Here is a 54,859-nt window from a genome sequence, read left to right on the forward strand (position 1 = left end):
CCATGGAAAGCTTCCGGCGTGGGCGCGACTTTGCAGCCTGGCTGGGCTTGGTGCCCAAACAACTCTCGACGGGTGGCAAAACCAAACTGGGTCGAATCAGTAAGATGGGCCAGTCCGATCTGAGGCGATTACTGATCACAGGAGCCACCGTATGCATCAGATGGGCGCGCTGGAAAGGTGTCAAACCCGACGGCTGGCTAGGGCGCTTACTTGAACGCAAAAAGGGCACGTTGGCTGCCGTCGCTCTGGCTAACAAAATGGCCCGCATTCTTTGGGCCATGGTCACGAAGAAACAGGATTATCGTGGTGGTTTGGTCGAGTATGCCTGACGCCGCGCAGAGGTTCGGAACGGTCGGCTCGCGCTGACAAATTCCGGAAAGTAAGGAGATCAAAGGACAATTATGGGCAAAAGCATCGGCTGATCCGCATCGGGAAAACCATATAGTAATCAAGGACACCAATAGTCCTCAAGATCGATTTGGACCTGAGGCGATCGAACTCCATAACGGCCCGTGGCGATCAGAGCCACATCTGACGAGGCCTGACACACGACCGATACCGATAAACTTGACCCAGAAAATGTCCCGAAATCACCTTGCGAAACCGGGAGCATCCACACACGATTAGAAAGAAGAAGATCGCCATCAAACCATCGTTAATCCACAAGATCAGAGGCTTGGCGATGCCCTCATCGTTAAGTTTGACCGAGAAATAGGAGTTCAACCAGCTCTCATAAAACGGTGCGAGCGCCGAGTTTGCGACGATAAGCGCCGCCACGGCAGAGAGCATAAGCAAGATCCCTCCGGAGGCCTCGGAGGAAAAGAAGCGATCGATAGCGCGTTGTAAGGGCATTTGACTGTCCATTTGGTTATTGTTGTGGGCAACAGCTTTTGCTGTCACATGGTCTTTGAAATGGTGTTTAGCGGGTAATTTTCAAGATATCTGACTTTTGAAATAGTCCGAAATTAACCGTTATTTGACCGTTTCAACAGGCCTGCCTGATTTACATGTGTTGGAACGGCGCTTTGCACTGACAAAGGTCTCAAAAAGGCGTACCTTGGCGGTATGTCGATTTGGTCTCGAATAGCTGATGCATTGTCTGCGCTCACCTTGGGTGAGGGCCTGTCGAGCGTATTTGAAAAGCTGCGCACCCCGCCTGAGCGGACTGTTGGTTTTACCATCGCGGTAATCGCCTTGGGGGCCAAAATGGCAAAGGCTGACGGGCATGTTACCCGTGACGAGGTCACTGCTTTTCGCGAAGTTTTCCATATTCCCGCACAAGAAGAAGATCAGGCAGCACGGGTTTTTAACCTTGCCCGTCAAGACGTTGCGGGCTTTGATATTTACGCCGCGCGGATTGCCAAGATGTTTGAGCGCGACAGTCATGTGATTTACGATCTGATGGAAGGGCTGTTCCATATTGCACTTGCGGACGGTGTATATCATCCCAACGAGGACGATTTTTTGCACGAAGTCTCGAACATTATGGGGCTGTCCGAGGCACAGTTCCGACAGCTTCGCGCGCGATTTGTGGAAGGCGCGCACAAAGACCCCTATGATGTTCTGGGCGTTACACCGAGCACCCCTCTGAGCGAAATCAGAACTGCATGGCGCGCCCTTGTGTGCGATACCCATCCAGACCGTTTGGCCGCGCGCGGCTTGCCGGCAGAGGCTGTGCGGATGGCTGAAAAACGGCTGATAGATGTAAACGCTGCTTGGGACGAAATTGCGGGCCAAAAAGTACACTGAGCCTTTTGGGACTTCAAATTTGGACAATCGATTTTAGGTGAATGGTATGAAAAGTATTCTTTATATTGCTGCGCTGACCTTTTCTTTGACGCTTTCGGCTACGGCGCAGGACGTGGCGCAAGAACAGTCGGAGCAAGATGAACGATCGTTGATGCAGCGCGGTTTTGAGATGTTCTTTGAGGGGCTGTTGAACGAAGTAGAGCCGCTTACGGAAGATTTGAATCAGCTGTCCGACGCTCTTGAGCCATCTTTGCAGGCGCTGATCGAAGAGTTTGGCCCTGCGCTGCGCGATTTGGCAGACAAGATCGACGACGCGACACGGTATGAAGCGCCCGAGGTTTTACCGAACGGCGACATCATTATCCGCCGCAAAGAAGACGCTGCGCCAAACACAGACGCACCCTCAGCAGACGGGCAGATCGAGATTTAGCGGCGGCGCATGTTCACTTGTGGCGTAGCATCTAGGCTGCTGCACAGAGACATAAAGCGGGCTTCGGCGACCTCACCGTAAAGGGGCTGCGCATCCGCCGATAGAACCAGTTCCAAAACCTTTTTCTTGGGATACCACTTCAGCTCGCCCATGGGCGTATCCGCCTGCATCCAAAGCATCGCGCCAAAACGGATGGCTTTGCCCAGAATTTCAGCCTCGCGTTGGGCCTCAACAGGGAGCAGGGAAGACAGCTCCTCAAAGCGCGTGCCTTCGCGGTTGTTGCGGTAGCGGTGGAGCAGGGCAAGGCCAAGGTAGACGCGCTCTGCGTGCTTCAAACCACCAAGGTTTGCGCGCGTTGCAGTATCAAAGCACACCTCGGCGCGGTAGTCAGGATGGGCACGCCAGCTGACGTCATGAAGCAGACAGGCGGCTTTCACCATACGCTTGCGTCCATCGGGTAGGGCACGAAATAGTGGTTTGATAAAGGTATAAAGTGTGCGGCCAAAACCGGGCATGCGGGCGTCTTTATCTTCTGCAAAGCGGCAGGCTTCGATTAAAGGATCACGCTCGCGCAGGCGCTGTGGCATCTGCTCATAGAGCATGCCTTCGCAGATACCATAGCTTGAGATGGCGATGTCTTTGGGCTTGAAACGGCTTGTCAGCACTTTGAGCACCTCAAGCGCGTAGGGCACAAGCGCCATCCGGCTGCCCGAAATGCCGCACAATTGGCGCAACTCCTCAAGGTCGTGGCCAGCTACAAATTCCGCAGTGGCCCGCACGGATTTTGATGTCATCCGGTATTCATGCAGCACGTGCAGCGGATAGCCTAAACGCTCCATATCAATGCGTGCGATGGCCCGCCACGAACCACCTACCAAGAATAGACGGTCATTTTGGTCGCCCATTTTTGCGTGTAGCTCATCCATGACCGCTTCGATGTGGGCCTTGCGCCCTTTCTTGCCGCCCTTGATATCGCGCAGCTTGAGCGGACCCAAAGGCGATGTTTCGCGCCTCCCAACGCGTCCGTCACGCAACTCGGCCAACTCAAGCGAGGCGCCACCGATATCGCACACCAGCCCGTATGATTTGGGCCAGCCAAGCAACACACCTTGTGCGGAAAGGCGCGCCTCTTCTTTGCCGTCGATGATCCAAAGCTTCAGGCCGGTTTGCGCCTCGACCTCGTCTCGAAAGGCCAGCCCGTCAGAGGCTTCACGCACGGCGGCCGTCGCAACAGTTGTCAGCGGTGGGATCCCCAAGCCTTCGGCAAGTTTTACAAAGCGCAAAATAGCGGCCAGCGCACGTGTGCGTCCTTCGGGATTTAGATGGCCCGTTTCGGCAAGTCCCGCCCCCAAGCCGCACATGATTTTTTCGTTGTAAAAATAGGCAGGCGACCGCGCAGCGCCGTCAAAAATGACCAATCGAACCGAGTTTGAGCCGACATCAATCACACCAACCCGTGACAAAGCACGCGCTGACGTTTCTTGGAAAAGGGGTCTGCCGAACGGGCCCCATTCGGAGATGTCATCGCCAGTGCTGTCTTGACGCGGAGCGCTTTTGGGAGTGCTGGTTTTGGTCATTGCGCATCCGTCTTTGGCCACTTGTGCCTCTTGTATGGCCGATTTTGGCCGTGGCGCACAATCCTAGAAACAGCCCCGCGACGTTAGTCCTCGGTGTGGGTCAATTTGGGCACGTCTGCAGCACCTGCGGAGCCTCGTCCCGAAAGCGACGGGTTTTCCATGAAGAAACGGTGACAATTAAACGCAAAGCTGTCTTCGGGAATGTCGGGACGGGTCCAGTTGCCGTTGCCGTCCATCACCCAGCTTTGCGCAACGTCAGCCAAATTAGCCGCCATCACTTGGCTGACAATCTGTGCTTTTACGGTGGGATTTTCGATCTCAACCAACGTCTCAACGCGGCGGTTAAGGTTACGCCCCATCCAATCTGCTGAGCTGATGTAGACCCGCGCTTTTTTGCTGGGCAGGCCTTTGCCGTTGCCGAAACACACAATTCGGCTGTGCTCCAAGAAGCGGCCGACAATTGATTTGACACGGATATTTTCTGACAGCCCTTTGATACCGGGCTTCAGCCCACAAATACCGCGCACCACGAGGCTGATTTGCACACCGGCTTGGCTGGCGGCATAAAGCGCGTCGATTACATCTGCCTCGATTAGGCTGTTCATCTTGGCCCAAATAGCGGCAGGGCGGCCCGCGCGGGCGTGTTTGGCCTCTTCCTCGATCCGCTCAAGCAGCGTTGATTTCAGTGTCATGGGGCTGATCGATAGGTTTTCCAAAACTTCGGGTTCTGCATAGCCCGAGAGGAAATTGAACACTTTGGTGGCATCGCGTCCCAAGGCGGGGTCGCAGGTAAAGAGCGACACATCAGTGTAAATGCGGGCTGTATCAGGGTGATAATTCCCAGTGCCGTAGTGGGTGTATGTGACCAATTGGTCACCTTCACGGCGAACGACGGTGCTGATCTTGGCATGGGTTTTAAGCGTCATGAAGCCGTAAACAACATGAGCGCCTGCGCGCTCAAGACGGCGCGATTGGCGAATGTTGGCAGCCTCATCAAACCGCGCTTTCAGTTCAACCAGTGCGGTGACAGATTTGCCGTCCTCTGCCGCTTCGCAAAGTGCTGATACGATCGGGGAATTCTTGGAGGTCCGATAAAGCGTTTGCTTGATGGCCAACACGTTGGGGTCACGGGCGGCCTGTTGAACAAACCTGACCACCATATCAAAAGTCTCATAGGGGTGATGCAGCAGCATGTCTTTCTGGCGGATGGCCGCAAACATATCAGCGTCGTGATCCATAACCCGTTCAGGCACGCGCGGCTTGAACCCCGGCCACATCAAGTCGCTTCGGTCTTTGATGATCAGCGCTGACAGGTCCGCCACACCAACAACCCCTGATACATCAACGATCTCACTGTCTTCGACATCAAGGTTGTGCATCAGCATCTTGCGCAGTGCCGCGGGTGCGCCGGTAGACAATTCAACTCGAATAACCTCACCACGGCGGCGGCGTTTTAGCGCGGTTTCAAATTCGCGCACAAGGTCTTCTGCTTCTTCTTCAACTTCCAAATCACTGTCGCGCAAAATACGAAACAGACATTGCCCAACAGTTGCATAGCCGGGAAAGATCGTATCAAGGCGCAGCAGCATAAGGTCTTCGACGGGCAAAAAGCGCACGGCATCACCGGGCATGCGGACAAACCGGTCCACCTGCGCGGGGATCGGCAAAAGCGCTTGAAGGGGTTCTTTATCGCGGCGGCGCTCAAGCTGCAGGGCAAGCGACAGACCGGCATTTGGGATAAATGGAAACGGGTGGGCTGGATCAATGGCCAGCGGTGAAAGGACCGGAAAAACCTGACTGAGAAAATGCTCGTTCAAAAATTCCAGATCAGAAGGGGTCAGCTCATCACGCTCAAGAATGGTGATGCCTTCGTGTTCCATCTGATCGCGCAGCACACAGAACACGTCTTGTTGTTTGGCCATCAATGCACCTGCATTGGTGTTGATCATGGCCAGCTGTTGCGCGGGCGTCAGCCCGTCTGCGGCGGGTGTCAGGTTGCCTGCGTCATCAAGCTCGCGCAGTCCCGCCACGCGCACCGTATAGAATTCGTCCAGGTTGGTTGCTGAGATGGACACAAACCTAAGCCGTTCAAGCAGCGGGACTTTAGGGTTTGCCGCTTCCTCAAGTACCCGCCAGTTGAACGCCAACCACGAGACTTCGCGGTTGAAAAAGCGATCTGGGCCGCTTGTGTCTGCGTCGATTTCGATGGGCGCAGGAAAGGGGTGGTCAAGGAAATTTGCGTGAGTCATGGCCTAGTTATACATGGATATTTGTAACACCGAAGTAACGATTGCCACTTTGGTTACGTGCAGCGCGATTTAGCGTGCAAGGTCAGCCAAAACATCCCGCGCCAGATCACGGTTGATCGTGCGGCGCTCAGACAAGGCGCGTTTATCCATGGCGGCGACGATCTGGTGGGCGTGGGCAAAGCTACGCTCGGAATGGCGCAAAAGATAGGTCAACACGGCAGGGGTGGGTTGCAACTGTCGGTCTGCAAAGCCTTTGACCAAGACTGCCATCAGCAACATGTCGTCTGGTTCATCTATTTGTACGAGTGCCGTGCCTTGCAAACGGCTGGCCAAATCCGCAAGTGCGATAGGCCAGTGGTTTGGCGCGCCAATCCCCGTAAGAAGCAGCCGTCCCCCACGGCCCAAAACCGCGTTGTGAATGTGAAACAGCATCTCTTCGGCATCATGTTGGCCCGCAATGGTATGCACGTCTTCAACCACAACTGCATTTTCTTCGGGCATCTCAAGGCTGGCGGCATGTATGATCTTGGCGCCTGATTGGCTGGCCCAGACGTGGGACACATGGGTTTTGCCCGCACCTTTTGGTCCGCTAAGAACAAGCTTGCCGTTTGGCCACAGATCGTCTTGCTCTACTTGGGCAACGGCCAGCGCGTTGGCCTCGCTGATGAAAAAGTCATCACGTCCAAGCGCCGTGCGGGACGGCAGATCAAAGCTTAGCTGTTGTGGCATTGAAAGGGGTTAGTCCTGCTTATCAAGGCCGCGATATAGCCGGCCCTCGGTGTATTGCTCAATGCCAAAGCGTACCAAAACGCCGATCATTGCGGCCAATGGTACCGCGACAAGCATGCCGACAAAGCCGAATATTGACCCAAAAACCGACAGTGCAAAAATAAGCCAGACAGGATGAAGCCCCACGGATTTGCCGACGAGTTTTGGGGTAAGCACGTTGCCTTCAACCACCTGACCTATAACGAAGATCACCCCTACCGCGCCGATGCGGAACCAGTCGGTTGCTACCTCAACGCTTGCCCCGTCGACCATTTGTGTGCCGCCCCAGAATTGGAAAAGGGCCAACCCGATTGCCAGAATGCCGCCCACCAACGCGCCCACATAGGGAATGAACGTCACAAGCCCGGCGATGAACCCGACGATCAGACCAAATTGCAGCCCCACGGTCATAAGGGCCACGGCATAATATGCACCAAGAACCAAACACACCGTGCCCATGCCGCGAATGAAGCTCGCCAAGGTCGCGTCAATATCACCGGCAAGTTTGCGGATCGTAGGCGCGTGGTCGCGGGGCAACAGCTCATCGATGCGGGCGGTCATGTTGTCCCAATCGAGCAGCAGATAGAATGCAACTACAGGCACCAATACGAGCAGGACCAAAATATTGATCAGACCCTTTGCGCTGGTCAAAAGCCCTTCGACCAATGCGCCACCCTTGGCTTGGATTGCTTCGCCAATGCTTGAAAGTTGTTTGCGCATCACGGACTGGTCGTCAATCAACGATGGGAAACGTTCGGTCAATGCAACGCGTAGGCGCTCAAACACATCAGGGGCGGTGTTCACCAACTGCCCTGCTTGTTCAAGCAATGACGGAATAACCAACAAGAAGGAGAGACAGAAGATCAAGATTGCGACGATGGTGATGGTTACAGTCGCCAAAACGCGGCTTGCGCCAAGTTTTTCCAGCCGGTCCGCAAGGGGGTCCAGGCAGTAGGCGATTGCGCCACCAAGCACGAAGGGCAGGATTACGTCGCCCAAAAACCACAGGATCGCAAAGACAACCGCCGTCGCAATTCCCCAGTACTTTGCTTGTTGTTCGATGGGCAGCGCCATTGCCGTCTCCTTTGGTCCTACATCGCGCCTTGCGCGAGCGGTTTCAAGCAATATCGCCCGTTAAGACGGTGCTGGCAATCCGACGGCTGCGCGGCCTTCTGGGGTTTTGATACTGAAGTCTGTGCCTGCGTATTTCGCGCCGTCCGGCCCGCACAAGTATGCGATCGCTTTGCCGACCCACTCAGCAGGGATATGCGCGTCCCATGACATTTGGCTGACTGCGTTGATGCCACTTTTGGCGATGTCGCGCTGCATATCCGTGGCGACTGTTCCTGGGCTAAGACCTACGCAGACAATACCGCGGGATGCGTTTTCCAGATCGGTGCATTTGGTCAGGCTCAGCACTGCGGCTTTGGTGGCGCAGTAGTGTGACCACCCTTCTAGCGCGCCTGTGGCGGCACCTGAGGAAATATTGATGATCGTGCCTTGCTCCATCGCAGGAAGCGCCGCGCGGATACCATAGTAGACGCCCTTAAGGTTCACATCGACGATCTGGCTCCAAGCGGCAGGATCGCTGTCTTCAATGCGCGCAATCGGGTCGATCAGGCCTGCGTTGTTGACCAAAACATCCAAGCCGCCCCATTCAGAAACCACTGTCGCTACGGCTTTTTCCATTGAGGCGAAATCGCTGACGTCTGCGGTAATTGCGATGCCGCCGATGTCTGCGGCAAGGGTTTCAAGGGCAGCGCCGTTCCGCGCCAGTACGGCAACTTTTGCGCCGCGTTCAGCCAAAACCCGTGCGGCCGCCTCGCCAATGCCGCGTGACGCGCCAGTGATCAATATCCGTTTGCCGTTCATAGCTTTGTCCCATCCTCTTTCACGTAGTTTGCGCCATTGTCGAACAACCGAAAGCCGCCCACAACATAAATAAAGCCCCGCCAGTTTGCACCGACGGAGCTTTTTCAGTTTACGGTTGCTTGATTAGTGGCAAGCGGGCCGTGTGCCGGGCAGCAACACTTTGTCGATCACGTGGATCACACCGTTGTCTGCTTTGATGTTGGCGATGATCACATTGGCGCTTTCGCCTGTTCCATCGGCAATGCTGACGCCGCCTGCACCTTTGGTGATGCACATCCGCTCGCTTGCCAAAATCGGCTTGAAGTAGTTTGAACCAGCAGGGATCTGCTCGGCGGTCAGGTTGCGATCATCCACATGGTAGAGCAGCACATTCGTCAAATCACCCTTGTTTTCGGGCAGCAATAGCGTCTCAACTGTGCCTTCGGGCAGGGCTGCAAACGCATCGTTTACAGGCGCAAAAACGGTGAAGGGACCAGGTCCGGACAGTGTGTCGACCAAGCCTGCGGCAGAAACAGCGGCCACAAGGGTTGAGAACCGCTCATCGCCGACGGCGATATCAACGATTGACTGTGCGGAGGCCGCTGTTGCCATTGTTGCGGCAACTGCGCCTGCCGCGGCGGCTTTTAGAAAACGGTTCATACTCTTTAACTCCCATAAAATACATCAAAGGCAACCAAGCTAAGCGGTACCTGTTGTGCTTAGTGTTACGGCGGGCAAGGAGAATGGATCACAATGAGTTGCCAAAGCCATTTGCTGCTGAGCCTCACTGATCACTAACAATCGTCGATTGCCAACGCTGGCCACATTGCCTAGACCTGCTTCAATTCAACACACAAAGGCCCCAAACACATGCGTATGTCCCGCTATTTCCTGCCCGTCCTCAAGGAAAACCCCTCTGAGGCGTCAATCGTGTCGCACCGTTTGATGTTGCGGGCGGGGATGATCAAACAGGCTTCTGCGGGGATTTATTCTTGGTTGCCGATGGGCCTGAAAGTTCTGCGCAATATCGAGACTATCGTCCACGAAGAACAGCAGCGCGCTGGGCATATTCCGGTTTTGATGCCAACGCTGCAATCGGCTGATTTATGGCGCGAGAGCGGACGTTATGATGACTACGGCGAGGAGATGCTGCGCATTTCAGATCGCCACGGTCATGACATGCTGTACGGCCCCACCAACGAAGAACAAATCACCGATATTTTCCGCGCTCACGTGGGCAGCTACAAAGATCTGCCGCTGACCCTTTATCAAATCCAGTGGAAATTCCGTGATGAACGCCGTCCGCGTTTTGGTGTTATGCGGGGCCGTGAATTCTTGATGAAAGATGGCTACACGTTTGATTTGACTAAAGAAGACGCGCTTCACGCCTACAACCGCCACTTGGTGACATATCTGCGCAGCTACGAACGGATGGGGCTACAAGCGATCCCGATGCGTGCGGATGGTGGCCCGATTGGTGGCGATTACACGCATGAATTTTTGGTGCTGGCTGAAACAGGCGAGTCCGAAGTGTTCTACGACAGCGAGATCACGGACCTTACGTTTGGCGACCGCACGATTGATTTTGATGATGTTGGGGCCTGTGCTGGAGTGCTGGATGAGTTCACATCACGTTATGCGCGCACGGATGAAACCCACGATGCGGAGTTGTTTGCCCAAGTCCCAGCTGATCGTCAGCGCACTGCGCGCGGTATTGAAGTGGGTCAGATTTTCTACTTTGGTACCAAATACTCCGAAGCCATGGGCGCGACTGTTGTGAACGATCAACAGCAAAAAGTACCTGTGCACATGGGCAGCCACGGCATTGGCGTTTCGCGTCTGTTGGGCGCAATTATTGAGGCCTCGCATGATGATAACGGCATCATTTGGCCCGAAGGCGTAACGCCGTTCCACTGTGGTATCGTCAACCTCAAGACAGGTGATGCAGAGGCCGACGCAGCCTGTGAAGCGCTTTATGACAGCATGGTCGCATTGGGTCTTGAACCGCTTTATGATGACCGCAACGAACGGGCAGGCGGTAAGTTTGCCACGATGGATCTGATCGGTTTGCCGTGGCGGATTACCGTGGGCCCGCGCGGCTTGAAGAACGGTGTTGTTGAGCTGACATCGCGCCGTACCGGCGAAAGTGAGGAGCTGTCACCCGAGCAGGCGCTTTTGAAGATTGCACAAATCTATGGCAAGGCGGCGTCTTGAATCCCAAGTTGGCGCGCTTTGTGATACTTAGCGCGTCGACACATCTTGAGTAATTAATACAGGGGTCGATCTTCATGCCCAAACCCTTTGCGCCATTTGAATGGATGATAGCTTGGCGTTATTTGCGCGCCAAACGGGCAGAGGGTGGCGTGTCTGTAATGACATGGATTTCGCTGATCGGGATCACCCTAGCCGTCTTTGCGCTTATTGCGACATTGGCAGTGCGCGCAGGTTTTCGGGCAGAGTTTGTCGATACGATCCTTGGTGCGAACGCCCATGTAACTGTCTATCAAACGTCTGAGATCACACCGAACGGTGGTGCCAGCCGTGTGATCGAGGATTATGACGCGGTGGCTGAACGCTTGCGCCAGATCGATGGTGTGACCCGTGCAGCCCCCCTTGTTCGTGGCAATGTCATGGCCAATCAGGCCGATCGCAATACGGGCGTTCAGGTTTACGGCATCAGTCTGCCTGACCTGCTGACCATCCCGCGCATCGCCACGCCCGAGCAGAGCATCGGTGCTATTTCTGATTTTGAAAAAGGTGTGGCCGTTGGCTCAGGTGTTGCGCGTGAATTGGGTCTGGGTGTCGGTGACAGGATCAAGATAATCTCGCCCAATGGCGCACGCACGCCTTTTGGCACGAAGCCACGGGTTGGCGCGTTTGAAGTGGTCTATATCTTTAGCGCCGGTCGCTATGACATTGACCAAACGCGCGTCTATATGCCGTTTGCCCAAGCACAGGAATTTTTCAACCGTGAAGGCGTCGCGGATGAAATTGAAGTAATGGTCGATACGCCCGAACAGATTGAGCGGTTTGCGGGCCCATTGATGACCGCTGGCGGGGATCGCGCGCTGCTGTGGACGTGGAAAGACGCAAGTGGTTCGTTCCTTCAGGCGCTTGATATCGAAGACAACGTGATGTTCATCATCCTGTCGATCCTTGTGTTGATTGCGGCAATGAACATTGTAAGTGGCTTGATTATGTTGGTGAAAAATAAGGGCCGCGATATTGGTATTTTGCGCACGATGGGCCTGACGGAAGGTGCAGTTTTGCGGGTCTTCTTTATATGTGGTGCGTTTACGGGCGTTATCGCTACCGCGCTTGGAGTGATCTTGGGGTGTCTGTTTGCCCTCTATATTGATCCGATTTTTGGGTTTGTGAACACGGTCGCTGGCGGTGGTGTGTGGGATCCATCGATCCGTGGCATTTATCAATTGCCCGCAAAACTACAGCTTGAAGACGTTTTGTCAGCGGTCGGTTTGTCGCTGCTCCTGTCATTTACGGCAACAATTTTTCCTGCGCGCAAAGCGGCGCGCATGAACCCCGTTGAGGCGCTGCGCTATGAGTGATGCTGTGCTGGAACTTAAGGGCGTCACCAAGACCTACAACGCGGGTCAGCCAAACCAGATTGACGTGCTACGAGGTATTGATCTGTCTATTTCGGCCGGCGAAGTGGTGGCCCTTGTGGCACCGTCGGGTGCAGGCAAGTCGACGTTACTGCATATTGCGGGGCTGCTCGATACGCCCACAAGCGGAGATGTTTTGCTGGCGGGGCGCGAGATGACACGGCTCAATGACCGTGCGCGGACATCCGCGCGCCGCGATGATGTGGGGTTCATTTACCAGTTTCATCATTTGTTGCCCGAGTTTTCGGCGACTGAAAACGTGACCTTGCCACAACTTGCAGCCGGCACACCGCGACGGGCGGCTGACGCGCGCAGTCAGGCGCTGCTAGAGCGTGTCGGGGTTGCACACCGCGCAGCTCACCGCCCTGCGGAACTGTCGGGGGGCGAGCAACAGCGCGTTGCGTTCTGCCGTGCGTTGGCCAATCAGCCTAAGTTACTTTTGGCAGATGAACCCACCGGCAATCTTGATCCTGAAACCTCTGAACGGGTATTTTCGACGTTATTGGATCTGGTGCGTGAGACGGGGTTATCTGCCTTGATCGCGACGCATAATCTTGAATTGGCCGCAAAAATGGACCGACAAATTAGGCTGGATGCAGGCGCGCTTCGCAACGCTTGAAACTGACGTTTAAGCGTAGCCACATCAGATGGCATGCGCGGCGGCATTGCCATTTTGGGATTAGGTCGTAAACCTGCGGCGAAAATAACAAAACACTTTCCAACAGCGTGCAAGGATTTCGCCAGATGACCACAACATCCCAGTCGATCAATGACATTTATCAAACGGCGAAAGAAGCACTGGTGGCTTATGGCGCAACGCAAAGCGTGGCCCATCATGTGGCTGATGCGACCGCGTGCTCTGAGAGCTTTGGCAACGTGATCTGTGGTCTGGCGTATTTGGAAAGCTACTGCATTCAATTGGAAAGTGGGCGTGTAAACGGGTCTGTTGAGCCACGTGTTGAGCGTCAAAAACCCAGTGCAATTTACGTCGACGGTGGCTTTGGTTTTGCACAGCCTGCCTTTGCTGCAGGGCTTGAAACGGCTGTCACTGCAGCAAAAGAAAACGGCGTAGCCAGTTTGGCGGTGGGGCATACGCATACTTGCACGTCGCTTGGGTATTTTACGGAACAAGCCGCCGCGAAGGGTGTGATTTGTATCGGGATGACGAATGCTTCGCCTGTTGTGGCGGCTCCGGGTGGCAAAACGCCCGTGATCGGTACGAACCCGATCGCACTTTCAGTGCCGGACGGCGCTGGCGGCATGGCGATGCATTTTGACTTTTCGACCAGCGCAGTGGCATTGGGCAAGATCGCGATGGCTAAAGCCGCAGGTCAGCCGATCCCGCTTGGCTGGGCGGTTGATGCAAAGGGCAATCCAACGACTGATCCGGAGGCCGCATTGGCAGGCTCGCTTGTGTCAGCTGGCGGCTACAAGGGCTGGGGACTTGGTCTGATGGTCGAGATTTTGGCCGCTGGCATGACAGGCTCCGTCAACTCGCTTGATGTAGGCGGGCTTAAAAAAGCTGAAGGCAGCCCACATGATTTAGGGCAGTATTACTTGATGATTGACCCAAGCGGCGCACCTGAATTTGCAGCGCGCATCGCGCGGGTCAGTGACGCAATCGCCGCCGACGAAGGTGCGCGTGTGCCAGGCAAAAAACGCAACGTGATGAGCCACGTCGAGGTCCCTGTAGCCCTGTGGACACGGGTTCAGCAGTTGGCCAAAGGCGCGTAACGACGCCCCTGGTTAGACGTCCAGCTCTTCAACGAACTGGGCGTTCTCCTGGATATATTCAAAGCGTTTTTCAGGTTTTTTACCCATCAAACGCTCGACCAGATCACCGGTTTCACCGGCCACATCCTCGTCAATCGTGACGCGGATCAGCTTGCGGGTCATGGGATTCATCGTGGTGTCTTTAAGGTCTTTGGCGTCCATTTCACCCAAGCCTTTGAAGCGTGACACATCAATTTTACCTTTGCCGCCCAGACCTTTTTCAAGCCATGCGTCGCGCTCAGCTTCATCAAGGCAGTAGATACGCTTAGCCCCTTGGGTAAGTCGGAAAAGCGGCGGGCAGGCCAGATAGAGGTGGCCTGTGTCAATCATCGGGCGCATTTGTGTGAAGAAGAAAGTCATCAGCAACGCAGCAATGTGTGCGCCGTCTACGTCCGCGTCGGTCATGATGATGATCTTGTCGTAGCGCAGATCATCGACATTGAATTTGGTGCCAAGACCGACTCCAAGCGCTTGGGTCAAATCAGAAATTTCGGCGTTACTGCCAAGTTTAGATGACGCCGCGCCAAGCACGTTTAGGATTTTACCACGCAGTGGCAATAGTGCTTGGGTTTTGCGGTCTCGGGCCATTTTGGCTGACCCACCCGCGCTGTCACCCTCAACGATGAACAGTTCGGTGCCTTCGCGGTTGGTCGCAGAGCAATCGACGAGCTTGCCCGGTAGGCGCAACTTTTTGGTGGCTGACTTTCGCGCTGTCTCTTTTTCTTGGCGTCGGCGCAGACGTTCCTCCGCACGCAGGACAAGGAAATCCAAAATTGCGCCCGCTGATTTGGTGTCTGCAGCAAGCCACGTATCAAAGTGATCGCGTATGGCGTTTTCAACCAATCGTTGCGCCTCAACCGTGGCGAGGCGGTCCTTTGTTTGTCCGACGAACTCTGGCTCGCGGATGAAACAAGACACAAGCGCAGAGCCGCCAGTTGTCAGATCATCACGGGTGATGGAGGCGGCTTTTTTGTTGTTGGCCAATTCGCCATAGGCACGAATTCCTTTCAAGATTGCCGCCCAAAAGCCTGCTTCGTGGGTGCCGCCTTCGGGGGTAGGCACGGTATTACAATAGGACTGGATAAAACCATCGCGCGAGGGCGTCCAGTTGATGGCCCACTCAACTTTGCCCGGTGTGTTGAACTTTTCCTGGAAATCAACTGTGCCCGCAAAGGGCCGCTCGGCATAAGTTGACAGCCCCGAGAGGGTCTCGCCCAGATAGTCTGCAAGGCCGCCGGGGAAATGGAAGGTCGCTTCTGTGGGTGTCTCACCGTCATCAATCGCTGATTTCCAACGGATCTCAACGCCAGAGAACAGATATGCTTTAGAGCGGATCGATTTGAACATCCGCGCAGGCTTAAAGCGATGCGAGCCAAAAATTTGCTCGTCCGCGTGGAACGTCACAGTGGTGCCGCGCCGGTTGGGGGCCGCGCCAATTTTCTCGACCCCACCCAACGGTACACCGCGTGAAAAGCTTTGCTCGTAGAGTTCTTTGTTGCGGGCCACTTGCACGACCATGCTGTCAGACAGTGCGTTGACAACGGACGCCCCCACACCGTGCAGACCGCCTGATGTCTGATAGGCTTTGCCAGAAAATTTGCCGCCTGCGTGAAGTGTGCACAAGATCACCTCAAGCGCGGATTTGTCGGGAAACTTTGGGTGCGGATCAATCGGGATGCCGCGACCGTTGTCGCGGATCGTCACGCTGTAATCTGCGTTCAGTTCGGCCTCGATGCGGTTGGCATGGCCTGCAACGGCCTCGTCCATAGAGTTGTCGAGGACTTCGGCGACCATGTGGTGCAAGGCGCGCTCGTCCGTGCCGCCAATATACATACCGGGGCGTTTGCGAACGGGCTCGAGACCCTCGAGCACTTCGATGCTGTCTGCGTTATAGTCATCGGCTTGGGCGCCGGACAGAAGATCATTGGCCATGGTACTGCTTCTTTTATACGTGTTTGGCCGCACTATGACACGCCGTGGGCATCGGGGGAAGTGCGTCTCGTTCATCTGGACAGTTAGATTTTTGTTGCAAGGCCCACTGGGATGGATCAACGGTTTTGCGATGAGCGCATCCGCACATCTTAGCGCCTTGTTGCGCCTCGGCATTCCGTTGATTGGCAGTTTTCTGGCGGGCTTTTTGCTGGGACTAACCGACACGATTATGCTGGGCTGGTATTCGGTTGAGGCACTGGCCGCGGCCACGATCGCGGGTAGCTTTTTCATGACGCTGCAGGTGGTGGGCTCGGGCTTTGCATGGGCGGTCACGTCACTGGTGGCAGAAGCGGACGCGAGATCAGATACGGTTCAGGTCCGCCGCGCCACGCGCATGGGGATGTGGTTGTCCGTTGCATTTGCGGCTGCCGTGATGCCGGCGCTTTGGTTTTCGGAAGGTTGGTTGATTGGGCTGGGTCAAACACCTGAGGTCGCATCGGGCGCGCAAACGTATTTACGTATCGCGGGGTGGGGACTTTTTCCTGCACTGCTGGTGCGGGTTTTGGCAAGCTATCTAAGTGCCGTTGACCGCGCAGGGCCAGTGCTGTGGGTCACGCTTTTCGGGGCGGCTATCAATGTTGTGTTCAATTACGCCCTGATCTTTGGGAACTTGGGCTTACCGGAACTTGGCATTCAAGGGGCAGCGATTGCCTCAGTTTTGGTCCAAGTTGCGATGCTTGTCGTCTTTATGGGCTATGCCCAACGGGTTCTGCCGCAATACGATCTGTTCCGCAGCCTGTGGAAAATTGATGCGTCTGCGTTGCGGCAGGTTTTTGCATTAGGCTGGCCGATTGCGCTGACGTCCTTGGCTGAGACGAGCTTGTTTACGGCGGCGTCCACAATGATGGGTTGGCTTGGTACTGATGCTTTGGCCGCACATGGCATCGCACTGCAGGTGGCCACGGGCACGTTCATGGTGCATCTGGGGCTTTCCCAAGCCAAGACCGTGCGCGCCGGAAACGCCGTTGGCCGCAGGGATGCGGCGGGTTTGATTTTGGGCGGTAAAGTTGCCGTTGGCGCGTCTTTTGCGTTTTCCGCGGCGACGATGGTTGTGTTTTTTGGCGTGCCAGATTTGTTCGTCACAGCGTTTTTGGACCCCGATGATCCGGCCCGCGATGTGATTATCCCGATTGGGGTATCGTTGATTTATATGGCAGCGCTGTTTCAGTTTGCAGACGGGCTGCAGGTGATCTGCTTGGGCCTTTTGCGCGGTGTGCAAGATACCCGTGTGCCCATGTGGTTGGCGGCGCTAAGCTATTGGGGGCTTGGATTGCCCGCAGCATATGTTCTTGGATTTGTCTTGGATTTTGGCGGTGTTGGGGTATGGGCCGGATTGATCGTTGGCTTGCTTGGGGCGGCAGTTTTGTTGGTCTGGCGATTTACAGCGCGGCGCGGCGTCTACATCACGGCGTGACGGCGCCCTGAACTGGGGCTAGGCTGCGCGCACTTATTTGAGGAGCGTTTTCGATGAATCTTGAATTCCACCATATCAATTTTGTGTCCCGCGACGTTGACCGCATGCATGATTTTTACACTGGTCTGCTCGGGCTTGATGACATTCCTCAAGATAATTTTCCACGCACGGATGAGACCGAAGAGGCGGGCTACAGTGGTTCAATCCGCTTTGCCACAGATGGTGGGATGCAGATGCATCTGGCCGAGCGGAACTTGGATGTAGCGTTTAAGAATGGCCAAACCATCAACCCCGTGGACCGGGGGCACATCGCATTTCGGACCGATGATATCGCGGCGTTTTTGAAGCTTTTGGATGAGAATAATGTGCCGTACTCAGATTACGGAACGGCCTTTGCTAAGGAATGGCATCAGGTATTTTTTCACGATCCCGAAGGCAATGTGATCGAGGTACACCAACAGGTGGGCTAGTCTTTGCCCACGATGCGATCTGCTTTTTTGCGCACCAATACGCTACGCAGGTCGTGCATGGCGAGTAGCAGTGCGTCGGTTACTTCCTCAAGCTGATCGTCACTGGCTTTGGATTGCGCCCATTGAGCAGTCAGGTTCAGACTGTCAATCGCACGATGGATGTCATCCATATCACGGGCTGCGAGCAACTCTTGACGCTCTTCCATCCATTCACGGATCATCGCAAGATCAGCCTCGCTTAGCTCACGGTCGCCTTGCGGTTTTATCTCGCTGTTGCGAATGTTGAGAGCCGCCAGCGGCTCCATGTCTATGCGCCGTTGACGGTTTTCTGCGTCCACCCGAAATACCTGCGCGCCGTTTTCACGGATGCGGAAATAGTACTCGGGTAGATCGCTACTCATAAGGTCTCTCGCTTAGCTTAGGGCTGCGCAGAAAGTTTGGATACGCGTGCAGGCTTCTTTCAGGTTGTCGTCTGATGTAGCGTAGCTGACGCGGAAGTTTGGCGAAAGTCCGAATGCTGCACCGAACACCACGGCCACACCTGTGTCTTCCAAAAGCGCGGTCGAGAAAGCCTCGTCGTTTTCAATGACGGTGCCCTTGGGTGTCGTTTTTCCAATCAGACCGGCGATGTTGGGGTATACATAGAACGCACCTTCAGGCGTGGGGCAGGTGACGCCGTCAATTGCGTTCAGCATGTCCACAACCATGTCGCGGCGGCGTTTGAAGACCACGTTATGCTCGGGCAAAAAGTGTTGCGTGCCGTTCAGTGCCTCAACGGCGGCCCACTGGCTGATAGAGCAGGGGTTCGATGTTGATTGCGACTGCACTTTACGCATCGCTTTGATCACGTTCTCTGGACCCGCCGCATATCCGATGCGCCATCCGGTCATCGCATAGGCTTTGGAAACGCCGTTGCATGTCAGAGTGCGATCATAAAGCTTAGGCTCTACTTCCGCAGGGGTCGCAAATTTGAAATCATCATATGCCAGATGCTCGTACATATCGTCTGTCATGATCCAAACATGCGGATGCTTTAGCAGCACGTCTGTGAGTTTTTTCAGCTCATCTGCTGAATAGCCCGCACCCGTTGGGTTTGAGGGCGAGTTGAAGATAAACCATTTTGTTTTAGGCGTGATCGCTGCTTCAAGCTGTTCCGCAGTGATTTTGAAGTTGTTCTCAAGGGTCGCTTCAACGGCTACGGGCGTGCCGCCACCCAGCAAAACCATATCCGGATAACTGACCCAATATGGGGCGGGGATAATGACCTCGTCGCCTTCGTTTAGCGTTGCCATGAAGGCGTTATAAAGCGTCTGCTTGCCGCCAGTGCCCACGCTGATCTGTGCGGGGGTGTACTCAAGTCCGTTGTCGCGTTTTAGCTTGTCACAGATTGCTTGCTTCAACTCAGGAATGCCGTCGGGGGCGGTGTATTTGGTTTTCCCTGCAGCGATTGCTGCAACGGCTGCGTCTTTGATGTTTTGCGGAGTGTCAAAGTCCGGCTCACCTGCACCAAGGCCGATCACATCCATGCCTTTTGCCTTCAACTCACCAGCAAGGGTCGTCACGGCAATCGTCGGTGACGGTTTGACGCGATCGAGTGTTTTGGACAGAAAAGACATTGTAGGCTCCGTTTTGCTCGGTGATAAGAATGTGTTAGAACGATTAAAATATCCCTTAGACGGAAGAGGCATGTAATGGAAGATGTGACACAGCAAAACGAAGATTGGTTTAGCGAGGACACCTCTACTTTCGGGGATCGTCTTGCCGGCGCGCGTGAGGCGGCTGGCATGACCCAAGCACAACTTGCCAAGCGGCTTGGTGTGAAACTGTCCACAATGCAATCGTGGGAGGAGGATCTGTCCGAGCCGCGCGCCAACCGGTTGACTATGATGGCGGGCATTATCGGCGTGTCTTTCAGCTGGTTGTTGAACGGCGAAGGCGAGGGTGTAGAGGCCCCAGATATGGGTCAGGATTTGCCTGACGGTGTTGATGAATTGTTGTTGGAACTTCGCGCCATCAAAGCACGAATTTACCGCGAAACCGAGCGTATGGGCATTGTTGAAAAGCGCCTGCGCGCTGCAATTAAGGCAGGCACATGAGCGAACTTCCCCAAATTCCACAGCCAATCCCGCCTGCCGACGAGCCGCGCGAGACGCAAATCAAGCGTCTTTACATGCGCTCAATCCGGCGGGGCATCAAAGAGATGGATGTCATTTTGATGGACTATGCGGATAGTAAACTGCGTGAAATGACCGACGGTGAGTTGGTCACATATGACGCGCTATTGGCTGAAAATGACCACGATCTGTATCAGTGGATCACGGGTCAGGTCGAAACACCGCCTACATTTTTGGATATGATTTCAGAGATTTCCGCGCACATGCTGAAAGATGGCGGCGTTTTAACCGGTAATTAGCGATTGGTCTCTAAGCCTTGCGCAACATTTAGTTGACGGAGGCACGGCCATGAGCATGCAAGGAAATCTTCCCGGATCGGGCATTACCCAGCAAAAAGACCCATTTGCCTCAAGTTACCTTGATGCGCTGTCACTGGTGGAGCGGCTGCATAGGCTGCTCCTCGATGTTTTGAAAGATGAGTTTGAGCGGGTTGGCTTGCTCGACATCAATGCCGTTCAGGCGCTGCTGTTATTCAACATCGGTCATAATGAAGTCACCGCCGGAGAGCTTAAATCACGCGGGTACTACCAAGGCAGTAACGTAAGCTATAACCTCAAAAAACTCGTTGAGATGGGATATATGCACCACCAGCGGTGCGAAATTGACCGTCGCTCTGTTCGGGTAAAGCTAACTGAGAACGGCCGGCATGTCTGTAAAGTGGTAGATGAGTTATTTGCACGCCACGCAGATGGTCTACAGGCGCATCAGGTGCTTGATCTGGAAAGCCTGGATGACATTACGCATGGGCTGAAACGCGTGGAACGTTACTGGACTGATCAAATCCGATACATCTATTAAGTGTTGGCTACGTCCACTTAGGCAAAAGGAGCGCGGGATGTCCGCACTCCTTTGATTTTACATTAACGAATGTTCAGCAGAACCAACCTGACGTTAGTCGCAGTAGGGATGGTTAGAACGTGGTGTCTTTACCAGTGACCAGTGTTTTTCATGCTGGCCCAAGGTTCTGCAGGCGCCAATGCCTCGCCTGCTTGTAGCAATTCAATACTGATATTGTCTGGTGAGCGAACAAAAGCCATGCGCCCATCATGGGGCGGGCGGTTTATCGTTACGCCGTTATCCATAAAATGCTGACAGGCTTCGTAGATGTTGTCTACGCGGTATGCCAGATGTCCAAAATGGCGGCTATCTGAAGGCAATTCATCATCGCCGTCCCAGTTGTAGGTCAACTCAACTGGCGTCTCTTCCTGACCGGGGGCGGCCATGAAAACCAGAGTAAAGCGCCCTCCTTCGTGGTCAGTGCGGTGCGTTTCTTTCAGGCCTAACAGCTCGAAAAAAGCCATTGATGCCTCCAGGTTTTTCACGCGAACCATCGTGTGCAGGTAAGTTAAGGCCATGTTTTTGGCTCCTTCGCTTTGAGAATTCGATTGCCGATCAGAAGACCGACGCTATCCCCAATGATACACCTGTTTGCCGGATATCATAGCGGTTGATGTTTGATTCTGTGCTTGAGGCGGACAGGGTTACCAGCGGTGCAAATCCGTAGAGATTGATCTTTTCCAGTAAAAACTGCGCGCGGATCCCTGCTTGCGTATCTTTGCGGCTATCTGGACCAAAAATGCTGACAACTTGTGCATAATCACGCTGACCAAATGAAACGCCAAATTCCGCTGTGGCTCCAAATATCGGTTTCGCTGGCGCGTAGGTGATATTTGCGAACAGGCTTGCGTGCTCAATGAGGGCTGAACGTGACGCTGTGTTTGAAATGCTTGCTGACCAGCTCAGGCGTGACCCACCCGCAAAGGTCTGTGTTCTTTTGAGCGTTGCCGAGGCCACAGTCGAGGATCGCTCATCGGCGTCTAGCCTTTCATTGCGCGTAATTCCAAACCCAATTGCGCCAGTCGCCGCGCTCCCCCAACGAAAGCGCTGCTCTGCTTCTACTTTTGCAAAATTGGTCAGCCTTTCGCCGCCGTACCAGTTTGCGCCAATTTCAAAGCGGAGGGCGTTGACTGCATTCGCTGTGAGCTTTGCGTCGTAGTGCGCGTCAATTCCAAGCTCATAAAATGCAAAGTCGCTTGGGCGCACGTCGGGGGCTTGGGTCTTTGCGGAGTTTGACAGCCAGTAATTGATGGCGTTCAGCCGCGCCCCAAAAGACAACGCGGTGCCGTCATTTGATGGGCGTTTGTGACGAAGCTTTAGCCCGTAAGAAATTTCGGTTCCGGAAAGCGCAAGGCTGGCACCGCTCGCAGCAATTTCGATCCCGTTGAAAATTAGGCTGTCTGCCTTGGGGGCGTTGTTGATGTTACTGTTCGGTCCTGCGCGAAATTCCAACTCAAAAGTAAGCGGGTTCGCTCGCGCAACTTGCGCATAGTTTCTGGCAAGTGCCGTTTGTTGCGCTGCACCACGCGCAAAAGGTTCGGCACGTCTTAGCCAAATTTGGGCGCGGGTATGTTGCCCATCACGAAGATGACTTTCAGCAACAAGGATCGCCGCTGCAAATTTTTCTGACCCGATTGTGGCTTTGCTAAACGCTCTTTTGGCAGCAAACCGTGCGGTAGTGGACCTACCCATTAAACGCTCAGCTGCCGCCAGTGAAAAAAGTGCTGAAACATCGTCAGGGTCGGCACGCAAAAGTCCAAGTGCCACCTCACGAGCGGCGCGCGGCTCGGATTGATTAACCAAGGTTTGCGCAAATACTCGTGCTTCTTCTTTGCTCAGACGTAACTGATCTGAGCTTTGGGCCATCACTGTTTGGGGCGCGCCTATGGCGAATGCCAATAGGCAAATGCACAGTGGGACAGGGCGCCTCACCACGTCACGGATCGCGGTTGACGCTATCTGTGCTGAAAACACCAACTTCACGGGCGTTGAACTCTGAACTGAGCACAATCGTATCGGTTTCACGTTCAACCAGAGTAGCACCCGCAGGCAGCTGGAATGCGAAGTCTGCAATGACTTGGCCACGCCCAATACGTTCACGGACATCGCGCAAATCATTCGGCAGACTTGTTTGAGTAAAGAGCTGTGCTTGTCCATCAATGACCTGCGAATATGTGACCGTATCGAACCCCACACGCTGAATACCTGCGACACCTTCAATCTTTATGAACCCTGCAACGGCTGCGGCATCTTCGCCGTTGAAGCCGCCGTCATAAATACCGCTGTCGCGCGGGTCGCCCTCAAAGGCAGTTCCGGCCTCGGCTTCGTTGATTTCTCCGTCACGATTAAATTCAGTGTCCACAAGCAATACATTAGGGAGCGCACTTGGGATCGCAGCGCCGCCACCGGGGGCAGCACGTTGCCTATTTGTAATTGCGCCGCGCAGGGTGCCGCCGATGTTTTCGACCACATCAATATCTGCAAAATCGACATCAATGCGGATGTCACCGGTCACCAGTTCAATCCCGCCGCGTCCCTGATCAAACGTGCGGTACCCCGCATAATCGCCGGCGTAGGTGTAGGTGGCAACGCCCGGTAGGGTGATCGTGTTGCCGATGCGCCGAAGGTTTGCGCCGCCATAGCCAAAGCCAAGGTAATCGCCTGAAGCAACCGCAGTTGCTTCGTATTCGGGAGAGCGGATGAAGACGGCGTAGTAGGTGTCAAAAGGTTGATCGCCTGCGCGCTCGTTTCGGTATTCGATGGTGCGCGCGTTAATCTGTTGAACCTGCTCGTAAATACCACCGGTTATGTCAGAGTTGTCGAACGGAAGGTTATTCAGGACCAACTGATTGGTTGTTTCATCAAAATCAACTGAGTTTAGAATGAGGTTCTCGGATGGGCTGAACAAAAAGCGGTTGTCTGGCGTGGCTTCTGCACCGGTGTTTGGGTCGCTTGTGGTGTCTTGTGCTGGAATGCTATCGATGATGAACGGGTTCGTCCCGTCACCGCCACATCCCAAAAGTGGCGCAAAGCCAAGGGTTGCAATCATCAATCGCGGAAAAAGACCCAACATTTCAACCCTTACACTGGCAATCACTACACAGCCCGATAGTCTAATTTCTGGTGATTTAAGTCAACAAGCCAGCGGCGAAAAACCCCAGCATATGGGCGTTTATTGATGGGCAGTTCCCAGATATAGTGCAAAGGCGAATCTGGACAGAAAGACAACACCATGCCTGTAACGCCCGAGCAACAAGCCGAAATCGATGCACAACGCGCTATGCGTCACCAAACAGCGCGCGCCACAGTGCCTGGTATGGAAGCACATTTGTATGAGGCGAAACCTGTTCTGGATCACGGCTTTATCCGCGTCATTGATTACATGGGCGATGACAACGCAATTACACAAGCGGCACGGGTAAGTTACGGTAAGGGTACCAAGTCAGTGCAAAATGACGAAGGCCTGATCCGGTATCTGATGCGCCACTGGCACTCCACACCGTTTGAAATGTGTGAGATCAAGCTGCACGTGAAGTTGCCGGTTTTTGTAGCTCGTCAATGGATACGTCACCGCACAGCAAACGTGAACGAGTATTCCGCGCGCTACTCAATTCTTGACCGTGAGTTCTATATCCCCGCACCCGAGCATCTTGCAGCGCAGTCTGTGATTAACAACCAAGGTCGCGGCGAAGCACTTCAGGGGGATGAGGCAGCACGGGTGCTTGAATTCCTGAAGGCCGATAGCAACCGCGCTTATGATCACTACGAAGAGATGATCAGTGAAGATGGCCAGCAAGGGTTGGCACGAGAACTTGCGCGGATGAACCTGCCTGCCAACATTTATACCCAGTGGTATTGGAAAGTGGACTTGCACAACCTTTTCCATTTCCTGCGCCTGCGCGCGGACAGCCATGCACAATATGAAATACGTGTTTACGCTGATGCGATCTGTGATGTGGTCAAAGATTGGGTGCCCTTTGCGTATGGCGCGTTTGAAGATTACCGCATGGGCGGCGCACAGTTGTCTGGTCGTGGCGTTGAGTGTTTGCGTCGTATGTTGTCAGGTGAAGAAGTGACCCAAGAAACATCCGGCATGTCCAAAGGTGAGTGGCGCGAATTTATGGCGATTGCCAAGCCCAACTAATCAGAGCGTCATGGTTTTGGAAACAGACCGTTTCCGTCGTAGAGTTTGACCTATGCGGTGCAACGCGGCACCGTAGGAATGTTAACGAGTAATGCGCGTCAGTGCAGGGAGTTACTATGATCAAAACAGTTGTACTGTGTGCCGGACTGGTTTGTACAATGACCATTGCGGCATCAGCTGGGGACCGTGTTTACCGCTATGACAGCGCTGCCAACTATTGCCCTGCGGGTTTGCAGCCAGTCACGATTAGTGGTGTTATTTGCTGTGGCAAGCCAAATGCTGGAAGCTATCAGCAGGCGATGATGCCCCCTGTTTCGCACGCTCGAAAGCGCCACAAACACGTGATCACGCACAGCCATGTAAAGCGCCACAGCCATGTCACATATCATTCGCATGGTGGGACTTCGCACAGTCACTAGGTGCACTTACCCTGTTGCAAACAAAAAAGCCCGCCACGATCAATCGTTGCGGGCCTTCGGATTTGGTAACGCTTGGTTGTCAGTTAAAGCAGAACCAACTCACCAGCACTTTCACGGCCATCGCGACCTGAAATCATTTCGTACTGAATTTTTTGGTCGTCGTTCAAGCCGCGCAAGCCAGCGGCTTCAACAGCCGAAATATGTACAAAAATGTCTTTGCCGCCATCATCCGGTGCGATGAAGCCGTAACCTTTTGTTTGGTTGAACCATTTTACGGTGCCAGTAGCCATCCGCTATCTCCTTAGTGTCGAACCGCGCTTGGCGGCAATCGTGATTTTATTCAAGCGGTGCGCCGCTGGAACGAACTGTGTAATGAATTAGCTAGCACCGTAGTTTGAAAATCAAGTAACAAGAATGCAGGAGCTTCGAAATAAATGACCATCACTATTTACGGGATTAAGGCGTGCGATACGTGCCGCAAAGCGCTCAAAGAGATTGAGGGTTCTGTATTGCACGATGTACGTGATGCTCCGCTAAGCGAGGCACAGCTTAAGGTTTTCTACGATCTGTTTGGCGAAAAGCTGTTGAATACGCGCTCAACCACCTGGCGTGGCTTGTCGGAAGAGGAGCGTCAGATCGCACCGATCGAACTGTTGCTGGCGCATCCCACATTGATGAAGCGACCGATTATTGCGTCCCAAGATCATACAACAATTGGTTGGGATGCGGCTGCGAAGGCAATTTGGCTTTAGACGACGGTGCGCTTTAATAACCGGTCTACTGAAAACGGACCGGCACCGCGTACAACCAAAACGAGCAACACAAAGACCCAAAGTGTGCGCTGATCCATGATCAACGCGCCTGAAGCTTTATCAAACCATGCACCCAAATCTGCCCCGCCCACACCATGTCCGGTAATGTCGACGATGGACTGTAAAGACACAAAGCCGACCATACCAATTGCTGCGAGGCGTGTCAGAAGGCCAATGATAATCAGAAGCGGCAGGATGTATTCCGCGTATGTCCCCGCCATCACAACCACCCAGTGAAAAACCCCGAGTTGTGACGTATCATAGCCAGCAGCTTCAACAGCTTTGGGAAATATTTGGATGTAGCCGCCATCAGATGGGCTGAGAAAGCCGTCAAGTTTTGTGCCCGCTGATGCCCAATAATATTGCATTAGAACCGCGCCAAACACGAACCGCGCCAACGTGGGTGTGATGATGTCACCAGCGGCAGAGAGACGCGCAAAGATCGCGTTATGCAAAGAGATAAGCGTATTCATGTCAGGGGGCTTTCTGTGATGGAAGTGATCGCATTGCCCGCCAGCAGCGCACCAAGGGCTGCGGTTAGGTCAAAGTTGGGTGCTGCGGTAAGGGCCGTGTCGTGGGCGGTGCCGAAGTTATGTTCTGCGAGGGCGCCAATAAAGGTTGCCGCACCAACACCAAGTAGATGTGGCACCGGGTCAAATTCGGCTCGGGTTATCAAGACAGCTTGGCCTCCCGCACCGTTGGGCGGTTCCGCATCCAACATATTTGCCGCCCAGATACTGTAAATGGGCCACCTAGAGCGTAAGATCTGTACCGCTGGCGCCAGCGTTAAATACATACTCATCAACGCGTCTGGCTCAATTGAGCTGAGCAAGTCAGCAGCAACTGGACGTGCATCTGCCGCGTGGTAACTTTTGCGCATGGCTAACTCGAGACGTGCCACATCGGGAAGGTAACCAAGCTTCGCTGCGGGGGCAAAGTTGGTCAAAAAGTTGGGAAGCTCCGCACCATAATGCATCATCAATGGGTTTTGAGGGGGATGTTTGCGAATGAAAATGCTGGCCATAGCCGTGAAAAAATCGTCGCCAACCAGTTTGTGTACCACTGGAAACCCTTCTTTCAGGGCATTGGTCAGGCTAACTGCAACGTTGTTGCGATAGACAGCAAAGCGTTTGGGGGCCGTTTCGCCTTTCGGATCAATCAATCCCGCAGGTGTTGCTGCGTTTGGATCAAGCAACGCCTGCGTGAATGCATCTTGGGAAATCACGCGGGGACCGCCGTTTGCAAAGCGGTTTTGGCGCGTGCGGCCTCGGTTGCTAGCACGGGCCATTCGGGCACATCCGTATCCCATTCTATCAACACGGGGCGTGATCCAGCCGTGCGCAACACATGATCTAGGAGCACCCAAACGGGTTCAGCCACCTCACGCCCGTGGCTATCAATAAGCAACGGCGCGCCGTGGTCATCAAGATCGTGGTCATGGCCACCCATGTGTATTTCGCCCACATGAGCCAGCGGAAATGCGTTTAGATACGAGAGAGGGTCTGTTTGCTGGTTGGTGGCTGAGATGAATACATTGTTTACATCCAGCAGTAGTCCGCAGCCGGTACGTTCGACCAATTGTGCAAAGAATTCCACCTCGGGCATTTGGGTTTCTTTGAACGCGAGATAGTTGGACGGATTTTCCAACAGCATCTGACGGCCGAGGGTATTTTGCACCTGATCAATATGGGCGGCGACTGTGGTCAGCGTTTGGTCTGTGTAGGGTAGGGGCAATAGATCGTTTAGAAAGCCCATGTCATGGGTCGACCACGCAAGATGTTCTGAAAAACTTGCAGGGTTCACGCGGTCACAAAGTTTCTGGAGCCGTTTCAAATGCGCAGGATCAAGTGGCCCTTCCGAGCCAATAGACAGCCCAACACCGTGAATGGAGAGAGGGTATTTCGCGCCAAGCGCTTCAAGCTGTGCAAGGGGGCGCCCGCCGTCACCCATGTAGTTTTCGGCGTGTACTTCAAGCCAATCAACCGCGCCGTCGGATGCCATAATCTCGGAAAAATGCTGCGGTTTATACCCCACGCCAACGCCGTGCGGCAGCTTGGCAAAATCGGGGGTGTTGGAGTGGTCAAACATGAATAAACTTTCGGCGATCTTTAGAATGTACACGCGCAAGGTCGTCCCCCGCGCGTGTACCAGTGTATCAGATTATGCCGGCAGGTCACGCTCAAGCGGCTCAAGTGATCCCATGCGGTCGCCGTCAACTTCAAGGGTGTCACATGTGCCAGCCGCAACAAGTGTCCATGCGTTGCCTTGGTAATCAACTGTTGAGGTGCCTGCGCACGTTGTACCCGGGCCTGCGGCGCAATCGTTTTTGCCTGCAAGCGATACGCCGTAGCATTTCTCTTTTGCGCCTGCAGCTTCAGAAACGGTTGCGTGAGAGGTCAGCGCTGCTGCGATAGAAGCGGCTACTGCGAGTGATTTAACTGTTGTCGACATGTGAACGTCCTTTCAAGAGTGTGTGTCAAGGTCCCTAAAACATCAGGAATGACTTCAGATTGCGCTTGAAGGCGATAAGTTGCCACTCACGGGCGCGTGATGCACGGGGCCGTGATCTGTCGTTATGGTTTGGGCCGCGCTTTTGCGCCAATCGGGGCTGTTTGTGTCAGTACAAACAGCAAAAAGCCGCCCCGTGCATGCACATGAGGCGGCCTTTGTAACATTTACAGTCGTCAAATTGAGCACATCTCTGTGCAATGACTGGAGATGTTTCAGCTCCGTAAATCGGGCGGTGTCGCGTCTTCTGCAAGCTGTGGAAGGGTCTCTGCGAAACTTTGCACGGACGTCTGTTTTTCGCCGAGACGGCGGATTGAGACGGTTCCTTCTTCAACTTCGCGGGCGCCGACCGCCAAGATCACTGGCACTTTACCCAAGCTGTGTTCGCGCACTTTGTAGTTGATTTTCTCGTTGCGAATGTCTGCTTCAGCGCGGATGCCGGCTGCGCGCAGTTCTTCAACTTTTTGCAACACATAGTCATTGGCGTCCGAGATAATTGCAGCCACGACAACCTGACGCGGGGCCAACCAGAACGGAAGTTTGCCAGCGTGCTCTTCGATCAAAATGCCGATGAAGCGTTCAAAACTGCCCAAAACAGCGCGGTGCAGCATAACGGGGCGGTGGCGTTCGTTGTCAGAACCTACAAAAGTTGCATCAAGTCGCTCTGGCAAGTTGGGGTCAACCTGCAGCGTGCCGCATTGCCAGTTGCGGCCGATGGCGTCGGTCAATGTGAACTCAAGTTTCGGGCCATAAAATGCGCCTTCACCCTCCAGAAGTTCATAAGCGTAGCCTGCGTTCTGACATGCATCACCCAATGCGGCCTCAACGCGGTCCCAGCTTTCATCCGATCCGATCCGCTTTTCTGGGCGGGTAGAGAGCTTGATTGTCCAATCTGTAAACCCAAGGTCGGCGTAGATTTCAGCAAGAAAGTCGATGAACTTCTTGGTCTCTGCTGTGATGTCGTCCTCGGAACAGAAGATGTGCCCGTCATCTTGTGTGAAACCGCGCACGCGCATGATGCCGTGCAGCGCGCCCGAAGGCTCGTAGCGGTTACAGCTGCCAAACTCTGCCATCCGGAGTGGCAGGTCGCGGTATGATTTCAGGCCTTGGTTGAAGATCTGCACGTGACACGGGCAGTTCATCGGCTTCAGTGCGTTCACCGCTTTTTCACGGGCGTGCTCTTCGTCGACTTCAACGATGAACATGTTCTCTTGGTATTTGTCCCAGTGGCCTGAAGCTTCCCATAGTTTGCGGTCAACCACTTGCGGTGTGTTCACTTCAACGTAGCCGCCACCACGCTGTTTACGGCGCATATAGTCCTGCAGCAATGTGTACACCGTCCAGCCGTTAGGGTGCCAGAAAACCTGACCTGGCGCTTCCTCTTGCATGTGGAACAGGTCCATCTCGCGGCCCAGTTTACGGTGATCGCGCTTTGCGGCTTCCTCAAGCATGTTGAGGTATTTGCGCAGGTCCTCTTTGTTCTGGAATGCCACGCCGTAGATACGTTGTAGCATTGCGCGGTCGCTGTCGCCGCGCCAGTAGGCACCCGCCACAGACATCAATTTGAACGCATCCGCGGGCACTTGACCTGTGTGTTGCAAGTGCGGGCCGCGGCACAGGTCTTGCCAATCGCCGTGCCAATACATCCGAAGCGGCTCATCGCCCGGGATCGCTTCGATCAATTCAACTTTGTAAGGCTCACCGCGATCTTCGTAATATTTGATCGCAACGTCGCGCTCCCAGACTTCGGTGCGCACTGCGTCCCGCAAGTTGATGATCTCTTTCATCTTCTTTTCGATGGCACCCAGATCTTCGGGTGTGAAAGGTTCTTTGCGGTCAAAATCGTAATACCAACCATTGTCGATAACAGGCCCGATTGTGACTTTGACGTCTGGCCAAATCTCTTGAACTGCGCGCGCCATGATGTGCGCCAGATCGTGACGGATCAACTTAAGCGCAGGCTCGGCGTCTTTCATGGTGTTGATGGCAATCGCCGCGTCGGTATTTATGGGCCATTGTAGGTCCCAATGTTGGTCGTCCACAGTTGCGGAAATAGCCTTTTTGCCAAGGCTTGTGGCGATGGATGTCGCTACTTCGGCGGGTGTGACGCCTGCGTCGAAGCTGCGCTGTGATCCATCGGGGAGGGTGAGGGTAATTTGGGCGCTCATTGGCGTGCCCTTTCGTCAGTTTCGCGCCTACAAAAGCGCGCGGTTGCGGGTGGGGTTCGGCGCCGTTGTGCCGTTTGTTGCCAAAATCGTCAAGCGCGGGTTTCGGTTATGCCGTTAGGCTGTGCGCGGCGCTGCGCCAAGACTACAGCTGGCGCAGCGCTGAAACGTATTGGCGGCTAGTCTTGCGCCAACTTGTCTTGGGTTTTCGTGTCAAAGTCTGAGGCGTCGTGGCGCTCATGCAATTGGTTTTCTGGCTCACCCCACGCACGGTTTACCTTGTTGCCGCGCACATAGGCAGGGCGCGCCATGATGTTTTCTGCCCAGCGGGTCACATTGGTATAGCTTGCCGCATCCAGAAACTCCTGTGCGCCGGGGTAAACCAAGTCTTTGACCACTGCGCCGTACCACGGAACCGTTGCAATATCCGCAATCGTGTACTCATCGCCTGCCAAATATTCACGGTCTTCAAGGTTGCGTTCAAGCACGTCGAGTTGGCGCTTAGCCTCCATCGTGAAGCGGTTGATGGCGTATTCGAATTTTTCAGGTGCGTAGGCGAAAAAGTGGCCAAAACCGCCGCCCAAATAGGGGGCGGAACCCTGCAGCCAAAAGAGCCAGTTCAGCGTCTCGGTCCGTGCCTCGACATCTTTTGGGAGGAACGCATCAAATTTCTCTGCCAGATACAAAAGGATTGCACCGGACTCGAACACCCGCACGCCGGTGTCTTTGTCAAAAAGCGCAGGAATTTTTGAGTTGGGATTTACGTCGACAAAGCCGGTTGAGAATTGGTGGCCTTCTTGGATGTTAATCAACCATGCGTCGTACTCAGCGCCAGAGTAGCCTGCGGCCAACAGCTCTTCGAGCATTACTGTGACTTTGACGCCGTTCGGTGTTGCAAGTGAGTGAAGTTGCAGCGGGTGTACGCCACTTGGCAAATCTGCGTCATGGGTGGGGCCCGCGACGGGGCGGTTGATTGAGGCAAACTTGCCTCCTGATGCGCTGTCCCATGTCCAGACTTTTGGGGGCGTGTAGCTCATATGCGACCTCTTGGAATTGTGACCAGCCGGTTGGCCGGTGATGATCTTTGTCCAAGACCTAACCCGTTGTGAGCGGACTGCAATGGGGCAGGCGCAGCGTTTGGATAAACTTAGGCTTGCCTACGTCACGTCGCGAATTGTGATGTGCCGTGGGTCAGAAAGGCATTCAAGTTGGTGATATACCGTGCCCATGCTTCGGGCATCGCAGTGTCTGACGTGCCCAACTTATCGTGCGCGATCGTAAGCCGTGTGTGACCTCCGGCGTCCTGAAGCGTAAATGCCACCAGTGATGTGTGCGTTTCGCCGCCCCAAAGCGGGCGAAAAGACTGCTCAAGCCGGCGCTCAGGATCAACGTTTAGGTCAATCGTTTCAAGCAAGGTCGCCCCGTCACTTGCGTGGTGGGTCAGTCGTGCGCGGTCGCGCAGAACTTGACCTGTGATGAAGTGATAATGCGGAATTTCATCCGGATTTGTCAGCGCTTGCCAGACCCGCTTTGGCGCCGCCTTAAGTGTGCAAGACATCTCAAAATCCGGCGTGTAATCGGGCAGGGCGGCTTCGGCCAGATGTGGTTTAAGGGTCATAACATCACGAACGGATGGATGAATACGCATCGGGTCAAGCCACGTATCAAGCGCATCAAGAAGCGCCAATGGGGTAAGGGTGTGATACTTGAACCGCCCTTTCTTTTGGGTCTGGATGAGGCCTGCAGCAGTCAAGACTTTAAGGTGTTTCATCACGCCGAAACGGGTCATATCAAGGCGTTCTTCAAGGGCAGTAAGCGTTTGACCGTCTTGATCAAGAAGTGCGTGCAGCAGTGCACGACGTGAGGGGTCAGCGATGGCTTTGAATATATTGTCCATTTGTAGTGGATACGCTTAGGGCATACAGGTGACAATATAGTCACAAGATAATCCAAGCACGCTTTTGGTTTAGTCGCATTACGCGCCTGCTTGCTGTTGAACTTACGTGGGAAAGTCTTAGCCTAGGGCATAGGAAAATGAGTTGGGGCGCTGTGCGATGAATAAGATTTTAGGCCATAATATGTTGAAGGGTGCAGTCGCATTCGGTCTGTGCCTTGGCCTGACAGCTTGTGGCGAAACCTCGGGCAGTGTCGCGGAGACATCCCCGAGCACACCGGCGAGTATCTCTAAAAAGGCCGTACGTGCGCTTCCCGAAGGTGTCGGTGCGTCGTCGCTCTATAAGTCGCCTAACGGGTGCTATTCGGTCAGCCGCCGCGGAAGTGACGGGGCCTATCTTGAGCCGTTGATTGACCCGCTATCCGGAGTTTTGGTCTGTGACTAAGCCGTCTATTTGGCAGGCCCCCACGGGCCGCAAAATTGCCTACCACCTGACCGAAGGCAAAGGGCCTTTGGTCGTGTTTTTGGGCGGCTTTATGTCTGATATGTCCGGCAGCAAAGCAGTTTATTTGCAAGAATGGGCCGCACGCTCAGGCCGCGCGTTCTTACGCTTTGATTATTCAGGACACGGTGTATCTGAAGGCGCGTTCGTTGATGGGGCAATCGGTGATTGGTACGCTGACGCCGAGGGTTTGATTGCCCATGTCAGTTCGGGCCCTGTTGTCCTTGTTGGTTCATCAATGGGCGGCTGGATTTCATTTCTAATCGCGCGCGCAGGTTTGGTGGATGTCGCGGGCATGGTCACCATCGCGGCGGCCCCCGATTTTACCGAGGACGGATTTTTCGCAAGCTTTGATGCACCGACCCGTGAGATCCTTGAGCGCGAAGGTGTCGTGCATGTCCCGTCGGATTATGGCGTGCCATACCCGATTACCAAACGCCTGATCGAAGATGGCCGCAACAATCTGGTGATGCGTCAGCCTCTGGAATTACCATTCGCTGTTCGCATGGTTCAGGGCACCGAAGATGCATCAGTCACGCGGGAAACTGCACTTGGTTTGTTGGACCATGTCAGCGGTGAAAATGTTCGGCTAATGCTGGTCCGCGGCAAAAATCATTCGTTTAGCGATGATGACTGTCTCAAGATTATTGAGCAACAAATCGAAGACGTATTGGGCCTTGCCCGTTTGTGATTCTGTGACTTCGAGACCGCATTGATTGAATGAGCGCTTCACGTGCCCTGTAAATCCTTAGCTACACACCACTTTGCATACCTTTGCAAAAATTGCTTGAGCCACAGACGGAACGCTCTATTGTCACGCGAAAGGTGACATGACGCCAACCAAATTGGGGGACCTAAAATGGCTGAATATCTTAAGCGCGGCAAATCAGCAGAAGACGTAGCGGCTGATGATAAACAGACCCGTGACATCGTTGAGGGCATCTTGTCTGATGTCGAAGCACGCGGTGATGCGGCGGTGCGCGATTTGTCTGTCAAGTTTGACAACTATTCACCAGAGCGTTTTGCCCTGAGCCAATCTGAAATCGAAGCAGCCATGTCAAAACTGACCAGCCGCGAGATTGACGATATCAAGTTCGCCCAAGCGCAAATTCGTAACTTTGCCGAAATTCAACGCGCCTCAATGACGGATGTTGAGGTCGAGACGATGCCGGGTGTTGTGCTGGGTCACAAAAACATTCCGGTGCAATCCGCAGGTTGCTATGTGCCCGGCGGCAAGTTCCCGATGATCGCGTCTGCGCATATGTCCGTTCTGACTGCTAAAGTGGCGGGCGTACCGCGCGTGGTGGCTTCAAGCCCGCCCGTGAATGGTGAGCCGCATCCAGCTGTTGTGACTGCGATGCATTTGGCCGGAGCTGACGAGATCATGATTTTGGGTGGTATTCAGGCCGTCGCCGCTATGGCCATCGGTACCGAAAGCGTGAAGCCTTGCGACATGATTGTAGGCCCGGGTAACAAATTTGTGGCGGAAGCCAAGCGTCAGGTGTTTGGTAAAGTGGGAATTGATTTGTTTGCCGGCCCAACTGAAACCTGCGTGATTGCCGATGATACTGTGGACGCGGAAATTGTGGCCACGGATATTTTGGGTCAGGCCGAACATGGCTACAACAGCCCCGCAGTTTTGATCACAAACAGCCGTAAACTTGCTGAAGAAACACTGGTCGAGATTGAACGTTTGCTTGAGATTTTGCCAACACGCGACACGGCACGCGTGAGTTGGGAAGAGTACGGTGAGGTCATTTTGTGCGACAGCTACGATGAGATGTTGAAAGTCTCTGAAGAGATTTGTTCCGAGCACATCCAAGTCATGACAGACCGTGATGAATGGTTCCTTGAAAACATGACCAGCTATGGCGCGCTGTTCCTTGGACCTCGCACAAACGTTGCAAATGGTGATAAAGTTATCGGTACCAACCACACGCTGCCAACCAAGAAGGCGGGTCGCTATACTGGTGGTCTTTGGGTCGGTAAGTTCCTGAAAACACACAGCTACCAGCGCGTGCTGACGGATGAAGCTGCGACCCTTGTGGGCGAATACGGCAGCCGCCTGTGCATGATGGAAGGCTTTGTTGGTCACGCCGAACAGTGCAACGTACGCGTGCGCCGCTACGGTGGTGTCAACGTCCCCTATGGTGGCGCAGCCCCTTACCGCGACGCGGCTGAGTAAGTTGAGGTCGCTCAAGAAAATCTAAAAAAAGGGGCGTGCCGTTTGGGTGCGCCCTTTTTGTATCGGGCCAATTTTACGGAGCAACGACCATTCGTCGCGCACCAGTTTAGTCGTTGTCAGTCAAGCCCGCGCCTGCACCCGCCAGTCGTGACGCATCACTTGCGGGGACATATGTTTTTGCAGCCAGCGTATTGAGGTGCGCGTTGAGACCGTCAGACATCATAATACGCCCGATCGTAGGACGTGCTGTTGCTGTCTGAAAATAGCTGAGCGCCAGTCCCGTAAAGACGCCACATCCATCCGATGTGGGGTCAAGTAGGTCATCGATCACGGCTGGCAGTGTTGTGATTGGGCCAACGGGATCCTTCAATGCGTCGATCAAGTCGACTTCGCTTCGTGACGCGTAAAGATGGAGAGACGCTGCTGTGCCAAAGTCACGGGCTTGAGCGACACCAAACCCTGCACCGCGGGCAGCTTTTTGAAGCAACATGTTTGCTTCATTTGCTGATTTTGAGGAACTGCTCATGATCCAAATGTTGGCAGCCACCAATCATCAGCAGCACTAAGTTCATTTGCAAGAGGCGCGCCTTGGCAGAGTGTCACGCGGGTCCAGCGGTCAGACTTTGGATCAAATTTGGAGGCTCCAAAAAATGATAATTTACACCGCAGCATATCAATTGGCAGGCATGTGTCGCCGATCAGGTTATCGCGGATTTCAGAGTAGGGATGCTTGTCTAGACATTGCACCCGTTCGGCAGCAAAGCGGTGTTCTGGGTGTGTGGCCAAAAACGCAGTCAGTGAGCCGGACGCAGGGAGGTCTTTGGCCAAAGCCGCAACGCGGCGCGCAATATCAAGGGGGCTTTCAAGGTCAGCGCCATCTTCTTCGTGACGGTTGCCAAGGCGGGGTTCTAATTTCTCTTCTGAGATGTACCAAAATTGTGCGCATTCGTCCCGTGCGTTGTAGTCGCGGGCAGTTGCCCAAGCCCAGTCTCGATTGATCAGCGCATGTAGCTCTGAGGTGTCGCATGGGGCTAGGCGGGGCGGGCCGAAGGGGTCGGCCATGCACTCTTCCAGCCCGTCGACCAAGTCACCAAACGGTTCGATGATCATGGCGCAGAGCAACTCTTGTGCGTCCTCTGATAGGCCTTCGGCTTGCTGTAAAAGCGCCTCTATCGGGAAGGGGTTTTGGGCCGCTTCATGCCATGCTTCGCTATTAAGGTAGCCAACAATCTCTGCCCATTCTGCTTGCAGGGTCGATATCCGCGCTGCGGCGACGGCATCGGGGACAATCCATTCCGAAAGATGTTTTGCGGCGCGCTTGGCAAGGTTTTGCAACGTTACGGCAGCACCGCGAGGCAAATCCTCTAATGCCCTGATACGGGCCAATGCTGTCTCGCGGACCATGATCCAATTGTTCAGCAAAACAGGATGCGTGACCAAAAACGGGGCCATACCAAGCCCTGTGGAATTGCCAATCCCAAGGTGACGCTTAAGATGCGCATCAAGGGGCGCTTGGCCCACATGTTCGACCAACAGATGCGTGAAATGCCGGATCAGCCAAACAGTGAGCATTTCTGCTTGGAACGGGCCCGAAAGCCCATCGCGTTCTGTTATGTCAGCGCGATCCGCGATCCCAAATTTACCGTTTCCGTATACGGCCGTTGTGCGCATCAAGTAGCCAGTCTCGCGAACCATTTGCTCATCTGGCTGCAAACCTGCCTGAAGGCGTTCAACCACGTGCGACCAAAGCCGCACAGATTTATTTGCACGGCTTAAGACCAAATCAGAAGCGGTGAAGCGCGAGGCTTCCTGATGGGGTGCTGTGGCTACGATGCGGTCGATTTCGGGTTGGGATGGGATGCCGTCATAAAGGACAAATGCTGTGTCCCACGCCGTTGCAATCACGCGGTCGGTGCGTGCATCCGGATCAAGTTCAGTGCTGACAGCAACAAGGGAGTATACGTGCCCGCCAAGCGGCACGCTAATGACTGCGTGGCCGTATCCATCCGTGCTCATCTCCCAGACGGGGCATGTGACCGTTGCATTTTCGATCGAGAGCCTGCGCAACAGCGTGCGCAAAAAAGATAACCTTGTGGGGAATGATGCACCCAAACGACGCAGGCTCATCACGTCCGATGCGGGGCGCAGCTTAGCCTGTGGTGGGGGTGCGAAATCCTTCATGCAGGCCCAAACGCGTCAGCATAAAAACGATGCCAATTCGCGCCCATAATGCCGTTCACTTCGCCGGTTGTCATGCCCGTCGCGAGCAATCCTTGACGAATGTTGTCGAAGTCTCTGTTGTCTTTGAACCATGTGGGCATTGGGGGAAAACCTGCATCGGTGGCACTCCCCTCGCCATAGTCAATGACCTTAGACCATCGTCCCACACGCATCCATTCGACCACGCTGTCAGGTTGATCTTGGCAAAGGTCCGTTCCGATTCCCAAATGTTCGGCACCATATTTCGAGGCAGCTTCTGCAATCATTTGGCAGAAACTTTGCAGCGTGCATGCAGGGCCACCGCTTAGGTGGTGCGGATAAATCGAAAAGCCCAACATGCCGCCAGCAGAGGTGAGCGCACTAAGAACCTCGTGGGATTTGTTGCGTTTTGCCGCATGCCACCAAGCGGGGTTTGCGTGGGTAATCGCAATGGGGCGGGTCGAGTGATCAATCGCCTCAAGAGTTGAGCGATCAGCGCTGTGCGACATGTCGACAACCAAACCAACGCGGTTCATTTCGGCAATGGCCTGTTTGCCAAAGCGGGTAAGGCCCGTGTCCTCGTCTTCATAGCAGCCGGTCGCAAGCAGGGACTGATTGTTATAGGTCAGCTGCATGAACCGCACACCAAGTTGGTGGCAAATCTCAATCAGGCCAATGTCATCTTCGATGGGCGACGGGTTTTGAAACCCAAAGAAAATCGCTGTGCGGCCTGTCTCCATTGCGCGTGTCACATCTTGGGCGGTGGTGCCGCGCATGATAAGATCGCCACATGTCTCAAACCAACGGTTCCATGCTTCAAGTTGCAGAACCATTTCACGAAACGACTCGTGATAAACAATAGTGACATGAACAGCATCAACGCCACCTTCACGCATTTGTTCAAAGATGCTGCGGGACCAGTTGCAATATTGCAGGTTATCAATCAGGGGCGTTTTCATAACTGCCACAAAAACGTGCAACTTGCGTTCTGTCCAGTCTATTTACGACAGTTCGTGAGTTTGAATTACCGTCATCCTGTTTGATCGATTTTGGGCCCACAAGCCTCTTGCCATTTGTGCCGCCAAGTCATTTGATGCTCGGGTAACTTTGGGAGACGATTACATGAAAACGACTACCGCTCTTTTTGCTGCCACTCTTTTGGCGTCTACCTCGCTGGCCTCAGCCGAAAGCCTGCGTTGGGCGCGTGCTGGTGACAGCTTGACGCTTGACCCCCATGCGCAAAACGAAGGTCCAACACACACGTTGGCACACCAAATCTATGAACCACTGATCATTCGTGACACAGCTGGCGCGTTCCAAGCTGCCCTCGCAACCGAATGGGCGCCCAAAGAAGGCGACGCAAATGTTTGGGTCTTCAAGCTGCGTGAAGGCGTGACTTTCTCTGACGGTTCTGCCTTCACATCAGAAGATGTTGTGTTCAGCTTCGAGCGTGCAAAATCCGAAAAGTCAGCCATGAAAGAGCTGCTGACGTCCATCGTGGAAGTGCGCGCCGTAGACGACATGACCGTTGAATTCGTAACCGATGGTCCAAATCCGATCCTGCCCAACAACTTCACCAACCTGTTCATCATGGACAAAGGCTGGACCGAAGCGAACGGTGTTGTGAACGTGCAAGACATCGCCAACGGCGAGACAACATTTGCGGCAACAAACGCAATGGGCACAGGTCCATACACTCTTGAAAGCCGCGAGCCTGACGTCAAAACAGTCCTGAAAAAGCGCGATGGCTATTGGGGCGCAGATGAGTTCCCACTGGAAGTGACAGAGATCGTTTACACACCAATCCAAAACGCCGCGACACGTGTTGCAGCACTTCTGTCAGGTGAGGTCGACTTTATCCAAGACGTGCCGGTACAGGATTTGGGCCGCGTTGATTCATCAGATGGCCTGAGCGTGAAAACAGCACCGCAAAACCGCGTGATTTTCTTTGGTATGGATCAAGGCAAAGCGGATCTTGAAAACGACAACGTAGAGGGCGCAAACCCACTGGCTGATGTCCGCGTCCGCCGTGCGATGTCTATGGCGATCAACCGCGATGCGATCAAACAGGTCGTTATGCGTGGCCAGTCACAGCCAGCAGGCATGATTGCACCGCCATTTGTTAACGGTTGGACTGCTGAAATGGACGGCGCATCTGCGACGGACGTTGAAGGTGCAAAAGCGTTGATGGCAGAAGCTGGTTATGCAGATGGTTTCTCCATTCAACTTGATTGCCCGAATGACCGCTATGTGAACGACGAAGGCATCTGTCAGGCGTCCGTTGGTATGCTGGCGCAAATCGGCATTACAGTTAACCTTGATGCGAAACCCAAAGCACAGCACTTCCCGCTGATCCAAAACGGCGAGACAGAGTTCTACATGTTGGGTTGGGGCGTGCCGACATACGATTCCGAATATGTGTTCAACTTCCTGACACACTCACGTTCCGGCGATCGTGGTTCTTGGAACAACACAGGGTTCTCTGATGCGGCGATTGATGCAAAAATTGTATCCCTTGCCTCTGAAACTGACCTTGCCAAGCGCAACCAAACCATTGCTGATATTTGGGCCGTTGTTCAGGAAAACCAGCAGTACATCCCGATCCACCACCAAGTGTTGAACTGGGGTATGAGCGATGCAGTCGGCACAGAAGTGTCTCCCGAGGATGATCCCAAGTTCAAGTTCTTCACAATGAACTAAAAGCGGACGCGGCTGAAACACCATCAGCCGCGTTTGTTTCTGGCATCAGAAATGACAAACGGCGGCCTTCATAGGGCCGCCGTTTTTTCGTGTCCAATGTCGCTGAAGTCAGCGGCGCGTTTACATGGTGTCTTTTTCAGTAACCTGCTGCACTGCACCGGCAAAAAGCAGATATAGCGTCGTCAGGATCAAGCCCCAGTAAACGACGGGCTGCAAATCAAACTGTACCCAAGCGGCCCATCCTGCAAAGAACGTCCACGCCAATGCGGTAGGCAGCGTGAGTGTCCGCCAACGCTTTGTGCGTACAGGGTGGACGAATTTTACAGGGGCAAACATGGCGATTGCCAGCACAATGACTGCGGCCAAGATGATCCAGTGCCCCGGTTGCAGCGCGAAGAAAACCAGCACTGCCATGTTCCAGCACCCTGGAAACCCCGAGAATGAATTGTCTTTTGTTTTCATGCGCGTATCGCAGAAATAAAGCGCCGATGTGAAGGTAATTACGATGATTGTGGCCCAGCCGGTCCACCCTTCGAGCAAACCTGATGTGAACAGCGCAAATGCCGGAATGAACACATACGTCAGGTAATCAATGATCAAATCCAGCAGCACCCCGTCAAACAAGGGAGCGTTTGTTTTGACGTCATATTTACGGGCAAGCGGACCGTCGATGCCATCTACAAAAAAGGCGACAACCAGCCATAAGAACATCATGGGCCAATCGCCCTTAACGGCCTCGAGCATAGCGAGCATTGCGAAAACAGCGCCAGTGGCGGTGAACAGGTGAACAGCGAGAGCTTTATTTTTAATAGACATTTGGTGGTGCTAATCGTTTTTTGCTAAATTGCAAAGCTTTCTTAACGCCTTCTCACCTTCGCGGGTGCGCGCGCTCGTAAACGTCCATCAAATGCGCAGTGTCGACTGCGGTGTAGGCTTGGGTTGTTGAAAGGGATGCGTGCCCAAGCAGTTCTTGAATGGCGCGCAAATCTCCTCCAGCCCCGAGCAAGTGGGTCGCAAACGAATGCCGCATGGCATGCGGGGTTGCGGTGGCAGGAAGGCCAAGTTGAAGCCTTGAGCGCTCCATCACTTTTTGAATGAGCCGTGGATTAAGCGCACCTCCACGCGCGCCTCGAAACAGCGCCATGTCAGGTTCAGATGGATGGGGGCAGAGTTTGATGTACGCGTCAACAGCCTCACGCGCAGCGCTTATCACAGGGACAATGCGTTCTTTGCCGCCCTTACCTTTGATGCGCAAAACATCTGCAAGCGGTGCGTCGCGTCCTTTAAGGCCAAGGGCCTCTGAAATACGCAGACCACAGCCATAAAGCAGCGTTACAACCGCCACATCCCGCGCCCCGATCCAAGCCTCGGTTGCCTGAACTTCAAGATTATCCAGAACTTTGACAGCCGCATCTTTGGTCAACGGGCGGGGTAATTTGTTTTGAAATTTGGGCGCGCGGGTTGACAGAACGGCGGTAGGTTCAAACCCTTCGCGCTCGGCCAGCCACGCATAAAAAGACTTCACCGCAGATAACGACCGGGCTAGCGACCGCGCACCAACGCCGCGCCCGCGTTCAAACGCCATCCAAGCGCGCATGTCTTGTACAGTGATCGCCTTTAGCGCGTTCAAGCCCTGTGGTGCGGCTGTGTGCTGGGTGATGAAAGCCAGAAAGCCAAGGATGTCCGCTTGGTAGGCTTCGGTTGTGTTCTTGGCAGCACCTCGCAGCGCTGTCATTTGGCTTAGAAACGTCGCAAGGGCCTCCGTGGCCGCCGGACTGATCTGAACGCCAAGGTGTGGTTTTTCTTGGGTCACGCGAGCCAGCGGCGCAGAGCGCGCTCAAAAACACCACCAAAGAACGCAAGCAAATCCGTGCCTTGCTGTGGTTTGAACATGTGCGGATCTTCCGCGCCCATCACCAACATTCCGCCAAGGCGACCTTTCCCAAGGTCCAGCTTTATGCAGGCCTCAGAACGGATCCACTCGTGCTTGTCGCCGTAAACGGCCGCACTTTTAGGGCTGACTTGACGCAGGGTAACAGTACGGCTTTCACCACCTTTGCCGGCTGTCACATAGTCCTCGATAAAGCCCGCTTCATGCACGTTTAATACATCTGCTAGTGTTTGCGCGGCCACTGTGCTGTCAGATTGGCTGCTTTCAAGAACAAGGCGGACACAATCTACGCGCAGGATTTCAGCAACCTCGCCGCCAAGGTTTTGCAAAAACGTCTCAAATTCTGTGGAATCCAGCATCCGCAAAATTGCGCGCTGTACTTGGTTGGTCCCCGCAAGGTTCTCATAAGCTGCGGCAATAACGCTGCGGTGGGTGTCTTCGAGCCGGTCAAGCCGTGCCTCAAGGCGCTCCATTGCAGCACCGCGCAGATCAACCACATTGGTACCTTGCCCACGATCGTTTGCGGCGACCAGCGCCATCATCACGTCATGATCCTCCAAAACCAGTTCGGGAGTTTCGATAATGGTTTTGCGCAGCGCCTCTTGGGCATCTGTCAGTTTATTTGTGTCAGTCATGGAACCTGCTCGTGCCGAATGCTGTCGTTGTTTTTTGCTCTTGTAGCATGGTTGCGCAGAGCCGTGCAGGGGGTTTTGTGCGCATATGGCTTTGACGCAACAAAAAGGCCGCACCAGCGTAATGCGGTACGGCCTAAATGTGTTTCTTCGCAGGCCCTAACAGGGCGAAATTTTAGACGATCTTGATGCCTGCGGCTTCAGCGTCTTTCATGAATGTCGCCAGACCAGCAGCAGTCAGCGGGTGACCTGCCAGCTTTTCGATCACTTCGGGCGGAGCCGTCATGACGTCTGCACCGATCCGTGCGCAGTCTGCCACGTGGTTCACTGTGCGGATTGAAGCGGCTAGAATTTCAGTCTCGTAGCCGTAGTTGTCGTAAACGGTGCGAATATCTTCGATCAGCTCAAGACCGTCGATGTTGATGTCATCAAGGCGGCCGATGAACGGGCTGATGAAAGTCGCGCCCGCTTTGGCAGCCAACAATGCTTGGTTGACCGAGAAGCACAAGGTGACGTTGACCATTTTGCCTTCGTCCGACAGCACTTTACACGCCTTAAGTCCGTCCCATGTCAGGGGCAGCTTTACAACGATGTTGTCAGCAATCTTGGCCAGCTCGCGGCCTTCTTTGATCATGTCATCTGCGGTCAGCGCCACAACTTCTGCAGACACTGGGCCGCTGACGATGTCGCAAATCTCTTTGGTCACCTCAAGGATGTCGCGGCCTGACTTTTTGATCAGCGATGGGTTGGTTGTTACACCGTCTACCATTCCGGTTTCGTTCAGTTTCGCGATTGCATCGATATCTGCGGTATCTACAAAAAACTTCATTGTGGCATCCTCTGGCTTGGCCTTTGTCGCGTCAGCGTTTACCCCAGTAGGGGCACGTTTGAAAGGGCGCAGCGTGGGAGAGCAAAGGTATTTTCAACAAGGCGAGATTGTGGGCGTTCTGCCTGCTGGTGCGCTCGACCGCGTTTTGGATTACAAAGCGCCGGAGGGTGGCTGTAGGCTTGGTGCGTTTGTTGAGGTGCCACTTGGGCCGCGCAAGATTGTTGGCGTTGTGTGGAAAGAAGGTGCAGGGACGTGGGATCCTGCCAAAGTGCGCTCGATCAAGCGGGTGCTTGAGGCTACGCCCATGCAGCCCAATATGCGTTCTTTTCTGACCCGTGCAGCGGAATATACTCTGACACCCATGTCTGCGATGCTGCGCCTTGCAACCCGCGCACCGGGTTTGGGCGACACGCCCGCGATGCGAAAAATCTATCGCCTTGGCGCAAATGTACCAGATCGTCTTACCCCAACCCGTGAACGGGTCTTGCAGGTGCTCAAGGACTATCCGTCTTTGTCTTTTTCGCTCAAAGAAGTGGCTGACATGGCGGGGGTTACACCGTCTGTTGTAAAAGGCCTGGCTAAGATGGGGGCTGTGGTCGAAGCAGACGCGCCCCGTGACACGGCCTATCCCAAGCTTGATCCGAGCTATGCAGGTAAAACGCTTTCACCGGATCAAGACGCAGGCGCGCGCCAATTGCGCAGCGCAGTTGCGGCAGGCAGGTATGGGACCACGCTTTTGAAGGGCGTCACAGGTTCCGGCAAAACCGAGGTGTATCTTGAAGCGGTGGCGGAGTGTTTGGCGCAGGGCCGCCAAGCTTTGGTACTGTTGCCCGAGATTGCGCTGACGTCGGAATTTCTAACCCGCGTTGAGGCCCGCTTTGGCGCGCGCCCCGCCGAGTGGCACTCAGGCGTGACCATGGCTGAACGCCGTCGTGCGTGGAAAATGGTGGGCGAGGGCGGTGCGCAATTGGTCGTCGGCGCACGATCTGCGTTGTTTTTGCCGTTTCAAAACCTTGGGTTGATCGTCGTCGATGAGGAGCATGACACCTCGTATAAACAAGAAGATGGGGTGCTGTATAATGCCCGCGACATGGCGGTGCTTCGCGCGTCAATTAGTGCGGCACATGTGGTTTTGGCCACTGCAACCCCAAGTTTGGAAAGCTGGGTAAACGCGGAGCAGGGCAAATATGCCAAGTTAGAGCTCAAAAGCCGCTTTGGCCCCGCTGTGATGCCCCAAATGCGCGCCGTTGATATGCGTGACCAGGACCTGCCGTCTGATCGCTGGATTAGCCCCGCTTTGGCGGATGCGGTGCGCAGCAGGATTGAAAAGTCAGAGCAGTCATTGCTTTTTATCAACCGTCGCGGCTATGCGCCAATCACGTTGTGCCGTGCGTGCGGGCACCAAATCGGGTGTGATGATTGTGACGCGCGCATGGTTGAGCACCGCTTTTTGAAACGCCTAGTTTGCCATCAATGCGGCGAGACAAAACCCATGCCGGCGGTGTGCCCGTCTTGTGAGGCTGAGGATAAACTCGCCCCCGTGGGCCCCGGTGTGGAACGTCTGACTGAGGAAGCCGAAGCGCTTTTTGAGGGCGCGCGTGTCGTTACGTTGTCGTCAGATCATTTTGGGTCTGCGCGCGCCATGAAAGAGCAAATTGAAAGCATCGCAGCGGGTGATGCGGATGTGATTATCGGGACGCAACTGGTGGCCAAGGGGCACAATTTTCCCAAGCTGACGTTGGTCGGGGTGATTGATGCGGACCTCGGCTTGCAGGGAAGTGATCTGCGCGCGGCCGAACGCACGTTTCAGTTAATGCGCCAAGTTGCAGGGCGGGCAGGGCGCGCAGAAGTTGCTGGGACCGCTTTGCTACAAACTTATCAGCCGGATCATCCGGTTATCCGCAGTATTTTGTCAGGGGACGAAGACGGTTTCTGGGCCGCAGAGGCCGCAGAGCGCGAAGCTGCAGGTGTGCCGCCTTACGGGCGCATGGCGGGGATCATCCTGTCGTCTGAAAACGTACAAGAGGTCTTTGATCTTGGCGCGGCCATGGCCCGCAACGATGGCCCGCTGCGCCAAGTCGGGGCAACTGTTTACGGGCCTGCACCTGCGCCAATCGCGCGGATCAGGGGGCGGCACCGTGTGCGGATGCTGGTTAAGGCCGATAAATCTGTACCCTTACAGGCGGCGCTATCGCGGTGGACTGCGCAGTTCAAAATACCAAATTCAGTTCGCTTGGCGATTGATATTGATCCGCAGAGTTTTTTCTAATCTCGCACGCACCCGACTGTGCATCCCAGTGAGCGTAAGTTGTTGTCAATTTGATGTGCGGGTTCTAGGTCTTTGTCTATGAAAATGATTATAGACACAGACCCTGGCGTGGATGACGCACTGGCGATTGCGCTGGCTTGCGTAATGGATGAAATCAAGCTGATTGGCCTGACGACGGTGTTTGGCAACACCTATGTTGAGCAGTCTGCCCGTAATGCGCGCTATATGCTGGACATGCTGAAACATAAGGCACCCGTGGCCAAGGGGGCGGCGTTTGCATTGGGCCGCGACAGTCATGACCCGTCTGATTATGTACACGGGCCCGAAGGGTTTGGCGCGCTCACGGATATTCCTCAAATTGGTTTTGATGATCCGCGCAGTGCGGCACAGTTTTTGGTGGATGCAGCGGCTGAACATAAAGGTGAGCTGGTCATTTGCCCCATCGGCCCACTGACCAATATCGCCCTCGCGCTTGAGCTTGATCCCAATTTTGCAGCTAACGTAAAGGACGTCATATTGATGGGCGGCGCTTATCAGCATGCGGGTAACATTACGCCCCATGCGGAGGCGAATATTTACAATGATGCCGCTGCGGCAGATGCGGTGTTTGCGAGCGATCTTAACGTGACGATGGTGGGACTTGATGCCACGATGCAAACTCTTTTGACGTGGGATGACTTTGTTCAGATGGGCAAAGATGCCCCGCGCGTTGGTGGGTTTATCCGCGATATTTCAGATTTCTACCTGCGGTTTTATCGCTCGATTGGTATTGAAGGTGGTTGTGCGATGCATGACAGTATGGCGGTTCTCGTAGCGGCATTCCCAGAGCGCTTCACTTTTGAAAACAGTGGCTTGCAGGTCATCCTTGAAGGGGATGAGTTGGGTCGCACCTGTGCTGATCCAAGCCGCAAGAAAACCCGCATTGCCATGGGCGTTGATACCTCGTGGGCGGTGCCTTACGTCAAAAGTGAAATTGCGCGCCTGTCGTAACGCTTGATTTATCCCGCTGCTGTGCCAGCTTATGGAACATGCGAGTACTCATTTCATGCACCCTGATCGCCACCATGATTTTGTATGCGGCGCCCGTGATGGCACAAACTGTGCCATCACACGTCTGCCCCGAGGTGCCCGACACCTTACGCGAACGCGGTGCACTTCATGCGGGGCTTTTGGAGGCGCCGAATGCAGCAGTTGCGCAAGTACTTCAAGCACAGCTTTGGGAAGAGTGGTTCAAAGCCCCTGATGCGCGGGCCAAAGACTTTCTGACCCAAGGACTAGCCCAGCGTGAAAGCTTTGAGTGGGCAGAGGCCGAGGCGACGTTTACGCAATTGATTGAGTATTGTCCTAAGTACTCTGAAGGCTGGAACCAGCGCGCGTTTATCCGCTATCTGCGGGAAGACTATGCAAATGCACTTCCCGATTTGGACATGGCGCTGAGCATCACGCCAGATCATATTGGTGCGTTGTCAGGCAAGGGGCTGACACTGCTGCGCATGGGGCGCGCGCGATTGGCGCAGGACACAATCCGCATCGCTGTCAGCCTCAATCCGTGGTTATCAGAACGTGCCCTGTTGGTCAAAGATCCCGCGACCGATCTATAGGCGCAAGGGTCTGACAGATAGCTGCCGGCGGCTTCGCTGTCAGGTTCGATGCATTCTGCGCAGATTATGCCTTTACCTTTGTTTTGCGGTCAGTATGTAGGGATCACCTCTCGCCCTGAAGCGACGCGTGCCTGCGTGGTGGAATGGTAGACACAGGGGACTTAAAATCCCTAGGCAGGAATGCCGTGCCGGTTCGAGTCCGGCCGCAGGTACCAGGTGTCAGGGCGAGGGGGCACCATAAGATCGCAAAACACGACGGTGCGCCCACACGCATGATTTAGCTTTTAGTCACGCGTGCCTGCAAACCGCTCGGACCATTCTGCGACCTGATCATCAGTAATTTTTGCGAACAACACATCGGGTACATTGAAGCCATGACCTTCAGGCAGCGCGGTTAGGGCCGTGCGGATATCTGTGGGCCACGCCATATCAAGGGTGTTCATATCTGCGCATACCCGTGCTGCAGCTGTTGGTATGAACGGCGCTGACAGTACTGCGTAAATTCGGATCAGGTTCAGTGCCAGTCGAATTTGTGCCGCAGCTTGATCGGGGTCCGTTTTGAATGTGGACCACGGTGCCACATCCTGCAGATACTCATTTCCTGCCGCCCACATTGCCCGCAATTCGGCTGCGGATTTGCGGACTTCCATGGCTTCCATATGTGCTTCGTAGGCGCGCAAACGGCTTTCCAATTCTTGGATCAACGCCTCTTCACGGTCGCCCCATGCACCACCTGCGGGGATGGTTGGTTCGAATTTAGAGTTACAGAATTTGGTGACGCGGCTGATGAAATTCCCCAACACATCTGCGAGGTCCTTGTTCACACCCCCCTGGAAACCGTCCCACGTAAATTCGGCATCGCTGCTTTCAGGGCAGTTGCTCAGGAGCCACCAGCGCCAGTAATCTGCGGGCAAAATTTCAAGTGCTTGGTCCATAAACACACCGCGTCCACGCGATGTTGAGAACTGTCCGCCGTCGTAGTTGAGATAGTTGAAAGACTTGATGTAATCCACCAGCTTCCAGGGCTCATTCGAGCCCATGATTGTGGCTGGGAAGCTTAGGGTGTGGAAAGGTACGTTATCTTTGCCCATGAACTGCGTGTAGCGCACGTCGTCGGCGCCTTTGTCAGTGCGCCACCAGCGTTCCCAATCGCTGCCTTTGCCGGCTTCAACCCACTCGCCTGCGCACGCGATATATTCGATGGGGGCGTCAAACCAGACGTAGAAAACCTTGCCCTCCATACCGGGCCACGGGCCGTCGGCGCGCATCACTGGCACGCCCCAATCCAGATCACGGGTGATGCCGCGGTCTTGCAAACCGTCCCCGTCGTGCAGCCATTTTTTGGCAATTGATGTGGTAAGAACGGGCCAGTCGGCTTTCTGGTTGATCCAGTTGTCCAACGTGTCACGCATCTTGGATTGCTTCAAAAACAAGTGCCGCGTCTCGCGGACTTCAAGATCAGTGCTGCCTGAAATGGTTGAGCGTGCGTCGATCAAGTCTGTTGGGTCAAGCTGCTTGGTGCAATTGTCACATTGATCGCCGCGTGCGCTGTCAAAGCCGCAGTTAGGGCAGGTGCCTTCGACATAGCGGTCAGGCAGGAACCGGCCGTCCGCTTTTGAGTAAACCTGCTCTGTCACGATTTCTTCGATCAAGCCTTCCTCAGCCAAGCGCTGAGCAAAGTGCTGGGTCAACGCGTGGTTTTGCGGGCTGGAAGAGCGCCCGAAATGATCAAATGACAGCCCGAAACCTTCGGCGATCTTGGCCTGTACTTCCCACATATCGGCGCAATATTCAGCAACGGGCTTGCCAGTTTTTGCAGCCGCCAGTTCCGCGGGAGTGCCGTGTTCGTCTGTGGCGCATAAAAACAGCACTTCTGCGCCGCGTGCCCGTTGGTAGCGCGCAAACAAATCCGCTGGCAGCTGGCTTCCCACAAGGTTGCCTAAGTGCTTGATCCCATTGATATATGGGATTGCTGAAGTAATCAGGTGACGTTTTGCTTGGCTGCTCATGTGGGGCGACATCCTACTGGAATACGAAAAATGTGGGCGTTGATCACTCCGTGTAACCGCCTTGGTTGACTTCCGCAATTACTGAGGCGGCCTGCGGTGGCCCTTTCCCTTTTGGTATCCGCGCATTAGCAATACTGAAACGTTTGTCTGGCAGTTGGGTCAGGCGCCTGAATTTAAGGAGAAGCCGCAATGAAATACGTCACTCTTGGGCGCACCGATCTGTCCGTATCCGCCCTTTGTCTGGGGTCTATGACGTGGGGGTCGCAAAACACGATTGAAGACGCCCACGAACAGATCAACACATCCCTCGCGGCAGGCATCAACTTTGTCGACACAGCCGAGATGTATCCGGTCAATCCTGTGAAAGCCGAAACCGTAGGGCGTACAGAACGTATTATTGGCCAATGGTTTGAACGTGTGGGCCAGCGCGCAAACATTATTTTGGCGACCAAACACTCTGGTGAGGGGCTCAAACACGTACGCGACGGCGCGCCGATTACGCCCGAGAGTATCCCGCAAGCCATCGAAGGTAGCCTGCGCCGTTTGAACACAGATTATATCGATCTGTATCAGTTCCACTGGCCGAACCGCGGCAGTTATATGTTCCGCCAAAACTGGAGCTACGATCCATCGGGGCAGAAACCCGATGAGGTGCGCCAGAATATGGCTGATTGCATGGGCGCACTGCAGAACGAGATCAAACGCGGCACCATTCGCCACTTTGGTCTTTCTAACGAATCTGCCTGGGGGATGTCCGAGTGGCTTAAGGCGGCGGACGCAACAGGTGGTCCGCGCCCTGTATCGCTGCAAAACGAATACTCTTTGATGTGTCGCCTTTACGATACCGATCTGGGTGAGTTGTCGTGCAACGAAGACATCACCTGCTTGCCGTTTTCGCCGCTGGCAGCGGGTCTTTTGACCGGCAAATATCAAGGGGGTGCGATCCCTAAGGGCAGCCGGATGGACCTGAATGGTGATTTGGGCGGGCGTAAATCAGCGAATGGTTTTGCCGCTGTTGATACCTATCTGAAAATTGCAAAGAAGTTCGGCCTTGATGCAACGCAAATGGCGCTGGCGTGGTCAATGCAGCGTCCTTTCAAGACGTCTTCGATTTTTGGTGCAACAACGATGGCGCAGTTGGAGAATTCTTTGAAAGCCGCGGATCTTGTTCTGTCGGATGAGGTGATGACGGCGCTTGATGTAGCGGGTCGTGCGCATCCACAGCCGTACTGATGCGCGTTAGGTGATTGGGTCGATCAATGGGCGGACAATGTTGCGGTCATCCGTGTTGTCCATGAACATCGGGTAGGCGGGCCATACCTTGCGCGTCACAAATCTTTGCACCTCTGCCAAGACCACATCAGTGACAAATGGTAAATCCAGCTGCCGCGCCTCGGCCAGTGGGACCCAACGCAGATGCGATAACTCGTCTTGCGCGCGATCAAAAAAATCTGGGTCAGTGCCCAAGGCATCTGCATTCGCCACAAAAAAACGCGCATCGAAACGCCTTGGGCGACCTTGCGGTGTGATCGCCCGAAATATGAAGCGCAAATCGGTGCCGTTGGGTACGTGACCTGTCTGCGCATAGCTTGCCCATCCCTCGGGGGGGTGATCGGTTGGCCAAGTTCCAACGCTTCCTAAAATCTGACCAGTTTCCTCCCAAAGCTCACGGATTGCTGCTGCGGCTAACGCGGGGGGGGGCACGTCACTCGCATCACGTGCGCCGGTTATCTGTCCTTGCTGCGCTACCTCTACATCGTAGTCATCCTTATCAACCGCACCACCGGGGAAGACAAATTTAGAGGGCATAAAAGCTGCTGCCGCACCCCGTTGGCCCATCAAGACTGCTTGGCCGTCATCTGTTTGCCGCAGCAAAATAATGCTTGCCGCGTCTTTGATTGGTGTGTTGCTGGGGCTGCCGCTCATGACATGCGCACGTTAATCGCGTGAGAAACCATGCATGCGCTTGGCCCACTGTAGGCCGACAATTGCCCCTTTAAGGCGGGGTAACAGGTAAAGTGATAAAGCTACACATCCAACGGAAAGGCTTGTTGCCAAAATCAGGGGGTCAGGCTGCCAATGCGTAAATGCAATGTGCAAAAACGGCGCCATTACGTGGCCAACAATCAAAATGGTTAAATATGCAGGTCCGTCGTCGGCGCGGTGCCCGCTTAAGTCTTGCTGGCAATTCATACACGAGCTGTCGACAGTCAGATATCCTTTGAACATATGCCCGACGCCGCATTTCGGACAGCGGCGTTTCCAGCCTCTGATCATTGCTGGCTTCGCGGGGCGTTCGGCGACGTCGTAGGTATCTTTCATTGTGTCGGCCAATCATTCAACTGCTGAAGTTTGCTTTATTACACGGCTGTCCGCTGTAGCGAAACAGCGCATTTCTAATCGCGTCCCCATGTCGCGGAAATTGGGCTTTGGAAAATAATTTCCGCATTTTGCGACGGAAACTTTGGGGTCTACCGTTTGATGAACATAACCGCCCCGAAATACCGATGGGGCACATCAGAGAAGAAAGAAGTAACAATGTCTCCCATTACCAAAATGAGCCTCGCCCTTGCCGCAGCACTGAGCCTGACAATTGGCATAGCCGAAGCACGCAAAGGCCCACCAGAGCCGGTGGCGTTTGAAGTGATTGATTTGGACAGTGACGGTCAAATTACGGCGCAAGAAATGAGCGAGCACCGCAGCACGCGCGCGGCTGATCGCATCGCCAAGATGTTTGAACGGGCAGACGCCAATGAGGACGGTCTTTTGAGCGTTGAGGAAATGCAGGCTGTGGCGCCACACGCAAAGAAAGGGAAAATGCGCGGGTTTGGGCGGATGGATGCAGATGCGGATGGCGCGATAACCAGACAAGAATACGAAACAGCTTTGGCAGCGCGAGCGGAGCATTCAAAGCAGGGTGGCAAGCACAAGGGACACCGCGGCGAGTAACAAATGGCGCAGACGCGGTCTTGTTGCAGGTCTGCGTCTGCGTCACGGTGATATTGGATGACAGCGCTTCCGAAACATACGCCAGAGATCATGCATGAACATGATCCAAACGCTTCACTTCTCGCGGCTTATGTTGCGGGAGACGTCCATGCAGCGGCGGCTTTGACGCGGGCGGTAACGCCCATGATTTATGCGTTGGCTATGCGGATGCTGGGCGAGCAAGCTGCGGCGGAAGATGTGACACAAGATGCGATGTTGCGGCTGTGGCGCCACGCGCCCAAGTGGGAGTACGGTCAGGCTAAAATCTCAACGTGGCTCTACCGTGTGGCGTCTAATTTATGCACGGATCGGTTGCGCGCGCGGCGGGACTTTGTACCGGCCGACGCGGTTGCTGAAGTCGTGAGTGATGATCCATCCGCGGCTGATGCGCTGCAGGCGCAGGTGCGGGCAGCAGCACTTCGAGACGGCATCGCACAACTGCCTGAACGCCAAGCCAAGGCTGTGGCGCTCAGACACCTAAGTAATTTAACCAATCCAGAGATTGCCGAAATCATGGAGTGCAGAGTTGAAGCTGTGGAAAGTTTGATCGCCCGCGGGAAAAGACAATTGGCGGCCATGTTGGCGCCTCAAAAGGACGCGTTAGGATTTATGGATGACTGATAAATCGAGATCTAAGCCCCTAGATGCCGCGCAGCTGGACACCTTGTTTGAGGCTGCATCAAATGTGGAAATTGCACCGACAGAGGCTCTTTTAGCGCGACTGACTGAGGATGCTGTTGAGGTGCATGACGGCGCTTTGGTTGCTTCTTCGGAACAAAACGCCAAAGGCGCATCGCTCAAAAACACACTACAAAACCTGTGGCAGGAGATGGGGGGCTGGCGTGCGCTGGGTGGCCTGACGGCAGTCTTGGCGATTGGCGTCATGATCGGGTTTAACCCACCAGATGTTGCCATGGCTTCTCTGCAAGATCTTGGTTTAGTGGCCAGTGACGAGGTGTTGCTGGTCGGGCTTGAAGGCGATTGGTTTGGATTTGACGCGATTGAAGGGGCAGAAGGATGACTGAGCAAATGAAAAAACGAGTGAGCCCTAAATGGCGAGTAGCTTTTTTCGTGTCTCTGGCTGGAAACATTGCAATTTTAGGGATCGTTGTTGGTACTGTTCTTGGCGGTGAGCGTGGCGCTCATGGGCGGTTTGACGGGGCAAGGTCTGCTGCGCGTATGGGGCCTGTGGGTCAGGTTGTGCGGGCATTGCCACGTGAGGATCGACGCGCACTTGGGCAAGCCATGCGGCAATTGCGCGATGATAGCCGCGCCAGTTTCGGCACGCCGGCTTCGCAAATGGACGCATGGATAAGCGCTTTATCTGCGCAACCATTCGACGCTGCGCGGCTGAGCGAGCTGATTGCAATAGGCCGGGCAAGCCAAAATGCACGCGGTCAACTTGGCGGTGATTTGTTGATCGAGAAAATTACGGCGATGAGTGATGCAGAACGCGATGAATTGGTCGAAAATTTGCGTCGGGACCGTGAGCGCGGTTTTGGGTCCAAAAGTGGTTTAGGCCGCTGATCGCTGGACTGTGACTTGGTTGCGGCCGCCTTGCTTTGATAAATACATCCCGCGATCCGCTTGGGCGATCAACATATGCACATCTGGCTCAGTCGCGCTGAGGCCGCCCAAAACCATGCCAATGCTCACGCTGATTTTGAGAGGGGTGTGATCTGCGGCGCACTCGATGCGGGTGTCAAAAATAATCCGCCTTAGCCGGTTGGCCGCCGCGCGCCCCTCATCAAGGTCTGTGGCGGGCATTGCGACCAAAAACTCTTCACCACCGATGCGAGCAACCAGATCAATGGCGCGCAAATTGTCCCGTAGCCGATTTGCCACTTCGATCAGGACTGCATCGCCGACAGAATGCCCAAATGTATCGTTCACCAATTTGAAGTGATCGAGATCCAGCAGCATGAGGGTAAATGGTTTGTTCGTTGCCAGTGCTGTTTCTTGCATTCGTTCAAGGTGGGGAATGGCGTAGCGGCGATTATAAAGGCCGGTTAGTGGATCACTCACAGCCGCACGCAACCCATCGGCCACGCGGTTGCGCAGGTAGGCACCCGCTTGTGCGCGGCGACCTTGCCGGCCAAGGCGCAGGGCTAATTCTTCTTGGCTGCAGTTTTGGCTGACCACATCATCCGCACCCAGATCCAGCGCGAAACTTACGATGGCATCTTGGTGCATCGGCAATACCAG

Annotated in this window: 58 protein-coding genes and 1 tRNA gene (1 of these 59 cut by a window edge); 27 read left to right on the forward strand and 32 right to left on the reverse strand. The window is 54.5% G+C overall.

The genetic code is table 11. The annotated features are described in order from the left end of the window. Positions 1-329, forward strand: a 329-nt coding sequence (locus tag NIG5292_RS02205; protein WP_048597739.1) for an IS110 family transposase, incomplete at its 5' end; no start/stop codon positions are given. 190 nt (positions 330-519) lie between these two features. Here NIG5292_RS02205 and NIG5292_RS02210 read toward each other — a convergent pair. Continuing rightward, entirely contained in the window at positions 520-864 is a 345-nt protein-coding gene (locus NIG5292_RS02210) for a Na+/H+ antiporter NhaA (RefSeq protein ID WP_082136593.1), read from the reverse strand. Between the two features lie 201 nt (positions 865-1,065). On the opposite strand from NIG5292_RS02210, the gene NIG5292_RS02215 reads away from it, so the two are divergent. Next, positions 1,066-1,749: a molecular chaperone DjiA gene (locus NIG5292_RS02215; protein WP_048597741.1), complete on the forward strand. Its 684-nt coding sequence runs from the start codon at positions 1,066-1,068 to the stop codon at positions 1,747-1,749. Between the two features lie 46 nt (positions 1,750-1,795). Further along, positions 1,796-2,179: a hypothetical protein gene (locus tag NIG5292_RS02220; RefSeq protein WP_053084822.1), complete on the forward strand. Its 384-nt coding sequence runs from the start codon at positions 1,796-1,798 to the stop codon at positions 2,177-2,179. Here the strand turns inward: NIG5292_RS02220 and NIG5292_RS02225 are convergent. The 6 genes from NIG5292_RS02225 to NIG5292_RS02250 form a co-directional block, all read right to left on the reverse strand. Further along, entirely contained in the window at positions 2,176-3,756 is a 1,581-nt protein-coding gene (locus tag NIG5292_RS02225) for a Ppx/GppA family phosphatase (RefSeq protein ID WP_048597742.1), read from the reverse strand. The two genes, NIG5292_RS02220 and NIG5292_RS02225, sit on opposite strands and share 4 nt — an antisense overlap. Positions 3,757-3,839: 83 nt before the next feature. Continuing rightward, on the reverse strand, positions 3,840-6,005 hold the full coding sequence (locus tag NIG5292_RS02230; RefSeq protein WP_048597743.1) for an RNA degradosome polyphosphate kinase: 2,166 nt from the start codon (positions 6,003-6,005) through the stop codon (positions 3,840-3,842). Positions 6,006-6,074: 69 nt separating this feature from the next. Next, positions 6,075-6,734, reverse strand: a complete 660-nt coding sequence (locus NIG5292_RS02235) for a P-loop NTPase family protein (RefSeq protein WP_048597744.1) — start codon at positions 6,732-6,734, stop codon at positions 6,075-6,077. Between the two features lie 9 nt (positions 6,735-6,743). Beyond that, entirely contained in the window at positions 6,744-7,847 is a 1,104-nt protein-coding gene (locus NIG5292_RS02240) for an AI-2E family transporter (protein WP_048597745.1), read from the reverse strand. 60 nt (positions 7,848-7,907) lie between these two features. Next, positions 7,908-8,645 (reverse strand): SDR family oxidoreductase, encoded by a 738-nt coding sequence (locus tag NIG5292_RS02245; RefSeq protein ID WP_048597746.1) that lies wholly within the window; start codon positions 8,643-8,645, stop codon positions 7,908-7,910. A gap of 123 nt (positions 8,646-8,768) precedes the next feature. Beyond that, on the reverse strand, positions 8,769-9,284 hold the full coding sequence (locus tag NIG5292_RS02250; protein ID WP_082136594.1) for a fasciclin domain-containing protein: 516 nt from the start codon (positions 9,282-9,284) through the stop codon (positions 8,769-8,771). A 210-nt stretch (positions 9,285-9,494) separates the two neighbouring features. Between NIG5292_RS02250 and proS the strand changes: the two genes are divergently transcribed. From proS to NIG5292_RS02270, 4 genes are all read left to right on the forward strand, one after another. Further along, complete coding sequence (gene proS, locus NIG5292_RS02255; RefSeq protein WP_048597747.1) at positions 9,495-10,838, forward strand: proline--tRNA ligase; 1,344 nt, start codon at positions 9,495-9,497, stop codon at positions 10,836-10,838. A 74-nt stretch (positions 10,839-10,912) separates the two neighbouring features. Further along, on the forward strand, positions 10,913-12,190 hold the full coding sequence (locus NIG5292_RS02260; protein ID WP_048597748.1) for a lipoprotein-releasing ABC transporter permease subunit: 1,278 nt from the start codon (positions 10,913-10,915) through the stop codon (positions 12,188-12,190). Then, positions 12,183-12,866: an ABC transporter ATP-binding protein gene (locus NIG5292_RS02265; RefSeq protein WP_048597749.1), complete on the forward strand. Its 684-nt coding sequence runs from the start codon at positions 12,183-12,185 to the stop codon at positions 12,864-12,866. The genes NIG5292_RS02260 and NIG5292_RS02265 overlap by 8 nt, the downstream gene beginning before the upstream one ends. A 125-nt stretch (positions 12,867-12,991) precedes the next feature. After that, positions 12,992-13,981 carry an Ldh family oxidoreductase gene (locus NIG5292_RS02270; protein WP_048597750.1) on the forward strand — a complete coding sequence of 330 codons (990 nt, stop codon included), beginning with the start codon at positions 12,992-12,994 and terminating at the stop codon, positions 13,979-13,981. A gap of 12 nt (positions 13,982-13,993) precedes the next feature. Here the strand turns inward: NIG5292_RS02270 and parE are convergent, their stop codons facing one another. Beyond that, positions 13,994-15,952 carry a DNA topoisomerase IV subunit B gene (gene parE, locus NIG5292_RS02275; RefSeq protein WP_048597751.1) on the reverse strand — a complete coding sequence of 653 codons (1,959 nt, stop codon included), beginning with the start codon at positions 15,950-15,952 and terminating at the stop codon, positions 13,994-13,996. Between the two features lie 130 nt (positions 15,953-16,082). Between parE and NIG5292_RS02280 the strand changes: the two genes are divergently transcribed. Continuing rightward, on the forward strand, positions 16,083-17,426 hold the full coding sequence (locus tag NIG5292_RS02280; protein ID WP_048598160.1) for an MATE family efflux transporter: 1,344 nt from the start codon (positions 16,083-16,085) through the stop codon (positions 17,424-17,426). A 53-nt stretch (positions 17,427-17,479) separates the two neighbouring features. Beyond that, positions 17,480-17,896, forward strand: coding sequence for a VOC family protein (locus NIG5292_RS02285; RefSeq protein ID WP_048597752.1), 417 nt, complete (start codon positions 17,480-17,482; stop codon positions 17,894-17,896). Here NIG5292_RS02285 and NIG5292_RS02290 read toward each other — a convergent pair. Then, positions 17,893-18,297 (reverse strand): hypothetical protein, encoded by a 405-nt coding sequence (locus NIG5292_RS02290; RefSeq protein WP_048597753.1) that lies wholly within the window; start codon positions 18,295-18,297, stop codon positions 17,893-17,895. The genes NIG5292_RS02285 and NIG5292_RS02290 overlap by 4 nt on opposite strands. Positions 18,298-18,309: 12 nt before the next feature. Further along, a complete protein-coding gene (locus tag NIG5292_RS02295; protein WP_048597754.1) occupies positions 18,310-19,512 on the reverse strand; it encodes a pyridoxal phosphate-dependent aminotransferase in 1,203 nt (400 codons plus the stop codon). 75 nt (positions 19,513-19,587) lie between these two features. Between NIG5292_RS02295 and NIG5292_RS02300 the strand changes: the two genes are divergently transcribed. Genes NIG5292_RS02300 through NIG5292_RS02310 form a run of 3 tightly spaced genes read left to right on the forward strand, consistent with a single transcriptional unit; the run spans position 19,588 to position 20,868 of the window. Beyond that, the gene (locus tag NIG5292_RS02300) at positions 19,588-19,992 is read left to right on the forward strand and encodes a helix-turn-helix domain-containing protein (RefSeq protein ID WP_048597755.1); all 405 of its coding nucleotides are present in this window, start codon (positions 19,588-19,590) and stop codon (positions 19,990-19,992) included. Further along, positions 19,989-20,309, forward strand: a complete 321-nt coding sequence (locus NIG5292_RS02305) for a succinate dehydrogenase assembly factor 2 (protein WP_048597756.1) — start codon at positions 19,989-19,991, stop codon at positions 20,307-20,309. Before NIG5292_RS02300 ends, NIG5292_RS02305 begins: the two co-directional genes overlap by 4 nt. A 55-nt stretch (positions 20,310-20,364) precedes the next feature. Next, entirely contained in the window at positions 20,365-20,868 is a 504-nt protein-coding gene (locus NIG5292_RS02310; RefSeq protein ID WP_048598161.1) for a MarR family winged helix-turn-helix transcriptional regulator, read from the forward strand. A gap of 128 nt (positions 20,869-20,996) precedes the next feature. Here the strand turns inward: NIG5292_RS02310 and NIG5292_RS02315 are convergent, their stop codons facing one another. The 3 genes from NIG5292_RS02315 to NIG5292_RS14925 form a co-directional block, all read right to left on the reverse strand. Continuing rightward, entirely contained in the window at positions 20,997-21,425 is a 429-nt protein-coding gene (locus NIG5292_RS02315; RefSeq protein WP_048597757.1) for a VOC family protein, read from the reverse strand. A gap of 37 nt (positions 21,426-21,462) precedes the next feature. Further along, complete coding sequence (locus NIG5292_RS02320; protein WP_048597758.1) at positions 21,463-22,773, reverse strand: surface lipoprotein assembly modifier; 1,311 nt, start codon at positions 22,771-22,773, stop codon at positions 21,463-21,465. A 70-nt stretch (positions 22,774-22,843) separates the two neighbouring features. Continuing rightward, on the reverse strand, positions 22,844-23,980 hold the full coding sequence (locus NIG5292_RS14925) for a hypothetical protein (protein WP_048597759.1): 1,137 nt from the start codon (positions 23,978-23,980) through the stop codon (positions 22,844-22,846). A gap of 159 nt (positions 23,981-24,139) precedes the next feature. Between NIG5292_RS14925 and thyX the strand changes: the two genes are divergently transcribed. Next, entirely contained in the window at positions 24,140-25,051 is a 912-nt protein-coding gene (gene thyX, locus NIG5292_RS02330; RefSeq protein WP_048597760.1) for an FAD-dependent thymidylate synthase, read from the forward strand. A gap of 502 nt (positions 25,052-25,553) precedes the next feature. Here thyX and NIG5292_RS02340 read toward each other — a convergent pair. Next, positions 25,554-25,760, reverse strand: a complete 207-nt coding sequence (locus NIG5292_RS02340) for a cold-shock protein (RefSeq protein WP_048597761.1) — start codon at positions 25,758-25,760, stop codon at positions 25,554-25,556. A gap of 144 nt (positions 25,761-25,904) precedes the next feature. Between NIG5292_RS02340 and NIG5292_RS02345 the strand changes: the two genes are divergently transcribed. Next, entirely contained in the window at positions 25,905-26,222 is a 318-nt protein-coding gene (locus tag NIG5292_RS02345) for an arsenate reductase family protein (RefSeq protein ID WP_306372339.1), read from the forward strand. On the opposite strand, the gene NIG5292_RS02350 is transcribed toward NIG5292_RS02345, so the two are convergent. The 7 genes from NIG5292_RS02350 to NIG5292_RS02380 form a co-directional block, all read right to left on the reverse strand. Beyond that, positions 26,219-26,755: a DoxX family membrane protein gene (locus NIG5292_RS02350; protein ID WP_048597762.1), complete on the reverse strand. Its 537-nt coding sequence runs from the start codon at positions 26,753-26,755 to the stop codon at positions 26,219-26,221. The two genes, NIG5292_RS02345 and NIG5292_RS02350, sit on opposite strands and share 4 nt — an antisense overlap. Then, the gene (locus NIG5292_RS02355; RefSeq protein WP_233488151.1) at positions 26,752-27,507 is read right to left on the reverse strand and encodes an HvfC/BufC N-terminal domain-containing protein; all 756 of its coding nucleotides are present in this window, start codon (positions 27,505-27,507) and stop codon (positions 26,752-26,754) included. Before NIG5292_RS02355 ends, NIG5292_RS02350 begins: the two co-directional genes overlap by 4 nt. After that, positions 27,504-28,370 carry an MNIO family bufferin maturase gene (gene bufB, locus NIG5292_RS02360; protein ID WP_048597763.1) on the reverse strand — a complete coding sequence of 289 codons (867 nt, stop codon included), beginning with the start codon at positions 28,368-28,370 and terminating at the stop codon, positions 27,504-27,506. The genes NIG5292_RS02355 and bufB overlap by 4 nt, the downstream gene beginning before the upstream one ends. Positions 28,371-28,442: 72 nt before the next feature. After that, a complete protein-coding gene (locus NIG5292_RS02365; RefSeq protein ID WP_048597764.1) occupies positions 28,443-28,733 on the reverse strand; it encodes a BufA1 family periplasmic bufferin-type metallophore in 291 nt (96 codons plus the stop codon). Positions 28,734-29,005: 272 nt separating this feature from the next. Further along, positions 29,006-30,958: a threonine--tRNA ligase gene (gene thrS / locus NIG5292_RS02370; RefSeq protein ID WP_048597765.1), complete on the reverse strand. Its 1,953-nt coding sequence runs from the start codon at positions 30,956-30,958 to the stop codon at positions 29,006-29,008. A 176-nt stretch (positions 30,959-31,134) separates the two neighbouring features. Continuing rightward, positions 31,135-31,992 (reverse strand): glutathione-dependent disulfide-bond oxidoreductase, encoded by an 858-nt coding sequence (gene yghU / locus NIG5292_RS02375; RefSeq protein WP_048597766.1) that lies wholly within the window; start codon positions 31,990-31,992, stop codon positions 31,135-31,137. Positions 31,993-32,117: 125 nt separating this feature from the next. After that, the gene (locus NIG5292_RS02380; RefSeq protein ID WP_048597767.1) at positions 32,118-32,852 is read right to left on the reverse strand and encodes an ArsR/SmtB family transcription factor; all 735 of its coding nucleotides are present in this window, start codon (positions 32,850-32,852) and stop codon (positions 32,118-32,120) included. Positions 32,853-33,009: 157 nt separating this feature from the next. Here NIG5292_RS02380 and NIG5292_RS02385 point away from each other — a divergent pair, with 157 nt between their 5' ends. From NIG5292_RS02385 to hisD, 3 genes are all read left to right on the forward strand, one after another. Next, entirely contained in the window at positions 33,010-33,294 is a 285-nt protein-coding gene (locus NIG5292_RS02385; RefSeq protein ID WP_048597768.1) for a hypothetical protein, read from the forward strand. Further along, positions 33,287-34,042 carry an alpha/beta hydrolase gene (locus NIG5292_RS02390; RefSeq protein WP_048597769.1) on the forward strand — a complete coding sequence of 252 codons (756 nt, stop codon included), beginning with the start codon at positions 33,287-33,289 and terminating at the stop codon, positions 34,040-34,042. The genes NIG5292_RS02385 and NIG5292_RS02390 overlap by 8 nt, the downstream gene beginning before the upstream one ends. A gap of 168 nt (positions 34,043-34,210) precedes the next feature. Next, positions 34,211-35,536, forward strand: coding sequence for a histidinol dehydrogenase (hisD, locus tag NIG5292_RS02395; RefSeq protein ID WP_048597770.1), 1,326 nt, complete (start codon positions 34,211-34,213; stop codon positions 35,534-35,536). Between the two features lie 106 nt (positions 35,537-35,642). On the opposite strand, the gene NIG5292_RS02400 is transcribed toward hisD, so the two are convergent. The 3 genes from NIG5292_RS02400 to NIG5292_RS02410 are packed head-to-tail and all read right to left on the reverse strand — an operon-like array spanning position 35,643 to position 38,694. After that, positions 35,643-36,026 (reverse strand): hypothetical protein, encoded by a 384-nt coding sequence (locus tag NIG5292_RS02400; protein WP_048597771.1) that lies wholly within the window; start codon positions 36,024-36,026, stop codon positions 35,643-35,645. A 32-nt stretch (positions 36,027-36,058) separates the two neighbouring features. Beyond that, a complete protein-coding gene (locus NIG5292_RS02405; protein WP_048597772.1) occupies positions 36,059-37,717 on the reverse strand; it encodes a hypothetical protein in 1,659 nt (552 codons plus the stop codon). Continuing rightward, a complete protein-coding gene (locus NIG5292_RS02410) occupies positions 37,714-38,694 on the reverse strand; it encodes a membrane dipeptidase (RefSeq protein WP_048598165.1) in 981 nt (326 codons plus the stop codon). The genes NIG5292_RS02405 and NIG5292_RS02410 overlap by 4 nt, the downstream gene beginning before the upstream one ends. 163 nt (positions 38,695-38,857) lie before the next feature. On the opposite strand from NIG5292_RS02410, the gene NIG5292_RS02415 reads away from it, so the two are divergent. Further along, positions 38,858-40,435 (forward strand): ABC transporter substrate-binding protein, encoded by a 1,578-nt coding sequence (locus NIG5292_RS02415; protein WP_048597773.1) that lies wholly within the window; start codon positions 38,858-38,860, stop codon positions 40,433-40,435. Positions 40,436-40,555: 120 nt separating this feature from the next. Here the strand turns inward: NIG5292_RS02415 and NIG5292_RS02420 are convergent, their stop codons facing one another. The 4 genes from NIG5292_RS02420 to fsa all read right to left on the reverse strand — a co-directional run bounded on the left by NIG5292_RS02420 (position 40,556) and on the right by fsa (position 43,787). Continuing rightward, entirely contained in the window at positions 40,556-41,251 is a 696-nt protein-coding gene (locus NIG5292_RS02420) for a CDP-alcohol phosphatidyltransferase family protein (protein WP_048597774.1), read from the reverse strand. Between the two features lie 52 nt (positions 41,252-41,303). Continuing rightward, complete coding sequence (locus tag NIG5292_RS02425; RefSeq protein ID WP_267884456.1) at positions 41,304-42,248, reverse strand: tyrosine recombinase XerC; 945 nt, start codon at positions 42,246-42,248, stop codon at positions 41,304-41,306. Further along, positions 42,245-42,961 carry a DUF484 family protein gene (locus tag NIG5292_RS02430; RefSeq protein WP_048597775.1) on the reverse strand — a complete coding sequence of 239 codons (717 nt, stop codon included), beginning with the start codon at positions 42,959-42,961 and terminating at the stop codon, positions 42,245-42,247. The genes NIG5292_RS02425 and NIG5292_RS02430 overlap by 4 nt, the downstream gene beginning before the upstream one ends. A gap of 172 nt (positions 42,962-43,133) precedes the next feature. Beyond that, complete coding sequence (fsa, locus tag NIG5292_RS02435; protein WP_048597776.1) at positions 43,134-43,787, reverse strand: fructose-6-phosphate aldolase; 654 nt, start codon at positions 43,785-43,787, stop codon at positions 43,134-43,136. A gap of 73 nt (positions 43,788-43,860) precedes the next feature. On the opposite strand from fsa, the gene NIG5292_RS02440 reads away from it, so the two are divergent. The 4 genes from NIG5292_RS02440 to NIG5292_RS02455 all read left to right on the forward strand — a co-directional run bounded on the left by NIG5292_RS02440 (position 43,861) and on the right by NIG5292_RS02455 (position 47,872). Beyond that, the gene (locus NIG5292_RS02440; protein ID WP_048598167.1) at positions 43,861-46,056 is read left to right on the forward strand and encodes a primosomal protein N'; all 2,196 of its coding nucleotides are present in this window, start codon (positions 43,861-43,863) and stop codon (positions 46,054-46,056) included. 78 nt (positions 46,057-46,134) lie between these two features. Next, a complete protein-coding gene (locus NIG5292_RS02445; RefSeq protein ID WP_048597777.1) occupies positions 46,135-47,046 on the forward strand; it encodes a nucleoside hydrolase in 912 nt (303 codons plus the stop codon). Positions 47,047-47,144: 98 nt separating this feature from the next. After that, positions 47,145-47,657, forward strand: coding sequence for a tetratricopeptide repeat protein (locus NIG5292_RS02450; protein ID WP_158441641.1), 513 nt, complete (start codon positions 47,145-47,147; stop codon positions 47,655-47,657). 129 nt (positions 47,658-47,786) lie between these two features. Further along, positions 47,787-47,872: transfer RNA gene (locus NIG5292_RS02455), tRNA-Leu, on the forward strand. A gap of 69 nt (positions 47,873-47,941) precedes the next feature. Here the strand turns inward: NIG5292_RS02455 and metG are convergent. Then, positions 47,942-49,666: a methionine--tRNA ligase gene (gene metG, locus NIG5292_RS02460; protein ID WP_048597779.1), complete on the reverse strand. Its 1,725-nt coding sequence runs from the start codon at positions 49,664-49,666 to the stop codon at positions 47,942-47,944. A gap of 189 nt (positions 49,667-49,855) precedes the next feature. Here metG and NIG5292_RS02465 point away from each other — a divergent pair, with 189 nt between their 5' ends. Beyond that, positions 49,856-50,899, forward strand: coding sequence for an aldo/keto reductase (locus NIG5292_RS02465; protein WP_048597780.1), 1,044 nt, complete (start codon positions 49,856-49,858; stop codon positions 50,897-50,899). A gap of 6 nt (positions 50,900-50,905) precedes the next feature. Here NIG5292_RS02465 and NIG5292_RS02470 read toward each other — a convergent pair whose 3' ends face one another. Both NIG5292_RS02470 and NIG5292_RS02475 read right to left on the reverse strand, forming a co-directional pair. Next, a complete protein-coding gene (locus NIG5292_RS02470; RefSeq protein WP_048597781.1) occupies positions 50,906-51,592 on the reverse strand; it encodes an NUDIX hydrolase in 687 nt (228 codons plus the stop codon). A 12-nt stretch (positions 51,593-51,604) separates the two neighbouring features. Beyond that, positions 51,605-51,988, reverse strand: coding sequence for a DUF983 domain-containing protein (locus tag NIG5292_RS02475; protein ID WP_048597782.1), 384 nt, complete (start codon positions 51,986-51,988; stop codon positions 51,605-51,607). A 159-nt stretch (positions 51,989-52,147) separates the two neighbouring features. Between NIG5292_RS02475 and NIG5292_RS02480 the strand changes: the two genes are divergently transcribed. The 4 genes from NIG5292_RS02480 to NIG5292_RS02495 are packed head-to-tail and all read left to right on the forward strand — an operon-like array spanning position 52,148 to position 54,181. Continuing rightward, positions 52,148-52,615 (forward strand): EF-hand domain-containing protein, encoded by a 468-nt coding sequence (locus NIG5292_RS02480; RefSeq protein WP_082136598.1) that lies wholly within the window; start codon positions 52,148-52,150, stop codon positions 52,613-52,615. A gap of 57 nt (positions 52,616-52,672) precedes the next feature. After that, positions 52,673-53,275 carry a sigma-70 family RNA polymerase sigma factor gene (locus NIG5292_RS02485; RefSeq protein WP_048597784.1) on the forward strand — a complete coding sequence of 201 codons (603 nt, stop codon included), beginning with the start codon at positions 52,673-52,675 and terminating at the stop codon, positions 53,273-53,275. Next, complete coding sequence (locus tag NIG5292_RS02490) at positions 53,268-53,675, forward strand: hypothetical protein (RefSeq protein ID WP_048597785.1); 408 nt, start codon at positions 53,268-53,270, stop codon at positions 53,673-53,675. Before NIG5292_RS02485 ends, NIG5292_RS02490 begins: the two co-directional genes overlap by 8 nt. An 8-nt stretch (positions 53,676-53,683) precedes the next feature. Then, positions 53,684-54,181, forward strand: a complete 498-nt coding sequence (locus NIG5292_RS02495; protein ID WP_158441642.1) for a periplasmic heavy metal sensor — start codon at positions 53,684-53,686, stop codon at positions 54,179-54,181. Here NIG5292_RS02495 and NIG5292_RS02500 read toward each other — a convergent pair. Beyond that, on the reverse strand, positions 54,170-54,859 hold the 3' portion of the coding sequence (locus tag NIG5292_RS02500) for a diguanylate cyclase (RefSeq protein ID WP_048597787.1). It continues 693 nt past the right edge of the window; the window shows 690 of its 1,383 coding nt (coding positions 694-1,383); the start codon falls outside the window, past its right edge; the stop codon is at positions 54,170-54,172. The genes NIG5292_RS02495 and NIG5292_RS02500 overlap by 12 nt on opposite strands.

It is taken from the genome of Nereida ignava (assembly GCF_001049735.1).
Lineage (GTDB): Bacteria > Pseudomonadota > Alphaproteobacteria > Rhodobacterales > Rhodobacteraceae > Nereida > Nereida ignava.

Bases quoted from the DNA above. Each gene is read 5' to 3' on its own strand.
- NIG5292_RS02210 (WP_082136593.1), bottom strand. From the start codon at position 864: ATGGACAGTCAAATGCCCTTACAACGCGCTATCGATCGCTTCTTTTCC.
- NIG5292_RS02215 (WP_048597741.1), top strand. From the start codon at position 1,066: ATGTCGATTTGGTCTCGAATAGCTGATGCATTGTCTGCGCTCACCTTG.
- NIG5292_RS02220 (WP_053084822.1), top strand. From the start codon at position 1,796: ATGAAAAGTATTCTTTATATTGCTGCGCTGACCTTTTCTTTGACGCTT.
- NIG5292_RS02225 (WP_048597742.1), bottom strand. From the start codon at position 3,756: ATGACCAAAACCAGCACTCCCAAAAGCGCTCCGCGTCAAGACAGCACT.
- NIG5292_RS02230 (WP_048597743.1), bottom strand. From the start codon at position 6,005: ATGACTCACGCAAATTTCCTTGACCACCCCTTTCCTGCGCCCATCGAA.
- NIG5292_RS02235 (WP_048597744.1), bottom strand. From the start codon at position 6,734: ATGCCACAACAGCTAAGCTTTGATCTGCCGTCCCGCACGGCGCTTGGA.
- NIG5292_RS02240 (WP_048597745.1), bottom strand. From the start codon at position 7,847: ATGGCGCTGCCCATCGAACAACAAGCAAAGTACTGGGGAATTGCGACG.
- NIG5292_RS02245 (WP_048597746.1), bottom strand. From the start codon at position 8,645: ATGAACGGCAAACGGATATTGATCACTGGCGCGTCACGCGGCATTGGC.
- NIG5292_RS02250 (WP_082136594.1), bottom strand. From the start codon at position 9,284: ATGAACCGTTTTCTAAAAGCCGCCGCGGCAGGCGCAGTTGCCGCAACA.
- proS (WP_048597747.1), top strand. From the start codon at position 9,495: ATGCGTATGTCCCGCTATTTCCTGCCCGTCCTCAAGGAAAACCCCTCT.
- NIG5292_RS02260 (WP_048597748.1), top strand. From the start codon at position 10,913: ATGCCCAAACCCTTTGCGCCATTTGAATGGATGATAGCTTGGCGTTAT.
- NIG5292_RS02265 (WP_048597749.1), top strand. From the start codon at position 12,183: ATGAGTGATGCTGTGCTGGAACTTAAGGGCGTCACCAAGACCTACAAC.
- NIG5292_RS02270 (WP_048597750.1), top strand. From the start codon at position 12,992: ATGACCACAACATCCCAGTCGATCAATGACATTTATCAAACGGCGAAA.
- parE (WP_048597751.1), bottom strand. From the start codon at position 15,952: ATGGCCAATGATCTTCTGTCCGGCGCCCAAGCCGATGACTATAACGCA.
- NIG5292_RS02280 (WP_048598160.1), top strand. From the start codon at position 16,083: ATGAGCGCATCCGCACATCTTAGCGCCTTGTTGCGCCTCGGCATTCCG.
- NIG5292_RS02285 (WP_048597752.1), top strand. From the start codon at position 17,480: ATGAATCTTGAATTCCACCATATCAATTTTGTGTCCCGCGACGTTGAC.
- NIG5292_RS02290 (WP_048597753.1), bottom strand. From the start codon at position 18,297: ATGAGTAGCGATCTACCCGAGTACTATTTCCGCATCCGTGAAAACGGC.
- NIG5292_RS02295 (WP_048597754.1), bottom strand. From the start codon at position 19,512: ATGTCTTTTCTGTCCAAAACACTCGATCGCGTCAAACCGTCACCGACG.
- NIG5292_RS02300 (WP_048597755.1), top strand. From the start codon at position 19,588: ATGGAAGATGTGACACAGCAAAACGAAGATTGGTTTAGCGAGGACACC.
- NIG5292_RS02305 (WP_048597756.1), top strand. From the start codon at position 19,989: ATGAGCGAACTTCCCCAAATTCCACAGCCAATCCCGCCTGCCGACGAG.
- NIG5292_RS02310 (WP_048598161.1), top strand. From the start codon at position 20,365: ATGCAAGGAAATCTTCCCGGATCGGGCATTACCCAGCAAAAAGACCCA.
- NIG5292_RS02315 (WP_048597757.1), bottom strand. From the start codon at position 21,425: ATGGCCTTAACTTACCTGCACACGATGGTTCGCGTGAAAAACCTGGAG.
- NIG5292_RS02320 (WP_048597758.1), bottom strand. From the start codon at position 22,773: ATGGCCCAAAGCTCAGATCAGTTACGTCTGAGCAAAGAAGAAGCACGA.
- NIG5292_RS14925 (WP_048597759.1), bottom strand. From the start codon at position 23,980: ATGTTGGGTCTTTTTCCGCGATTGATGATTGCAACCCTTGGCTTTGCG.
- thyX (WP_048597760.1), top strand. From the start codon at position 24,140: ATGCCTGTAACGCCCGAGCAACAAGCCGAAATCGATGCACAACGCGCT.
- NIG5292_RS02340 (WP_048597761.1), bottom strand. From the start codon at position 25,760: ATGGCTACTGGCACCGTAAAATGGTTCAACCAAACAAAAGGTTACGGC.
- NIG5292_RS02345 (WP_306372339.1), top strand. From the start codon at position 25,905: ATGACCATCACTATTTACGGGATTAAGGCGTGCGATACGTGCCGCAAA.
- NIG5292_RS02350 (WP_048597762.1), bottom strand. From the start codon at position 26,755: ATGAATACGCTTATCTCTTTGCATAACGCGATCTTTGCGCGTCTCTCT.
- bufB (WP_048597763.1), bottom strand. From the start codon at position 28,370: ATGTTTGACCACTCCAACACCCCCGATTTTGCCAAGCTGCCGCACGGC.
- NIG5292_RS02365 (WP_048597764.1), bottom strand. From the start codon at position 28,733: ATGTCGACAACAGTTAAATCACTCGCAGTAGCCGCTTCTATCGCAGCA.
- thrS (WP_048597765.1), bottom strand. From the start codon at position 30,958: ATGAGCGCCCAAATTACCCTCACCCTCCCCGATGGATCACAGCGCAGC.
- yghU (WP_048597766.1), bottom strand. From the start codon at position 31,992: ATGAGCTACACGCCCCCAAAAGTCTGGACATGGGACAGCGCATCAGGA.
- NIG5292_RS02380 (WP_048597767.1), bottom strand. From the start codon at position 32,852: ATGGACAATATATTCAAAGCCATCGCTGACCCCTCACGTCGTGCACTG.
- NIG5292_RS02385 (WP_048597768.1), top strand. From the start codon at position 33,010: ATGAATAAGATTTTAGGCCATAATATGTTGAAGGGTGCAGTCGCATTC.
- hisD (WP_048597770.1), top strand. From the start codon at position 34,211: ATGGCTGAATATCTTAAGCGCGGCAAATCAGCAGAAGACGTAGCGGCT.
- NIG5292_RS02400 (WP_048597771.1), bottom strand. From the start codon at position 36,026: ATGTTGCTTCAAAAAGCTGCCCGCGGTGCAGGGTTTGGTGTCGCTCAA.
- NIG5292_RS02405 (WP_048597772.1), bottom strand. From the start codon at position 37,717: ATGAAGGATTTCGCACCCCCACCACAGGCTAAGCTGCGCCCCGCATCG.
- NIG5292_RS02410 (WP_048598165.1), bottom strand. From the start codon at position 38,694: ATGAAAACGCCCCTGATTGATAACCTGCAATATTGCAACTGGTCCCGC.
- NIG5292_RS02415 (WP_048597773.1), top strand. From the start codon at position 38,858: ATGAAAACGACTACCGCTCTTTTTGCTGCCACTCTTTTGGCGTCTACC.
- NIG5292_RS02420 (WP_048597774.1), bottom strand. From the start codon at position 41,251: ATGTCTATTAAAAATAAAGCTCTCGCTGTTCACCTGTTCACCGCCACT.
- NIG5292_RS02430 (WP_048597775.1), bottom strand. From the start codon at position 42,961: ATGACTGACACAAATAAACTGACAGATGCCCAAGAGGCGCTGCGCAAA.
- fsa (WP_048597776.1), bottom strand. From the start codon at position 43,787: ATGAAGTTTTTTGTAGATACCGCAGATATCGATGCAATCGCGAAACTG.
- NIG5292_RS02445 (WP_048597777.1), top strand. From the start codon at position 46,135: ATGAAAATGATTATAGACACAGACCCTGGCGTGGATGACGCACTGGCG.
- NIG5292_RS02450 (WP_158441641.1), top strand. From the start codon at position 47,145: ATGGCACAAACTGTGCCATCACACGTCTGCCCCGAGGTGCCCGACACC.
- metG (WP_048597779.1), bottom strand. From the start codon at position 49,666: ATGAGCAGCCAAGCAAAACGTCACCTGATTACTTCAGCAATCCCATAT.
- NIG5292_RS02465 (WP_048597780.1), top strand. From the start codon at position 49,856: ATGAAATACGTCACTCTTGGGCGCACCGATCTGTCCGTATCCGCCCTT.
- NIG5292_RS02470 (WP_048597781.1), bottom strand. From the start codon at position 51,592: ATGAGCGGCAGCCCCAGCAACACACCAATCAAAGACGCGGCAAGCATT.
- NIG5292_RS02475 (WP_048597782.1), bottom strand. From the start codon at position 51,988: ATGAAAGATACCTACGACGTCGCCGAACGCCCCGCGAAGCCAGCAATG.
- NIG5292_RS02480 (WP_082136598.1), top strand. From the start codon at position 52,148: ATGAACATAACCGCCCCGAAATACCGATGGGGCACATCAGAGAAGAAA.
- NIG5292_RS02485 (WP_048597784.1), top strand. From the start codon at position 52,673: ATGACAGCGCTTCCGAAACATACGCCAGAGATCATGCATGAACATGAT.
- NIG5292_RS02490 (WP_048597785.1), top strand. From the start codon at position 53,268: ATGACTGATAAATCGAGATCTAAGCCCCTAGATGCCGCGCAGCTGGAC.
- NIG5292_RS02495 (WP_158441642.1), top strand. From the start codon at position 53,684: ATGAAAAAACGAGTGAGCCCTAAATGGCGAGTAGCTTTTTTCGTGTCT.